General features: G+C 67.8%; 29 protein-coding genes and 1 pseudogene. 18 read left to right on the forward strand and 12 right to left on the reverse strand.

Going from position 1 to position 40,680, the window contains the following annotated elements:
- A pseudogene (locus tag AC1D2F_RS21450) lies at window positions 1-345 on the reverse strand (lipoyl synthase); the annotation flags it as partial.
- On the reverse strand, window positions 342-1,010 hold the full coding sequence (gene lipB / locus AC1D2F_RS21455; protein ID WP_476967665.1) for a lipoyl(octanoyl) transferase LipB: 669 nt from the start codon (window positions 1,008-1,010) through the stop codon (window positions 342-344). The gene lipB and the pseudogene AC1D2F_RS21450, both read right to left, overlap by 4 nt.
- Before the next feature lie 107 nt (window positions 1,011-1,117).
- Here lipB and AC1D2F_RS21460 point away from each other — a divergent pair, with 107 nt between their 5' ends.
- From AC1D2F_RS21460 to AC1D2F_RS21480, 5 genes are all read left to right on the forward strand, one after another.
- Window positions 1,118-2,821 carry a serine/threonine-protein kinase gene (locus AC1D2F_RS21460; RefSeq protein WP_476967666.1) on the forward strand — a complete coding sequence of 568 codons (1,704 nt, stop codon included), beginning with the start codon at window positions 1,118-1,120 and terminating at the stop codon, window positions 2,819-2,821.
- Complete coding sequence (locus AC1D2F_RS21465; RefSeq protein ID WP_476967667.1) at window positions 2,769-3,827, forward strand: APC family permease; 1,059 nt, start codon at window positions 2,769-2,771, stop codon at window positions 3,825-3,827. The genes AC1D2F_RS21460 and AC1D2F_RS21465 overlap by 53 nt, the downstream gene beginning before the upstream one ends.
- Before the next feature lie 193 nt (window positions 3,828-4,020).
- Complete coding sequence (gene gadC / locus AC1D2F_RS21470; RefSeq protein ID WP_229995719.1) at window positions 4,021-5,463, forward strand: glutamate/gamma-aminobutyrate antiporter GadC; 1,443 nt, start codon at window positions 4,021-4,023, stop codon at window positions 5,461-5,463.
- Window positions 5,460-5,906 (forward strand): hypothetical protein, encoded by a 447-nt coding sequence (locus tag AC1D2F_RS21475; RefSeq protein WP_229995718.1) that lies wholly within the window; start codon window positions 5,460-5,462, stop codon window positions 5,904-5,906. Before gadC ends, AC1D2F_RS21475 begins: the two co-directional genes overlap by 4 nt.
- Window positions 5,907-5,909: 3 nt before the next feature.
- Complete coding sequence (locus AC1D2F_RS21480) at window positions 5,910-7,256, forward strand: dipeptidase (RefSeq protein ID WP_290369408.1); 1,347 nt, start codon at window positions 5,910-5,912, stop codon at window positions 7,254-7,256.
- On the opposite strand, the gene AC1D2F_RS21485 is transcribed toward AC1D2F_RS21480, so the two are convergent.
- A complete protein-coding gene (locus AC1D2F_RS21485; protein ID WP_229995716.1) occupies window positions 7,253-8,146 on the reverse strand; it encodes a TIGR01777 family oxidoreductase in 894 nt (297 codons plus the stop codon). The genes AC1D2F_RS21480 and AC1D2F_RS21485 overlap by 4 nt on opposite strands.
- A 73-nt stretch (window positions 8,147-8,219) precedes the next feature.
- On the opposite strand from AC1D2F_RS21485, the gene AC1D2F_RS21490 reads away from it, so the two are divergent.
- Window positions 8,220-11,816: a S41 family peptidase gene (locus AC1D2F_RS21490; RefSeq protein ID WP_476967668.1), complete on the forward strand. Its 3,597-nt coding sequence runs from the start codon at window positions 8,220-8,222 to the stop codon at window positions 11,814-11,816.
- A 150-nt stretch (window positions 11,817-11,966) separates the two neighbouring features.
- On the opposite strand, the gene AC1D2F_RS21495 is transcribed toward AC1D2F_RS21490, so the two are convergent.
- Complete coding sequence (locus tag AC1D2F_RS21495) at window positions 11,967-12,395, reverse strand: OsmC family protein (protein WP_229995714.1); 429 nt, start codon at window positions 12,393-12,395, stop codon at window positions 11,967-11,969.
- A 149-nt stretch (window positions 12,396-12,544) separates the two neighbouring features.
- On the opposite strand from AC1D2F_RS21495, the gene AC1D2F_RS21500 reads away from it, so the two are divergent.
- Complete coding sequence (locus tag AC1D2F_RS21500; protein WP_229995713.1) at window positions 12,545-12,928, forward strand: VOC family protein; 384 nt, start codon at window positions 12,545-12,547, stop codon at window positions 12,926-12,928.
- A gap of 121 nt (window positions 12,929-13,049) precedes the next feature.
- Here the strand turns inward: AC1D2F_RS21500 and AC1D2F_RS21505 are convergent, their stop codons facing one another.
- From AC1D2F_RS21505 to AC1D2F_RS21520, 4 genes are all read right to left on the reverse strand, one after another.
- Entirely contained in the window at window positions 13,050-13,400 is a 351-nt protein-coding gene (locus tag AC1D2F_RS21505; protein WP_229995712.1) for a hypothetical protein, read from the reverse strand.
- A gap of 151 nt (window positions 13,401-13,551) precedes the next feature.
- Window positions 13,552-15,276, reverse strand: coding sequence for a 2-oxoglutarate dehydrogenase, E2 component, dihydrolipoamide succinyltransferase (sucB, locus tag AC1D2F_RS21510; RefSeq protein WP_364744441.1), 1,725 nt, complete (start codon window positions 15,274-15,276; stop codon window positions 13,552-13,554).
- A 115-nt stretch (window positions 15,277-15,391) separates the two neighbouring features.
- Window positions 15,392-16,777 carry a dihydrolipoyl dehydrogenase gene (lpdA, locus tag AC1D2F_RS21515; protein ID WP_018772391.1) on the reverse strand — a complete coding sequence of 462 codons (1,386 nt, stop codon included), beginning with the start codon at window positions 16,775-16,777 and terminating at the stop codon, window positions 15,392-15,394.
- 267 nt (window positions 16,778-17,044) lie between these two features.
- On the reverse strand, window positions 17,045-18,571 hold the full coding sequence (locus AC1D2F_RS21520) for a leucyl aminopeptidase (RefSeq protein WP_229996051.1): 1,527 nt from the start codon (window positions 18,569-18,571) through the stop codon (window positions 17,045-17,047).
- Between the two features lie 377 nt (window positions 18,572-18,948).
- Here AC1D2F_RS21520 and AC1D2F_RS21525 point away from each other — a divergent pair, with 377 nt between their 5' ends.
- From AC1D2F_RS21525 to AC1D2F_RS21540, 4 genes are all read left to right on the forward strand, one after another.
- Window positions 18,949-19,887 (forward strand): proteasome assembly chaperone family protein, encoded by a 939-nt coding sequence (locus AC1D2F_RS21525; protein WP_229996050.1) that lies wholly within the window; start codon window positions 18,949-18,951, stop codon window positions 19,885-19,887.
- A gap of 34 nt (window positions 19,888-19,921) precedes the next feature.
- On the forward strand, window positions 19,922-21,253 hold the full coding sequence (locus AC1D2F_RS21530; RefSeq protein WP_229996049.1) for an MFS transporter: 1,332 nt from the start codon (window positions 19,922-19,924) through the stop codon (window positions 21,251-21,253).
- Window positions 21,254-21,399: 146 nt separating this feature from the next.
- A complete protein-coding gene (locus tag AC1D2F_RS21535) occupies window positions 21,400-22,983 on the forward strand; it encodes a DUF4192 family protein (protein WP_476967669.1) in 1,584 nt (527 codons plus the stop codon).
- A gap of 283 nt (window positions 22,984-23,266) precedes the next feature.
- Window positions 23,267-24,604 (forward strand): RNA polymerase sigma factor, encoded by a 1,338-nt coding sequence (locus tag AC1D2F_RS21540; protein ID WP_229993244.1) that lies wholly within the window; start codon window positions 23,267-23,269, stop codon window positions 24,602-24,604.
- A 272-nt stretch (window positions 24,605-24,876) separates the two neighbouring features.
- Here AC1D2F_RS21540 and AC1D2F_RS21545 read toward each other — a convergent pair whose 3' ends face one another.
- A complete protein-coding gene (locus AC1D2F_RS21545) occupies window positions 24,877-25,098 on the reverse strand; it encodes a DUF7455 domain-containing protein (protein ID WP_026266251.1) in 222 nt (73 codons plus the stop codon).
- A gap of 251 nt (window positions 25,099-25,349) precedes the next feature.
- Here AC1D2F_RS21545 and AC1D2F_RS21550 point away from each other — a divergent pair, with 251 nt between their 5' ends.
- Window positions 25,350-27,458: a DNA gyrase/topoisomerase IV subunit B gene (locus tag AC1D2F_RS21550; protein ID WP_229993245.1), complete on the forward strand. Its 2,109-nt coding sequence runs from the start codon at window positions 25,350-25,352 to the stop codon at window positions 27,456-27,458.
- Window positions 27,459-27,629: 171 nt separating this feature from the next.
- Window positions 27,630-29,156 (forward strand): M20/M25/M40 family metallo-hydrolase, encoded by a 1,527-nt coding sequence (locus AC1D2F_RS21555; protein WP_476967670.1) that lies wholly within the window; start codon window positions 27,630-27,632, stop codon window positions 29,154-29,156.
- Between the two features lie 92 nt (window positions 29,157-29,248).
- On the opposite strand, the gene AC1D2F_RS21560 is transcribed toward AC1D2F_RS21555, so the two are convergent.
- Together AC1D2F_RS21560 and AC1D2F_RS21565 are read right to left on the reverse strand one after the other, a co-directional pair.
- Complete coding sequence (locus AC1D2F_RS21560) at window positions 29,249-30,238, reverse strand: M56 family metallopeptidase (RefSeq protein WP_229993247.1); 990 nt, start codon at window positions 30,236-30,238, stop codon at window positions 29,249-29,251.
- Window positions 30,239-30,244: 6 nt separating this feature from the next.
- Window positions 30,245-30,631 carry a BlaI/MecI/CopY family transcriptional regulator gene (locus AC1D2F_RS21565; protein ID WP_229993248.1) on the reverse strand — a complete coding sequence of 129 codons (387 nt, stop codon included), beginning with the start codon at window positions 30,629-30,631 and terminating at the stop codon, window positions 30,245-30,247.
- Window positions 30,632-30,951: 320 nt separating this feature from the next.
- Here AC1D2F_RS21565 and AC1D2F_RS21570 point away from each other — a divergent pair, with 320 nt between their 5' ends.
- The 4 genes from AC1D2F_RS21570 (at window position 30,952) to AC1D2F_RS21585 (ending at window position 38,409) form a co-directional block, all read left to right on the forward strand.
- On the forward strand, window positions 30,952-32,547 hold the full coding sequence (locus tag AC1D2F_RS21570) for a cytochrome ubiquinol oxidase subunit I (RefSeq protein ID WP_229993249.1): 1,596 nt from the start codon (window positions 30,952-30,954) through the stop codon (window positions 32,545-32,547).
- A 62-nt stretch (window positions 32,548-32,609) separates the two neighbouring features.
- On the forward strand, window positions 32,610-33,659 hold the full coding sequence (cydB, locus tag AC1D2F_RS21575; RefSeq protein WP_364744459.1) for a cytochrome d ubiquinol oxidase subunit II: 1,050 nt from the start codon (window positions 32,610-32,612) through the stop codon (window positions 33,657-33,659).
- 7 nt (window positions 33,660-33,666) lie between these two features.
- Window positions 33,667-37,335, forward strand: a complete 3,669-nt coding sequence (cydD, locus tag AC1D2F_RS21580; RefSeq protein WP_476967671.1) for a thiol reductant ABC exporter subunit CydD — start codon at window positions 33,667-33,669, stop codon at window positions 37,333-37,335.
- Window positions 37,336-37,356: 21 nt separating this feature from the next.
- Window positions 37,357-38,409 (forward strand): GNAT family N-acetyltransferase, encoded by a 1,053-nt coding sequence (locus AC1D2F_RS21585; protein WP_229993252.1) that lies wholly within the window; start codon window positions 37,357-37,359, stop codon window positions 38,407-38,409.
- Between the two features lie 102 nt (window positions 38,410-38,511).
- Here the strand turns inward: AC1D2F_RS21585 and AC1D2F_RS21590 are convergent, their stop codons facing one another.
- Window positions 38,512-39,030, reverse strand: coding sequence for a DinB family protein (locus tag AC1D2F_RS21590; RefSeq protein ID WP_476967672.1), 519 nt, complete (start codon window positions 39,028-39,030; stop codon window positions 38,512-38,514).
- 228 nt (window positions 39,031-39,258) lie between these two features.
- Between AC1D2F_RS21590 and AC1D2F_RS21595 the strand changes: the two genes are divergently transcribed.
- Window positions 39,259-40,680, forward strand: a 1,422-nt coding sequence (locus AC1D2F_RS21595) for a DUF222 domain-containing protein (RefSeq protein ID WP_476967673.1), incomplete at its 3' end; no start/stop codon positions are given.

Genomic DNA, 40,680 nt, shown 5'->3' on the forward strand with positions numbered 1-40,680 from the left:
CAGCTGCATTGCCTGGACCGAGCGGGCCACCTTGGTGGGCTCGAACATGTCCACGGGCGAGGGCTTGCCGGTGTCGATCTGGCAGAAATCGCAGCGCCGGGTGCATTCGGAGCCGCCGATCAGGAAGGTCGCTTCCTTGTCTTCCCAGCATTCGAAGATGTTCGGGCAGCCGGCCTCTTCACACACGGTGTGCAGGCCTTCCTTCTTGACGAGGTTCTTGAGCTGGACGAACTCCGGGCCCATCTGGACCTTGGCCTTGATCCATTCCGGCTTCCGTTCCACCGGTGTGGCCGCGTTTCGCTGCTCAATGCGCAGCATCTTCCGGCCTTCTGGTGCCAGTGTCACAGTAGAGCTCCTTCTGGGGTTGCAACTAGGGCTTGTTCATTCTCGCGCAGTTCTTCGATGATCCGCGACACGAGGTCTGCCGGGGTGACGTCCCTGCCAAGTTCCTGGGCGATCGTGGTGACCCCGGCGTCGCTGATGCCGCAGGCAATGATCTGGCCGTAGGGGGCGAGATCGTTGTTGCAGTTGATCGCGAAGCCGTGCATGGTGACGCCCTCGTTGACGCGGATGCCGATGGCTGCGATCTTGCGGTCCGGGCCCTTCTCGTCCTGCTCGATCCAGACGCCGGCGCGGCCCTTGATGCGTACGGCGTCGATGCCGTAGTCCGCCAGGACGGCAATGATCACGGCCTCGAGGCGCTCCACGTAGTCGCGGATGCCTGCCTTGTTCTTGAGCTTGATGATGGGGTAGCCCACGAGCTGTCCGGGGCCGTGCCACGTAAGCTTGCCGCCGCGGTCAACCGCGACCACGGGAGTCCCGTCAAAGGGCCGTTCGTGGTCTTCGGTGCGCTTGCCGGCGGTGTAGACCGCGGAGTGTTCGAGCAGCAGTACGGTGCTGGGCGCAGTGCCCGCGAGGACTTTTTCATGCAATTCGCGCTGGATGTCCCAGCCGCGCGTGTAATCGATGAAGTCCGGGGCGAGACCCAGCTGTTTGAACTCAAGAGTCATGGCATCAAGCTTAGACCCCGCCGCACCCAGCGCCCGTTTGTGTGCTTAAGCTCTCATGCCTGTGGATAACTTCTGCACGATTCCGCGCAATCGGCTATTCCTTGGGTATGGAAGATCTCCCTGCCGCGGGCTGCGCGGCCCCCGAGGTTCCCGGTTACGACGTCGGACGCCTGCTGGGGCGCGGGGGCACAGCGGCAGTGTGGCTGGTCACCGAACGGTCAACGGGCCGGGAATTCGCCCTCAAGTGCTTCGACTCCGGGGCAGAGGCAGCGGAGGATGCCGGCGGAACCGCGGACCGGGAAGCCGAAGAGGCCATGCGCCGGGAGGTTCGGATCCTCTCGGCGCTGGACCACGACCACCTGCTCCGGGCCCACATCGTGCTGCGTCTTCACGGGCCGCGGTCCGGGCCGGACGAAAAGGAAGCCCTGGGCCTGGTGCTGGACTATGCGCCCGGGGGATCAGTCGCTGACCTGATCGCGGGCCGTGGACGGCTTGGTGCGGGGGAGACCGTGACGGTCCTGACACCCATTGCCCAGGCCCTTCAATACCTGCATTCGCAGGGCTTCACCCACGGCGACGTCTCGCCGGGCAACGTGTTGTTCACGGCGCACGGGAAACCGTTGCTGGCCGATGTGGGCGTGGCCCGGATGGTGGCCGACGCCGCGGCAGCCCGCGCCGCCGGGACCGAGGGCTTTTCCGATCCGGCGCCGGTGGACGCCTTCAGGGCGGGCCTCCAGCCGGAGCGCGACGTCTATTCTTTGGCGGCCCTGGGCTGGTATTGCCTCACGGGCCTGGCGCCGGTCCCCGGCCCGGGGCGTCCGCCGCTGCCGCTCCTGGTGCCCGACGTACCGCCGGCGCTGGCCGCCGCGCTGGAGGCTGCACTCGACGAGGACCGGCGGAAAAGGCCTTCGGCCGCCGAATTGGCCGCCGCAGTCTATCGCAGCACGGCGGCAGAGCCGGTGGACCTGTCCGTGTCCGTGCACCCGACGGTCATTCCACAGTTGCTCACCCGCCGGGCTGTGCAGCCCGGCTCGCGGAGGCGCAGCCCCGGGACTCTTCGGCACCGGCCGTCGGCCGCCGGACTTCACCGCGGATTCCGCGGTGGATTCCACCGCGGAGTCCGAAAGAGCCCCGCACGACGGGCCCTTTGGACCATCTTCACAGCCATGGCCCTGCTGGCTGGCTGTTGGCTGCTCGCGGGCGGCGGGCCGGCACCCGAGGCCGTCGCCGGGCTGTTTCCGGGGTTGGGTGCGGACCACAGTGCGGACCTCGGTACACCGGTGCCATCAGGACCTGCCGTTGCTGAGGGGACGTCAACGGAGCCTTCGGGCGGCCCGGCAGAGAAACCAACGCCTGCCAAGGCCGACGGCGGGGCCAACCCAATTCGCCCCGATCTTGAGGCCCTGCTGGCTTCAGCCGACCCGGCGGAGGCCGTCCGCGGTCTCGCCAGGCTGCGCTCGCTCGCGTTCAGCTCCGGGGACTTCAGCCTGCTCGACGCCGTCAACGCCCCGGAGTCTGCCGCCGCCGCTGCCGATGCGCAGATCAGAACGCAGCTCAGCGGATCCGGCCATGTGCTGGCCGGATTCTCGACGTCATTGACGCGGATCGAAACCACCGCGGACAGCAGCCCCGCCAGGGCCGTGGTGGCCATCACCACGGCGTCCTCTGGGTACCAGGAGCTCGATGGGAACGGCGCCTTAGTGGCTGAGGTTCCCGCCGCTTCCGGGCAGCAGCTTCATCTCGTTCTGGTGCCCGTCGATGGGCGCTGGCGGATCCAGGACGTTCTACCCCCGGGGCCTGAAGCAGGCTAGGGTTCCGCCGTCGGGGGCCCGGTGGTACCTCATGGTGGCGTCGTCCTTCGGTGGGTATGCCAGCGCAGTCCTGACCGGCCGTGACCCAACCTGGGCCAAGGTGTTCGCCGTCGCCCTGATCGTGGTCATGACCTTCCTGAACGCTGTCGGCTCCACGGCGGTGGCCAAAGTCCAGTCCCTGATCGTGAAGGTGGTGCTGGCCATCCTGTCCGTGTTCGCGATTGTGACGATCGCGAACTGGAACCCCGCGCTCCTCGACCCGGCCAGCTACCCCGGGGTTCGCGAAATCATCGCGAGCGTCGCGTTGACGTTCTTCGCCTTCCTCGGGTTCGGCGTCATCACCTTCACCGCGAAGGATCTGCCTGATCCGTCCCGTCAACTGCCCCGTGCCATGTACCTTGCGCTGGCGATCGCCACGACGGTGTACGTCGCGGTGTCCCTGGGCGTCTTCGGGACCCTGACCGCCGACCAGGTCGTCGCCTACGGCGCCACAGCGCTGGCCGAGGCTGCCAAGCCCACGCTGGGCCAGTTCGGATACGTGCTGATGGTGGTCACCGCCCTGCTCTCCACCGCCGGGGCGGTGAACGCCACCCTCTACCCCTCTGTCGGGATGACCCGGCACCTCGCCTCGGTGGGCCAGTTTCCGCCGGTGTTCGGCCGCTCCCTGGGCCGCAGGGAAGTGCCGGTCGGACTGCTGGTCATGGCCTGCCTCGCGGCGGTGATGGTGCTGCTGTTCAACCTGAACAGCATTGCCTCCCTCGGAAGTGCCGTGGCTTTGCTGATTTTCTCCGCGGTCACCCTGGCCCACTTCAAGGTGTACCGGGAGACCGGCGCCCTGCTTTTCATGCTCATCATCGCCCTGATCGCGACCCTGGGGACGTTCCTGGTGTTCTGCACCACCACGCTCGTCAATGAACCCGCCACCGCCGCAGCGCTGGTGGTCATCCTTGCCCTGGCCCTGATCACCGACCTGCTGTGGAAGCGCACCCGGAGCCGCGCAAATTAGCACCCCGGCGACCTGCCGTAAAGAGGAGATGGGGACTATTCCCGGCGAATTCCTAGGTCCATGCTGTAGGCACCGAGCACTTTGTGTGATAAGGGGGCAGTGGCATGTTCAAACCGTCAACTACTCGCCCCAGGCGGTTTAGCTCCGCCTGGCCCGTGGCACAGACCACGGGGCATATGAGGGTGTGGCCTACGTGAGTGAACAGGCATTGACCCGGCCGAAGGCGCCTCCGGCCGTGTGGATCTCCTGGGTGGCCCTGGCGCTAATGACCACCAGCTCGGTGGCAAGCCTCCGTGCGGCACCGACCATGGCCGTCTACGGCCTTGCTTCAGTCTTCCTCTACGTGGTTCCCGCGATCGTCTTCCTGCTGCCCACCTCCCTCGTGTCCGCCGAGTTGGCGTCCGGATGGAAGGGCGGCATCTACAACTGGGTATCGTCCGGAATCTCCAAGCCAATGGGCTTCCTGGCGGTGTGGTGCCAGTTCGCAATGACGATTTTCTACTATCCAACCCTGCTGGGATTCGTCGCGAGCACGCTCGCCTACGTCTTCAACCCGGCGCTGGCCAGCAGCGGCGTGTGGACGGCCTTGGTGATCGTGGTGTTCTACTGGGCCGGCGTGTATGTCTCATCCCGCGGCACGAAGGGTGTGGCAGGCCTGGCCAGCGGTGGCCTGATCATCGGCACACTGATCCCTGGCGCCCTGCTCGTCATCCTGGGTGTCGTCTTCCTCGGCCAGGGCAATCCGTCCGCCGCTCCGATGACAGCGGCGAACTTCTTCCCCGAGTGGGCCGGGCTCGCCAGTCTGGTGCTGATCGTGAACAACTTCCTGTCCTACAGCGGCATGGAGATGAACGCGGTGCACGTGTCCTCCCTGAAGGACCCGCCCAAGGAGTATCCGAAGTCGATGTTCCTGGCCATGGGACTCGTCCTGCTCATCTTCATCCTGCCGGCGCTGGCGATCAGCTGGATCGTGCCTGCCGAGGAGCTCTCCCTCACAGCCGGTGTCATGCAGGCCTTCGACGCGGTGCTGGCGTCCTTCAACATGCAAGGCCTCACGCCGATCCTCGGCATCATGCTGGTCGCTGCCTCCCTCGGCGGCATGCTGACGTGGCTGGCCGGTCCGTCCAAAGGCCTGCTGTTGATCTCACGGGAGGAAGGCTACCTCCCGCCGTTCCTGCAAAAGCTGAACAAGAACGGCATCCAGCAGAACCTCCTGGTCACTCAGGGGCTCGTCACCACCGTGATCGCGCTCGGCTACGCGCTCATCCCGGATGTCTCCAGTGCCTACTGGATTTTCTCGGTGATCACCACGCAGGTCTACCTGATCATGTACCTGCTGATGTTCGTGGCCGCGGTCCGGCTCCGCCGCAACGACCCCGACCACCCGCGCGGCTACCGGGCGCCGATGTTGATCGGGCTGTGCGGCGTCGGATTCGCCGCTTCCCTGGCCGCGCTGCTTGTCGGGTTCGTCCCACCGTCGCAGTTCGGCAACGGCGATCCAGTGGTCTATTTCCTGATCGTCGGCGGCGGTGCATTAGGGCTCGGGCTGCTCGTTCCGTTCCTTTTCTACAGGTTCCGCAAGCCCTCGTGGAAGCTGCCGGACCAAGAAGCGCCGACGGAGGTGCCGAAGTCATGAGCACGCAGACGGAGTCCTCCACCAAGCGCAGCCGCTCGGTCGTTTACATCGTTGCCATGATCCTGCTCGTGGTGTTCGCCGTCGTCGCACTGCTGTCGTTCCGGTCGGCGAGGGAGACGCAACAATCCCTGGCGAAGGCCGACCAGCTGATAGCGACGATCGAAGGGGCCGGCGGGACGGCGCCCTCGCGCGAACAGATAGCCCGGGTGCTTGGCGACGACGGCGGCGCGGTCTGCGCGAACCCGAACGACGCCCTGAGCCGGGCCACCTACCTGAGCCAGTTGACGAACGGGGCAACGGGACCTGGAAACAGGCCGGTGATCGCGAACGCCCGCATCCTCATCGGCGAGGTCGCGATTATCAAGACCTACTGCCCGGACCAGTTGGCCGAGTTCCAGCAGTTCATCGACGACCTCAAGACGTACCACACGGGTGGTGCGTGAGCCGTGGACCTGCGCGCCCGCATCACCGATCTGATGCGCCCGGCACGGGAGGAGCTCGCCGAGTTCGTGGCCATCCGGTCGGTGGCAGATGCGCGGCAGTTCCCCGCCGAGGAGTGTGCCAAGGCTGCCCAGTGGGTGCTCGGCAAATTCGCCGGGCTCGGATTTTCCGATGCCCATCTCGAGCGCACGCCGGACGGCTCCGACGCGGTGGTCGGCTCGAGACCGGGACCTGATCCGGATGCGCCGACCGTGCTCCTCTACGCCCACTACGACGTGCAGCCACCCCTCGATGATTCGGCCTGGCGCACACCGCCCTTCGAACTCACTGAAGTGGACGGCCGCTGGTACGGCCGGGGCGCCGCCGACTGCAAGGGCAACATCCTTGCCCATCTGCTCGCGCTCAGGGCGCTCGGCGACGACGTGCCGGTGAACCTGATGCTGGTGGTCGAGGGGTCCGAGGAACAGGGTACGGGTGGGCTCGAGGCGTTCGTCGCGAGCCACCCGGACCTGTTCCGTGCCGACACCATCCTGGTCTGCGACACCGGCAACGCCGCCGTGGGACATCCCGCGGCGACGGTGACCCTGCGCGGAATGGTCAATGTGGTGGTGACAGTGGAGGCGATGGCGTCCGAACTCCACTCCGGCATGTTCGGCGGGGCCGCCCCCGACGCGCTCGCCGCTCTGATCGCCATGCTGGCGTCACTGCGCGACCAGCAAGGCAACACCACGATCACGGGATTGGACAACGCCCAGACCTGGACCGGCGCGCCCTATCCGCCCGAGCAGTTCCGCGTCGACGCCGGCGTGCTCGAGGGAGTCTCATTGTTGGGAGACGGCAGTGTGTCCGACATGCTCTGGGCGCGGCCAGCCATTACTGTGCTCGGCATCGACTGCCCGGCGGTAACCGGCTCGACGGCGGCGATCGTGCCGCGGGCGGCCGCGCGCCTGAACCTGCGGGTCCCGCCAGGCATGGCCGCCGCCGACGCCCGCACTGCGTTGGCCGACCATCTCAAGGCGGCCGCACCCTGGGGTGTCCACGTCACCGTTGACCTTGAGGCCATCGGGTCCCCCTTCCAAGCAGCGGTCGGCGGCGCGGCATTTGAGGCCATGGGTGCCGCGATGTCCGAGGCCTACGGACGGCCGATGGCAACCCTGGGGCAAGGGGGATCGATTCCCCTTTGTAACGTGTTCGCCGACACCTACCCGGACGCGGAGATCATCCTGCTGGGCGTCGAAGAACCGCTCGCACTCATCCATGCACCGAACGAGAGCGTCGATCCAAACGAGATCAGGGCCTTGGCGGAGTCCCTGGCGCTGTTCCTCCAGCGCTACGCCACGCTACGCGGTTAGCCGCGTCCTGCCACCCACGCCGCGGCGTCGCGAAGTGACGGGTGCTGCCAGGCGAAGCTGTTGTCCGCCAGGACGGCCGGCTCCAGCCGCTGGCTCGCGAGCAGCAGTTCTTCGGCGAGCTGGCCCATCACCAGCCGCAGCACCGGGGCGGGTACGCGCAGCACCGCGGGCCGGTGCAGCGCTCCAGCCAGCTGCGCGATCAGGGAGTTCACGTCTGCGGTTTCGGGGGCGGAGACGTTGACCGGCCCGGCCACGGGCGCCGAGAGAAGGAAGGAAAAGGCACCGGTCACATCCGGCAAGGTGATCCATGGCCAGTACTGCCGGCCGTTGCCGAGCGGGCCGCCGACGCCCAGGCGCAGCAGCGGCAACAAACGGCCAAGCGCGCCCCCGGAGCGGCTCAGGACGACGCCGGTGCGGGGCGTGACCACGCGGACCCCGGAAGGCGCCTCATGCGCCGCGGCCTCCCAGTCGACGCAGATCCGGGCGAGCGTGCCGTCCCCGGCGGGCGCGTTCTCACGAAGCACCACCGCGCCGGCGTTGCCGTAGTAACCGGAGGCCGACTGGCTCAGGAACACCGCAGGCGGCGTCTCCTGCCGGGTCATCGCCGACGTCAGGGTCCGGGTCGCCCCCAGCCGGGAGCTGCGGAGTTCGTTGACACGTGCCCGGGTCCAGGGCCGGTCGCCGATTCCGGCGCCGGAGAGGTTGACCACCGCGTCCGCGCCCTTCAGCGCGGTGTCGTCGATCCGGCCGGCCGCCGGGTCCCACTGGAACTCGGCCGCTGACACGGGGGCACGCCTGACCAGGGCCACGACGTCGTGCCCTTCGCTGCGCAGTGCGCTCGAAAGGGCGGTTCCGATCAGCCCGGAGGCCCCGGCAATAAGGATTCGCATGATCCATCTCACCATGCCCGGCACGGCCGCGAAACTCCCGGGCCGCAAGGGCCGTTGTCGCTATGATCAAACGATGACCCCCTCGAGTTACTTTCGTTTCCCGCATGTCCACGGCGATCTGGTCACCTTTGTGGCCGAGGACGACGTGTGGATTGCACCCGTGGGCGGGGGCCGTGCCTGGCGCGTATCCTCCCTGCAGTTGCCGGCCCGCAACCCCCGTTTCACCCCCGACGGCAAGCGCCTGGTCTGGACCGTCGTCCAGGGGACGGCCCCGGAAGTCGTCACGGCAAACGTCGACGGCGGCGGCTACCGCCAGCTGAGCTACTTCGGCCACAGCTCCACCCGGGTCAAGGGCTTCACGCCCGACGGCGACGTCCTGGTCACCAGCGCGTTCCGCCAGTCAGACAGCCGTCACACCCACGCCTACAGCCTCCCCGTCACCGGCGGCTGGGCGAAGGAACTCCCGTTTGGCCCGGTTGAATCGGTGGCCTTCGGCCCCGTCGTCGGGGACGAACGCCCCGTGGTGCTCGCGAGCGTCTTGTCGCGTGAGCCCGCCTGGTGGAAGCGGTACCGCGGCGGCGCCGCCGGCAAGCTGTGGATCGACGCCGACGGAAACGGCGAATTCTTCCGGCTCGCCCCCGCGCTGGACGGAAACCTCACTGACCCCCTGTGGGTCAAGGGACGGATCGCGTTCCTGTCCGACCACGAAGGCTACGGAAACCTCTATTCCGTACTGCCGAACGGCAGCGACCTGCGGCGCCACACGGACCACGAGGACTTCTACGTCCGCCACGCCGCCACCGACGGGGAACGCGTCGTCTTCGAATCGGCCGGCGAGCTCTGGCTGCTGCCCAGCCTCGACGCGGAGGCCGTCAAACTCGACATTTCGCTCGGGTCCGCCTCGCAAGCGCGCCGCCCCGCCGCGCTGAAGCCCTCACGACACCTCGGTGACGTCGTCCCGGACCGCACCGGCGCGTCCAGCGCCGTTGAATCCCACGGAACCGTCCACTGGCTGCGGCACAAGGACGGCCCCTCCCGCGTCCTCGAAGCCACCCCGGGTGTCCGTGCACGGCTGCCCCGGCCGTTCGGCGAGGGCCGGATCGCCTATGTCGCCGACCACGACGGCGTCGAGGCCCTGTACCTAAAAGCCATTGCGGCGCCCCTGGCGGGCGCGTCTGTGGCGGCCACCAAGGCACCGCAGCCCGCCGTCCAGGCCAGCCTGCACTCCACAGCGGCGTCCGAAGACGCCGGCATGCCGCTGCCGAAGCCGGTGTCCGCAGCAGCATTGACCGGCTCCGGATTGACTGCCGCCGCGGTGGGCAGTTCCGTGTCCAGTCCGGTGACGGCAGTCCGGGCCGTGGCCGCTACTGACGCATCCGGCTCCGGCCCCCAGACTGGCCCGGCCAATGCGGGCACCGCCGTGCAGGCGCCTGCGTCCAGCGACGTCACCCGGATCGATTTCCCCAAGCCCAGCCGGGCCAGCGCCATCGAAGCCAGCCCCGACGGCCGCTGGCTCGCCGTCGGCACGTCCTTCGGTGACATCTACCTTGCGGACACAATCGCGGGCACGATATCCCAGCTGAGCAGCATCGGCGAGGGCAGCATCGAAGGATTCACCTGGTCCGCGGACTCCGCGTGGCTCGGCTGGTCCGAGCCGGTTACGTCCTTCGGGTCCCGCAGCCGGCTCCGGATCACCAGGATCGACGGCGGCGCGGGCGCGGCAATCATTGATGTCACCGACGGCCGGTTCCGCGACGAATCACCGTCGTTCACCCCGGATGGCAAATACCTCGCCTTCCTTTCCAACCGCAGTTTCGATCCGGTCTACGACGGCCACTCCTTCGATTTGTCCTTCCCTAGCCCGATCAAGCCTTACCTCGTCGCCCTCGCCGCAGATACCCCATCGCCGTTCGGCCCAAGCGTCGACCTCCAAGACGCCGACGCCAGCGCCGGCGCCGGCGCCGCAGGCGCAGTCTCAGGCGCGGCAGGAGCCGACGGTGCTGCACCCGGGGGGCAGTCCGCCGCCAAGCCCGTGCCTTCCGTGCGGGTCGACGCCGACGGCCTGGCCCACCGCGTCATCGCCGTCCCGGTGCCGCAAGGCAACTACTCCTCACTCGCCGCCGCTGCCGGGGCCCTGCTCTGGCTTGACAGCGAACTCGCCGGCACCACCGGCGAAGGCCGGGCCAGCCTCGAGGACAAGGGCGCCGCGCCAAGCCTGGTCCGCTACGACCTGGCCAAGCGCCGCACGTCCACGATCGTTGAGGCAGTGGACAGCTACCGGCTCTCCGGCGACGGGGAAAAGATCGTGTTCATCCAGGACAAGCAGATCCGGGTTGCGCCCGCCGGCGCCAAGGCCGACGAGGACTCCGGCCAGCTCATCAAGGTGGACCTTGGCCGCATCCGGGTGCAGTTGGACCCGCTCAGTGTGTGGGGCCAGGCCTTTGACGAGGCATGGCGGCTCCAGCGCGACTTCTTCTGGACCGAGGACATGGCCGGCCAGGACTGGGAGTCCATTCACGCCCGCTATCGTCCGGTGGTGGAACGCCTCGGCTCCCATGATGACCTTGTGGACCTGCTGTGGGAGCTTCACGGCGAGCTGGGCACCTCCCACGCCTACGTCCGCCCGGTGGCCGTCACCGAGAACGGCAGCAGCCCGCAGGGGCGCCTCGGCGCGGATCTGGAGTTCACCGGTGAGGGCTGGGAAATCACCCGCATCCTCGCGGGAGAGTCCTCCGACCCGCTGGCCACCTCGCCGCTGACCCGGCCCGGCGCCGACGCCAAGCCCGGCGACGTCCTGTTGGCGATCGACGGCGTCGAACTTACCCAAACGCGGACCCCCGCAGTGCAGCTCGTCGGTGCGGCCGGCCGCCCCGTGGAACTCACCCTGCGCAACGGCGCCGGCCACGGCGCGGCCGCAGGAACCCAGCGCCGCGTCGCGGTGGTCCCGGTCAAGGACGAGGAGCGCCTGCGCTATCAGGAATGGGTCGCCGGCAACCGGCGGACCGTCCGGGAAGCCTCGAACGCGACGTTCGGCTACCTGCACATCCCGGACATGATGGCCAACGGCTGGGCCCAGCTGCACCGCGACCTCGACACCGAAACGGCCCTGGACGGACTCATTGTCGATGTCCGGCGCAACCGCGGTGGCCACACATCCCAGCTCGTGGCCGAGCTCATCGGGCGCAAGGTCACCGGCTGGAGCATGCCGCGCGGGGAAAAGCCGCGGACATACCCGCACCACGCTCCCCGCGGACCGGTCGTCATCCTCACGGACGAGTTCGCCGGCTCCGACGGCGACATCATCACGCAGGTCTCCAAGCTGCGGGGGATCGGTCCCGTCATCGGCACCCGCACCTGGGGCGGCGTCGTCGGGATCGACAACCGCTTCGCGCTGGCCGACGGCACCGGCGTCACCCAGCCGCGCTACGCCACCTGGTTCGCCGGTGGCGTTGGCTGGGGCGTAGAGAACTTCGGCGTCACCCCGGACATCGAGGTGACCTTCCCGCCGCACGCCTACGCCGCCGGCACCGACCCGCAGCTGGAGTACGGAATCGGGGCGCTGAAGGAAATGATCCAGGAACTGCCCACGGACCGTCCGCCGCTGCGCGAGGGCTACCGCAGGGTCCGGCCGGCACCGCTGCCTGCGCGGCAGCAGGCCGGCCAGGCCTAGGCGGCCCGCCCGACGGCGAGGAACCCCGTGCTGAAGGCCCCCGCCTTCCTGGAGATTCCAGGAGGACGGGGGCCTTTGCTGTACGGCGGGCCATTGCTTAGTGCGGGCCTTTTACTGCGGGCCTCAAATTGCGCCCGGAGCTAGCCGGAACTAGGAGGCCAGCGTGGCGTCCAGGGTGATCTCGATGCCGGTCAGGGCGGCGGAGACGGGGCAGCCGGTCTTGGCTTCCTCGGCCAGCCGCTGGAAGTCGTCAGCTGAAATGCCGGGGACCCGCGCGGAGACGGTGAGGTGGCTGCCGGTGATTCCGGTGCCGGGCTGGAACGTCACGTCAGCCTTCGTGTTGATCTCCTCGGCCGTGTGGCCGGCCTGGGCCAGGGCGTTGCTGAACGCCATCGAGAAGCAGGCGGAGTGTGCTGCCGCGATGAGCTCCTCGGGGCTGGTCTTGCCTTCGGCGGCCTCGGCGCGCGCCTTCCAGGTGACGTCGAAGTTGCCCAGCCCGGAGCTGTCCAGGGTGGTGTTGCCGGCGCCTGTCATCAGGTCGCCATTCCATACAGTGTGTGCGGTGCGTGTTGTTGCCATGTCCACTCCTCGACGTCGTTGTGAATCAGGGACCGGCGAGATGCCGGAGCCTGCCGTGATCAATCCTAGGGATTCCGAGCGGCCGCCGCACGGGGGTTCCGCTGTCAGAGGATTGTGACCCCGGACGGTGTCGTCCGTACAGTGGCGTCATGGAAATTACGGAAGATGCGCAGGCGCCAGCCCCGCCGTCGGCACGCATCGCCACGATCATGGTCAACGCCGTCGACGCCGAGCGTCTGGCCCAGTTCTGGGCCGCGCTGCTGGGCACGGCGGTCTCGTCCCGCTTCGAACAGTTCGTCTGGCTCCAGCCGGCCGGCCCCGGGGCCCCGCAGTTGGCCTTCCAGCAGGTCGAGGAGCCCACGGAAGGGAGGCGACGCCTGCACCTGGACATCCACGGGACCGACCCTGCGGCGTTGCGCGCTCACGCAGAGTCCCTCGGTGCCGGGTTCGTGGAGGGCAATGACATTGGCGACTTCCACTGGGATGTCATGCAGGATCCCGAGGGCAACGAATTCTGCATCGCCGGCGACTGACAAGCCGCTTAACGGCAGCGGCGCTTCAAGGACAGAGGCGCATTAACGTCGGCGGCGCATTAACGACGGCGGCGCCGCCCCCCCGGTCGGGGTGCGGCGCCGCCGCTGTTCGTCAGAACAACTACTGCCAGAGGGTCGCGATCGCAACGTTGAGCAGTGCCAGGCCGCCAACACTGTTCGCGAGGCCCTTGCTGATCGGCTCGCCCTTCTTGTACTTGCGGCGGCCGATGAAGGCCAGGACGCCGACGATCAGGGCGATGACGAGCTTGATGCCGAGCTTGACGTAGTTGGCGTTCATGTCCAGGGCCGGGATCAGTCCCATCATGATGATGCCCGTGATCAGCTGCAGCATCGCGCCGTCGAACTGGCGGGGGTGGACGGTGGGCTTCTTCATCTGGCCGATCCAGATGCCGACGATCATGGCGGCGCCGATGATGTGCAGGAAGACCATGACGTTATAGACGATGTTCATGGCATCAGTGTAGCCAGAGTCTTCTACGCACCGTAGTAGGACCCGCCGGGCCGTCCCGGGACGGAACAGCAAACGGCGACGGCGGCACGGGCACTCGGGTGGTTTCCCACCGGCGCCCGCACCGCCGTCGCCGTCGGTGTGCTTTTAGACCCTAGAGCCCAAGGTCGGCTTCGAAGGCGCCTTCCTCAAGGCGTGCCTTCAGCGTCTGCAGGAAGCGTCCCGCGTCGGCGCCGTCCACCAGGCGGTGGTCGTACGTCAGGGAGAGGTACATCATCGAACGGATGGCCAGCGAGTCATCGCCGTTCTCGTCGGCGACCACTACGGCCCGCTTGACGATCGCACCGGTGCCAAGGATGGCAACCTGCGGCTGGTTGATGATCGGGGTGTCGAACAGTGCGCCCACGGAACCGATGTTGGTGATGCTGAAGGTTCCGCCGGAGAGCTCGTCCGGGCCGATCTTGCCGTTGCGGGTGCGGTCGGCGACGTCGGCGATCTTGCCGGCCAGGCCGGCCAGGTTCAGGCTGCCGGCGTCCGAGATGACCGGAACCAGCAGGCCCTTGTCGGTGTCCACCGCAATCGCCAGGTGCTCGGCGTTGTGGTAGGTGATCTCCTGCTTGTCCTCGTCGTAGGACGCGTTGACCTTCGGGTGCTGCTTCAGGGCCTCGGCAACGGCCTTGGCGATGAAGGGCAGGAAGGTCAGCTTGGAGCCGTTCTGGGCCTGGAAGGAGTTCTTGGCCTTGGCGCGCAGCTTGGCCACCTTGGTCATGTCGACCTCGTGGACCTGCGTCAGCTGGGTGGAGATGTCCAGCGACTCGCGCATGCGGCGGGCGATGACCTGGCGGATCCGCGGGGCCTTCTGCACGGTGCCGCGCAGCGAGGACGCGGAAGCTGAGGCTGACGCAGCTGCCGGCGCGGATGCCGGCGCCGCGGCGGGAGCGGCTGCGGCCGGCGCGGCCTTTGCCTCGGCAGCTGCCAGTACGTCCTGCTTGCGGATGCGGCCGCCGACGCCCGTGCCGGTGAGGGCAGCAATGTCGACACCCTGCTGGTTGGCGAGCTTGCGGACCAGGGGAGTGACGTAGCCGGACTCTGCCGGTGCGGCAGCTTCCGTCTTCGCTTCAGCGGCGGGGGCTGCCGGAGCAGCGGGGGCTTCCTGCTTGGGGGCTTCCGGGGCGGGGGCCGCGGGAGCTGCTGCCGGCGCGGGGGCTGCCGGAGCTTCCTGCTTGGGGGCTTCCGGGGCCGGTGCCTCGGCGGGCGCCGGTGCGGCGGGTGCTGCGGCGCCGGAGCCGATGACGGCCAGGACGGAGCCGACCTCGGCGGTCTCGTCCTCGTTGACGCGGATTTCCAGGAGGGTGCCGGCAACCGGGGACGGGATTTCGGTGTCAACCTTGTCGGTGGAAACCTCGAGCAGCGGCTCGTCGACCTCTACGGTATCGCCGACGCTCTTCAGCCAGCGGGTAACAGTGCCTTCGGTGACGCTTTCACCCAGGGCCGGCAGCGTGACGTCGTGTCCTTCACCCGCGGGAGCAGAAACCGGAGCTGCAGCCGGTGCCTCTGCGGCGGGGGCTGCGGGAGCCTCAGCCGCGGGGGCCTCTTCGGCGGGTGCGGCGGCCGGAGCCTCTGCGGCGGCCGGGGCGGCGTCGCCCGAGCCGATGCGGACCAGCGGGGCGCCAACTTCAGCGGTCTCGTCTTCGGCGACGAGGATTTCCTCGATCACGCCGGCGATCGGAGAGGGGATCTCGGTGTCTACTTTGTCGGTGGAGACTTCGAGCAGCGGCTCGTCCACCTCTACCCGGTCACCGACCTGCTTGAGCCAGCGGGTGACGGTTCCTTCGGTGACGCTCTCACCGAGGGCGGGCAAGTTAACGGATTCAGACATGTCGTCCCCGTTCTCCTTATTGATCTTTAGTGCGGATGATTGCTGCCTTGTTCGAGCTTAGTGCACCCGGCATTTCCGGCCGGGTGCACCAAGCTCTGTTGTCTTGCGGAGATGCTTAGCCGTGGAGGGGCTTGCCCGCCAGCGCCAGGTGCGCCTCGCCCAGGGATTCGTTCTGGGTGGGGTGGGCGTGGACCAGCTGGGCCACGTCCTCCGGGTAGGCTTCCCAGTTCACGATCAGCTGGGCTTCACCGATCTGCTCGCCCATGCGGGCGCCGATCATGTGGACGCCCACCACGGGGCCGTCCTTCTGGCGGACCAGCTTGACCAGGCCGCTGGTGCCCAGAATGGAGCTCTTGCCGTTGCCGGCCAGGTTGTATTCCTGGGTCTGGATCTGGTCCTCGCCGAACTTCTCCTTGGCGGCCTTCTCGCTGTAGCCGACGGTGGCGATTTCGGGTTCGGAGTAGGTGACCTTGGGGATGTTGACGTCCTCGACGATGACCGGCTTCAGGCCGGCGATCTCTTCGGCGACGAAGATGCCCTGCTGGTAGCCGCGGTGCGCGAGCTGCACGCCGGGGACGATGTCGCCGACGGCGAAGATGTTGCCGACGCCGGTGTGGAGGCGCTCGTTGGTGATGACGAAGCCGCGGTCGATGGTGATTCCGGCCTCTTCGTAGCCGAGGTTCGCCGTGACAGGGCCGCGGCCCACAGCTACGAGCAGGAGGTCGGCTTCGAAGGTCTTGCCGTCTACGAGGGTGACCTTGACGCCGTCGTCGTTCTGCTCGACCCCCTGGAAGAAGACACCGGTGGAGAACTTGATGCCGCGCTTCTTGAAGGCGCGCTCAAAAGCCTTGACGATCGTGGCGTCCTCATTCGGAACCAGCGACGGGAGGCCCTCGACGATCGTGACGTCGACGCCGAAGGACTTCCAGACAGAAGCGAACTCGACGCCGATCACGCCGCCGCCCAGGATGATCGCGCTCTTGGGGATGTAATCCATGGTGAGGGCTTCGTCGGAAGTGATGACCTTGCCGCCGATTTCCAGGCCCGGCAGCGTGCGGGAGTAGGAGCCGGTCGCGAGGACAATGTTCTTGCCCTTGTACGCGGTGCCGTTCACGACGACGGTGTCGGTGCCCTGAAGCTTGCCTTCACCCTCAATGACGGTGATGCCCTTCTTGCCCTTGATCAGACCCTGCAGGCCCTTGAACTTGCCGGCAATGATGCCGTCTTTGTACGCATTGACAGCGGTGATGTCGATGCTGTCAAGAGTCACGTTGACGCCGTACTTGGCCGAGTCGCGGGCGTGGTCGGCCAGCTCTGCCGAGTGCAGCAGGGCCTTGGTGGGGATACAGCCGTTGTGGAGGCACGTACCGCCGAGCTTGCCCTTTTCGATGAGGCCGACGGTGAGGCCGAGCTGGACAGCACGCAGCGCGGTGGCGTAGCCGCCGCTGCCGCCGCCGAGTACCAGGATGTCGAATTCTTGCGCAGTTGCCTGATCGGCCACTAAAACGCTCCCTCGCGTGAACGATGACACGAGAGTACGCATCATCTGGTCTTGGAACCTGCCTGCTGTGATTGTGCCAGCTGGCAGGTTCCCTTTCATTTGTGACTACTACATTGGGGTCTGCTTCTGGGAAACAAGGTTTACCTTAGCGAACCACTAATACATGCTCCACCTTGCCATGGCGTTTGTGGAGCGCTTGTGTCCAGTGTCACGCGGCTTTGTGGCCGGGGAAGCACCGCCGCCCCGGCCACAAAGCCGCAATGCCGACTAGACGGCCTTGGCGAGGATGTCCTCGACGTAGGCCACCAGGGTCCGGACGGTGCAGCCCGTGCCCTGCTTGTGGTTGTAGCCGTAGGGGCTGCCGCTGTTGAACGACGGGCCGGCGATGTCGATGTGTGCCCACGGGATCTGTTCGCCGTCCTTGCCCTTGCCCACGAATTCGCGCAGGAAGACGGCCGCGGTCATCATGCCGCCGTGGCGTTCGCCGATGTTGGCGATGTCCGCGACCTGCGAGTCCAGGCTGGCCCGGAGCTCTTCCGGCAACGGCATGGGCCAGACGAGCTCGCCCGCCCGGTCGGCGGCGGTCTTGATGGCGCCGGTGAGTGAGTCGGCGCCCATCACGCCGGCGGTGCGGTCGCCCAGGGCGATCAGCTGGGCGCCGGTGAGCGTTGCGACGTCGATGATGGCGTCCGGGAATTCCTGGCTGGCGGCGACGATGCCGTCGGCCATGACCAGGCGGCCCTCGGCGTCGGTGTTGAGAACCTCGACGGTCTTGCCGCCGAACATCGTCAGGACGTCGGCCGGGCGCTGGGCAGCGCCGGAGGGCATGTTTTCGGCGATGCAGAGCCACGCGGTCGCCTTGACGGGCAGCCCGAGGCCCGCCAGGGCCAGGACCGTGTTGAGGACGACGGCGGCGCCCGCCATGTCGGACTTCATGTCACCCATGCCCAGGGCCGGCTTGATGGAGATGCCGCCCGTGTCAAAGGTGATGCCCTTGCCCACGAGGGCGATCTTGGCCGTGGCCTTCGCCGGGGCGTACTCGACCTTTACCAGGCGCGGCTGCCGGGTGGAGCCCTTGCCGACCCCGAGGATGCCGCCGAAGCCCTCCTTCTCAAGGCGCTTCTCGTCCCAGACCGTCACCTTGACCGGCAGGCCCTTGGCCAGTTCCTTGGCGGCGTCGGCGAAGGACTCGGGGTAGAGGTGGCTCGGCGGCTGGTTCACCAGGGTGCGGGTCGCGTTCACGGCCGTGCCGATCAGGGACGCCCGGTGCAGGACCGGCTGGAGCGCCTTGTCGGTAGCGAAGTCGGTGCGGATGACGACGTTCTTCACCGGATCCTTGAGCCCGTCCTTGGAGGTCCGGAACTCGGTGTAGGAATACGCGCCCATCGCGGCGCCCTCGGCGACCGCCGCGACCTCGGCCAGGGTCGTCGTCGGAAGTGCCAGGGTGACGGTGGTGACGCCGGCCAGCTGGCGGACGGCCGAGCCGGCGGCGCGGCGCAGCGCCTCCTCGGAGACCGGCTGCTTCGCGGACAGTTTGCCGACGCCGGCAAGGAGCAGAACGGTGGCCCCGGCCTCGGGCAGGCCGGGCAGCCGGTGAGCCTGGTCCGCCGCGCCGGTGATGCCAAGAACGCTCAGTGATTCCGCCAGGGCCTCCGCGGCCTTGGCCGTCAGCGGATTGTCGAGCAAAACGGGGCCGTCGGGACCCTGTCCGACGCCGATGACGAGGGCATCGCTGGGGGACTTCTTCAAATCCCCTGCGACTGCACTAAGTTTGACTTCACTATTCTTGACCACGAGGACAGTCCTCAATTCTCTGTGATGGTTCTCGGTGATATTCGGCAGGAACTGCATGTTTGGCGCCCTGCCACGGATCCCAGGGGCGCCGTCGGTCTGGGGCGCAACCCGGTGTCTGCAAAACAAGCCCTAGGGCCATGTCCGATCGTAGTCTCTCGGCAGTGCGGAAATTCAATCGAATGAGAGCTGGAGCACACCCCAGGCAGGAATTAGCCCGGGCCCTGGGGCGTTGTATTGATAGCGGCGCTGCCGTGCGGTGAGTGCCTCATGGGACTGGCCGACAGGATCTGCCTGACTGGCGGGTTCTGCCTGGCACCGTCCGGACGACGGACCGCACCCCGCTTCTCCCACCGCCGCCATCGTGAAAGGAACACGCCGTGATTGAACGGATTTCCGGCTCTTTGCTGGATCCCCAGTCGCTCTACATCCGTGATGACGCGCTGTTCTCCAGCACCGAACTGCGCGGACTCAACCTCGTCATGGGGTTCACCGGCTTCGCCGACGCCGGCCACGTGGTCCGGCAGATCACCGCTGAACTGCTGGACACGCTCGACGCCCAGATGATCGCCGAGTTCGACGCCGACCAGCTGATCGATTACCGGTCCCGGCGCCCGCAGATCAGCTTTGTCGAGGACCACCTGCAGGACTACCAGGCGCCGAGCCTGGCGCTCTACCGGCTGGTCGACGGGCTGGGCAGCCCGTTCCTGCTCCTTGCCGGGTTCGAGCCGGACCTGCAATGGGAACGCTTCGCGCGCGCCGTCGTCGGCCTCGTCGAAGAGCTCGACGTTAACCTCGTCACCTGGATCCATTCGATCCCGATGCCGGTGCCCCACACCCGGCCGGTCGGTGTGACCGTGCACGGCAACCGGCCGGAGCTGATCGAGGGGATCTCGGTATGGAAGCCCACAGTGGAGGTCCCGGCTGCGGTGGGACACATCCTGGAGCTGCGGCTGACAGAAGCCGGCCGGAACATCGCCGGTTATGTGATCCATGTGCCGCACTACCTGGCCGAAGCCGAGTACCCCACGGCCGCCGTGGCCGGGCTGGAGTACCTGGGCGCGGCCACGTCCCTCATGCTGCCGACCGACCGTCTGCGCGAGGCGGGACGCGAGGTGGGCCGGCAGATCGCCGAGCAGATCGAGGCGTCCGAGGAGGTCCAGCAGGTGGTCTCGCGGCTGGAGACCCGGTACGACGAAAAGGCGGAGGGGACGGTCCGGAGGTCGCTGCTGGCCGATGAGAACGACCAAATCCCCAACGCCGATGCCCTTGGTGCTGCCGTCGAGGCGTATCTGGCCCGTAAAGAACCCGGCGAATAAATACTATTTATCATGAACCGGGCATAATGGGGGAGTGACCTCTCCCCGCGCCTGGCTGATCTGGATCATCGGGATCTTTGCCTATCTCGTGGCGGTCAGCCAGCGCACCTCTTTCGGGGTGGTCGGCCTGGAAGCAACGGAACGCTTCCACGCCAGCGCGGCCGAGATCTCCTTTTTCACCGTGCTCCAGCTGCTGGTCTATGCCGCGCTGCAGATTCCCGTAGGCATCCTCGTGGACCGCTTCGGCTCCCGCGCCATGCTGGCCGGCGGCGGTGTCCTGATGGGGCTCGGCCAGCTTCAGCTGGCGTTTGCCGACAACATCCCCGGCGGAGTTCTGGGACGCGTCCTGGTGGGCGCCGGTGACGCCATGACGTTTATCTCCGTGATCCGGCTTATCCCGCTCTGGTTCGCGCCGGGGCGTGTGCCGCTGCTGACCCAGCTGACCGGCATGTCCGGGCAGCTGGGCCAGCTCTTCAGCGTGGTGCCGTTCGCGATGATCCTGCACTCTGCGGGGTGGACTCCTGCTTTCCTGACACTCGCCGCGATGTCGGGCCTCGCCGTCGTGCTGGTCCTGCTCCTGCTTCAGGACCTACCGCCGGGGCACCCCGCTCCGACGCCATCCCAGGGGCTGCGCGCTACCGGGATTTCGCTGGCGCACGCCTGGCGGCAACCGGGGACGCGGCTGGGGCTGTGGAGCCACTTCACTGTCCAGTTCAGCGGCACGGTTTTTGCCATGACGTGGGGTTACCCCTTCCTGATTTCCGCCCAGGGGCTGGACCGCGGTACCGTCTCGGCCCTCATGGCGCTGTACGTGGCCGGTGCCATTGCCGCCGGACCGCTGATGGGAAGATTCGTTGCCCGCCATCCGCTCCGGCGCTCCACCATGGTGCTCCTGATTTCCGGTTGCACCGCCGCCGCCTGGGCAGCGGTTCTGCTTCTGCCGGGGCGCGCACCGCTCTGGCTCCTGGCTGCCCTCGTGGTGACCCTGGCCGTCGGCGGTCCCGGCTCCATGATTGGCTTCGACTTCGCCCGGACTTTCAATCCGGCCCACCGGCTGGGCACCGCCACCGGCATTGTCAACGTGGGCGGCTTCATTGCTGCGCTGGTGTCCATCTACCTGATTGGGCTGGTGCTCGACCTCCTGAACGCCAGCGGGTTCTCCCAAGGGAAGCTCTACGGCCTGGATCCGTTCCGCGTGGCCCTCAGCGTGCAGTTCCTGCTGCTTGCCGGGGGAGCGGGCGCCATCATCGCGACCCGGCGGAAGGTCCGGCGCCAGATGGCGGCCCAAGGGGTCATGGTTCCGCCGCTGCTCAAGACCATCGCCGAGCAGCGCAGGCTGGTCGCGGAGCGCCGCCGCACGCCCTGATCCGTTGTTGGGCCCTGGCTGCTGGCCGGCGCGGCCCGCACGTTTCCGCACCGGGTTGTCCACATAGCTGTTTATCCACCACGCGTTTATCCACATAGCGCTGTCTGGTACTGCCGCGAGGACGCGGCCGCCGCGAAGCTGGGCTTATGACAGCTCCCGATCACTTGAGAATCACCGGCCCCGAAGACATCCTGGGCTTCATCCCGCATTCCCTCGGCTACTGGCCGGAAAACAGCCTCGTGGCCATGACCCTGCAAGGCAAACGGCTCGGAGCCACCTTGCGGGTCGACCTCCCCGAGCCCGGAGGCGGCACCGGCCGCGGGGCCGGTGGGGGCCGGAGCGGCGGGGGAGGCGGTGGCTCCGCGGCTGGCGGGCGCGGGAGCGCCGTCCCCAAACGACGCTCCGGCTCGGGCCGGAGGGATATGTTGGCAGAATTCGCACGAAATGTCGTGGCCTACCTGCAGGCGGATGACGCAGCTGATGGTTCGCTGCTGGCCTTTTTCACTGACACCGATGCGAACACTCCCGGCAAAAGCAGTGCGTGGGCGGGCCTGCTCAAGGAACTCGAGCTAGCCCTCGAGGCAGCCGGCCTGCCTTTGCGGGACGCCTGGATTATCGGTGCTGAGTTCTGGCGCAACGCGTACTGCGATGATCCGGAGGGCTGCGGGACGCCCGGCCGGCCGGTCGAGCAGATCAAGAACAGCCGGCTCAACGCCGAGATGGTTTACCGCGGCAGCAGCGTCGGCGCCGTCCCCGGCGCGCAAGGGACTCACCCGGCGCCGCTGCCTGTGGACCCCGCGGTGCGCGCGGCCGAGTGCGGCTGGGCGGAACAATTCTCCCCGCGACGGCGGGACCGGACACAATTTGACCAGGTGCTCGATGTTTGGACGATGGCCATGCAGGCTGGCACTGTCCGCGAGAATCCCCCCGGCCCGGCGCAGAGCGCCCTGGCCCCCGGGGCCGCCATCCCCGACGCCGGGCCGCCCGACGCCGGGAATCACCCCGCCGGGAATCTTGATCCCACTAACTTCGATCCCAGGACCGCGGCTCAGCCACTTCAGCTCTCACCCGAACTGGCGGGCTACCTGCGGGCCAGCCTGTGCATTCCGTCATGGCGGGACGCCGTGCTCGTCATGGCGGCGGCCGGACGGTCCGCAGCCGAATGCGGCGCTGAGGACTTCGGCATGTTCGACGCGGAGGCCGGGTCCGACGCCTTCCCCCGATCCACGTTCGGCTCACGGCTCGGACCGACGCCTAGTCCTCTGTCAGGGCCCATGTCGGACCGCATGCCCGATCGCACTTCCGACCCCGCCTCCCGTTCCATGTCCGTTCCGGGGTCGCCGCTGCCGGAGGCGTCTGCCACCGGCGGGCCCGCTACTGGCACGGTTCCGGTTGCCGAAGCGGTCCCCGGTTACGGGGAAGTCCTGCTCGGACTGGCGCCATCAGTCCCGGATTGGACCCTGATGGTCGGGCTCGAGCGCGTCCTGGAGCGGCTCGGCGGTTTGGGTGACGGGGAGTCAACTGCAGCTGCCGTGACGGCACGGGGCTGGATCGAATGGTGCCGTGGCCGCGGCTCCTACGCCGACGCCTTGTACCGGCAGGCCCTGCAGGAGCACCCGGGATACAGGCTCGCGGAACTGCTGGCGGAGCTTGGCCGGCGCGGCGCCCTGTGCGGCTGGGCGGCCAGGCGCGAGGCCGCCTGGCAGAAGTTTGCGCCTGACGCGGCATGAGCAACTGACGCGGCCGGGAAGCCGCCGCAATATTGTGGACCCGGTGTCCCGAAGGCACTCAGCGTGAAAACCGTGAGACAATGGTTGCCGAGACCCGGTTGGGTCCGTGTATCAAGTGCCCTAAATGTTCCTTGGAAACAGGGAACATTTAGGCCATCCCAGCAGTTCTACTAAGTGGCTCTGCTGGTCGTGGTTTGCACCTGGTGTTGAACACGGACTTGACAGGGTCATAGTGGTGTTGCCCGTATGGTGATTCCGCAGACCGCAGCTAGAAAGGTTTTCAGTGACCCCGTCTTCCGCGAAGAAGGAACCCGCCGACCAGGCCGAATTGTCCCCTGAGGAGAAGAAGGCGGCGACCAACGCCAAGCGCGCCGCCACCCGTGCAGCCAACAAGGCTGTCAAGGACGCCGCTTCCGCAGAGGGTGGCGACACCGTTACCGGGGTCGCCAAGCCTGAGCCCAAGAAGCGCGGGCCCAAGCCCGGCGCTAAAGCCGCGGCAGAAGCCGCCGGCAACTCAGCCAGTGCGTCCGACGACGACGTCGACGCCGAAGAGGATCTCGACGACATCACGCCCGACGCCGCCGAGCTCGGCGAAGAAGTAGAAGGCGAAGAAGTCGCCGGCAAGGCCGCGGCCGCCACCGGCTCCGGCTTCGTGTACTCCGACGCCGACGACGATGACGCCCCCGTGCAGCAGGTCATGTCGGCCGGCGCCACCGCCGACCCCGTCAAGGACTACCTGAAGCAGATCGGCAAGGTCGCCCTGCTGAACGCCGAGCAGGAAGTGGACCTGGCCCTGCGGATCGAGGCCGGACTCTTCGCCGAGGAGAAGATCGCCGCCGACGACGGCACCATGGATCCGAAGCTCAAGCGTGAGCTTGAGTTCGTCATCCACGACGGCAAGCGTGCCAAGAACCACCTGCTTGAGGCCAACCTCCGGCTCGTCGTCTCCCTGGCCAAGCGTTACACCGGCCGCGGCATGCTGTTCCTGGACCTGATCCAGGAAGGCAACCTGGGCCTGATCCGTGCGGTCGAGAAGTTCGACTACACCAAGGGCTTCAAGTTCTCCACGTACGCCACCTGGTGGATCCGCCAGGCCATCACCCGCGCCATGGCCGACCAGGCCCGCACCATCCGCATCCCGGTGCACATGGTGGAAGTCATCAACAAGCTGGCCCGCGTACAGCGGCAGATGCTGCAGGACCTCGGCCGCGAACCCACACCGGAGGAGCTGGCCCTCGAGCTGGACATGACTCCGGAAAAGGTCGTGGAGGTCCAGAAGTACGGCCGCGAGCCCATCTCGCTGCACACCCCCCTGGGCGAGGACGGCGACTCCGAGTTCGGCGACCTCATCGAGGATTCCGAAGCCGTGGTTCCCGCGGATGCCGTGAGCTTTACCCTGCTGCAGGAACAGCTGCACTCGGTGCTGGACACGTTGTCCGAGCGTGAAGCCGGTGTGGTCGCGATGCGCTTCGGCCTCACCGACGGTCAGCCGAAGACTTTAGACGAAATCGGCAAGGTCTACGGCGTGACGCGCGAGCGCATCCGCCAGATCGAATCCAAGACCATGTCCAAGCTGCGGCACCCGTCGCGCTCACAGGTCCTGCGCGACTACCTGGACTAAGCGCCCACTGGCCACAGGCCAGGCGAAGTTCACACCAACGCGGGGTCACATCCCGCCCGTCCTCATCGGAGGAACGGGCCGGACGTGGCCCCGCGTTGCTGTTGATGCAGCCAAGTAGGTCGCTGTTGATGCCGCCACGTTGCTTGGTGAGCGTAGCCCACGGGAAAACGTCACTTAACGAATCAGGGCCCCTCCGGTATGGAGGGGCCCTGATTCAGTGTCTCAGGTCGCCCGGAACCCTGTGGGGCGCCGAAACGAAACCGGTGTGCGGTCTAGTCGACCGGAACCGGGGCCTTCTGGTGAAGGCGGTCAGTCTCGTCATGCCAGTCTGAGCTGAGCGGCTTGAGTGTCGGCTCTACGGCGCGTGCGTGGTGGCCGCAGAAAAGAAGCTCACCGCCGGAGGCACCGAGAACAACTCGGACATATGCCTGTGCTCCGCAACGATCGCACCGGTCTGCGGCGGTCAGTGTGCGGTCCGCAACTGCTGTTGTCATGTTCGGCCTCCTTAGTAGATCGGTATACCTATATAACCAGCATTCGTGGCCAAACCATGGCACGGATGGCCTTCTTTCGCTGTCCGCGTATCACGTCTCAGTAACGGCGAGTGGGCGGAGAGCGCCTGCGGGGAGTGGCAAACCGTCGATGACCCGGAGTCCGACTAATCTAGGAAGAGCGTCAAATTCTGTGACTGCCCACCTTTGCACGCTGCAGGGGCGGTCCCGATCCTGTAAGGAGTTCACGACCCGTGGCACCCAGTTCTGATTACACCGCCCGGCACCTCTCCGTGCTGGAGGGCCTCGAGGCCGTCCGTAAGCGCCCGGGTATGTACATCGGCTCCACGGACTCCCGCGGACTCATGCACTGCCTCTGGGAAATCATCGACAACTCCGTCGACGAGGCCTTGGCCGGCTTCGGCCACGACATCAAGATCATCCTCCATGCGGATAACTCGGTGGAGATCCACGACGACGGCCGTGGCGTTCCGGTGGACGTCGAACCGAAAACCGGGCTGACCGGCGTCGAGGTGGTATTCACCAAACTGCACGCCGGCGGAAAGTTTGGCGGCGGCTCCTACACCGCTTCCGGCGGTCTGCACGGCGTTGGCGCTTCCGTGGTCAACGCGCTCTCGGCCCGCCTCGACGTCGAAGTGGACCGCGGCGGCAAGACGTACAAGATGTCCTTCCGCCGCGGGGAGCCTGGCCGGTTCAAGGATCCGGGCACGAAGCCGGACCCCGCGACCCTCTTCGAACCCTTCATTGACGGCTCCGTGCTGGATGTCGTGGGGAAGGCCAAGCGCGGTGTGACCGGAACCCGGATCCGCTACTGGGCGGACCGCCAGATCTTCACGCCCGACGCCAAATTCTCCTACGATGACCTCGCCGCACGTGCCCGCCAGACCTCGTTCCTGGTCCCCGGACTGAAGCTCACGGTCCGGGATGAACGCCGGGTTGCCGGCACGCCCGGCGAATCCGGCCCGCACGAGGAGGTCTTCCACCACGACGGCGGCATCTCCGAGTTTGTCGACTTCCTCGCCGCCGACCCGGCCGTCACGGACATCTGGCGCCTCCACGGTGCCGGGAAATTCAAGGAAACCGTCCCCGTCCTCGACGAAAAGGGCCACAGCCAGCTCGCGGAGGTCGAACGCGACTGCGAGGTCGACGTCGCGCTGCGCTGGGGCATCGGCTACGACAGCACGGTCCGCACCTTCGTCAACATCATTTCCACGCCGAAGGGCGGTACCCACCAGTCCGGCTTCGAGCAGGCCCTGCTCAAGACGTTCCGCAAGGCCGTGGAGACCAATGCCCGCAAGCTCAAGGCCGGCAACGACAAGATCGAAAAAGACGACATCTTCGCCGGCCTGACCGCAGTCCTGACCGTCCGGCTGGCCGAACCTCAGTTCGAGGGCCAGACCAAGGAAATCCTGGGCACGTCCGCCGTGCGGGCCATCGTGGCCAAGGTGGTGGAACAGGAGATCAGCGCCAAGCTGACGTCCGCGAACCGCAACGACAAGGCCCAGTCCGCGCTGCTGCTGGAAAAGATCGTCAGCGAGATGAAGTCCCGCATCTCCGCGCGGGTCCACAAGGAAACCCAGCGCCGGAAGAATGCACTGGAAACCTCATCCATGCCCACCAAGCTCGCCGACTGCCGCACGGACGACGTCGGACGCTCCGAACTGTTCATCGTCGAAGGTGACTCCGCACTCGGCACCGCCAAGCTGGCGAGGTCCTCCGACTTCCAGGCGCTCCTGCCGATCCGCGGCAAAATCCTCAACGTCCAGAAGGCCTCTGTGGGGGACATGCTCTCCAATGCAGAGTGCGCGGCCCTGATCCAGGTGGTGGGAGCCGGCTCGGGCCGGACGTTCGACATCAGCGCCGCCCGGTACGGCAAGGTGATCCTGATGACCGACGCCGACGTCGACGGCGCCCACATCCGGACCCTGCTCCTGACGCTCTTCTTCCGCTACATGCGCCCGATGATCGACGAGGGCCGAGTCTTCGCCGCCGTCCCGCCGCTGCACCGGGTGGAGGTGGTCAACGCCGGCCAGAAGGCCAACGAGATGATCTACACCTACTCCGAGGCCGAGCTCCATGTCCTGCTGGCGCGGCTCGCAAAAGAGGGCAAGCGCTACAAGGAGCCGATCCAGCGCTACAAGGGTCTGGGTGAGATGGACGCCGAGCAGCTGGCCGAAACCACCATGGACCCCCGTCACCGGACTCTCCGCAAGGTCGGGATCGAGAACGCCAAGCAGGCCGAAGAGACGTTCGACCTCCTTATGGGCTCGGACGTGGCGCCCCGCAAGGACTTCATCATTGCAGGCGCCGCAAACCTGGACCGGGAGCGCATCGACGCCTGATGTCCCGCCGGCGGGTACGGGCCGTGCGACAGAGATCCCTCCCGTCGCGGCTGCCCCGCCGGCACCTGGCTCGCCCAACCTTTGCCCAAGGTGCTTCCGATAGCTTCATCTCACCGATGCGGGCAAAGGACGCCCGGATTCGGATTCCGCAGCCGAATCCAGGAGACCCCTATGAAGCAACGCCGGAATATCCGCCGCGCGGCCATCGCCGCCTCGATCGGATTGGCGGCCAGCCTTGCGCCGCCCGCACTCGCTGACAACGGAACAAACACGGCATCCCTGCGTGCCGCCGTGTCGGCGAAGAACATCATGAAGCATCTCGCATCGCTCCAGGCGGTCGCGGACGCCAACGGCGGCACCCGCGCTGCCAGCACTCCCGGCTATGAAGCCTCCGCCCGGTACATCGAGCGGAAGTTGCGGGCCGCCGGCTACACCCCGGTCCGCCAAACTTTCCCCTACGACCGCTATGACACGGTCTCGGCCTCCATGGAGCGGCTATCGCCATCCCCAAGAAGCTACACCTATGACGCCCCGGACGGCTTCCTCGATATGGTCTACTCCGGTTCCGGCGACGTCACTGCCCCGCTGGCCGCCGTCGACATCAACCTGGCCGGTGACCGGGCCTCCACCAGCGGCTGCGAGGCAGCTGACTTCGGCGCGTTCACACCGGGCAGCATCGCCCTGATCCAGCGCGGCACGTGCACCTTCCGGATCAAAGCGGACAACGCCGCCGCGGCCGGAGCAGCCGGCGTCATCATCTTCAACCAGGGCAATGACGACCCGGGCGACGAGCGCTTTGCCTTGTTCGGCGGCACGCTGGACGCGCCTCAGGCCAGTCTCCCTGTGGTCAGCACCAGCTTCGCGACCGGCGCCGAACTCGCCGGGCTGACAGGCGTCAGCATGCACCTCTCCGTGAACGCCACCGTCACCGCACTGACGTCCTTCAACATCCTGGCCGACACCGGCGGACGTGCGGACCGCACCGTCCTGGTGGGGGCGCATCTCGATTCCGTGCCTGAGGGGCCCGGCATCAACGACAACGGCACCGGGACCGCCTCCATCCTGGAGACGGCGATCCAGTTGAAGGCGTCCCGCCAGACCCCGGTCAACAGGGTCCGCTTCGCCTTCTGGGGAGGAGAGGAGCCCGGACTCATCGGCTCGGACTACTACGCTTCCCAGCTGACGGCGAGCCAGATAAAGACTCACGCGGTCAACCTCAACTTCGATATGGTCGGCTCGCCGAACTTTGTCCGGTACGTCTACGACGGCGACGGTTCCTCCTTCGGCACAAAGGGCCCCAACGGCTCCGGGCTCGTCGAGAAGGTCTTCGTGGACTACTTCAAGTCCCAGAACCTGCCCACCGCGCCGACGGAGTTTGACGGGCGCTCGGACTACTCCGGGTTCATCAACAACGGGATTCCTGCGGGCGGCCTGTTCACGGGCGCGGAAGGCATCAAGACCGCGGAGGAGGCGGCGGTGTTCGGCGGGACAGCGAATGTTGCGCATGACTCCTGCTACCACCAGGCCTGCGACACGATCGGCAACGTCAACACCACTGTGCTGGAGCAAATGGCCGACGCGATCGCCCACTCCACACTGACCTTCGCCATGACCACCTCGGCGGTCAATGGATCCGCCAAGGGCAACGGCTCCGGGAACGTCGACCTCCAGTTCAAGGCCAGCAAGCTGCTGAAATAACAGCGCAGACTGCTAAGCCGGGCCGCTTCGCCGTTCTTCTGGCGGGGCGGCCCGGCGTTTGAGCGCGATGATCAGATTGGCTGGGGCCGGCCCTAGCCGAGCAGGCCGGGGACCAGCAACAGGGCCGTCGGCACGGCCAGCAGCAGCACACAGCAGGCCAGGACGACGGCGCGCAGCGGTTCCGACAGCGGCGGCCGGGGCGAGAGCAGGCGGCTGACCCGGGACGCCGTCGTACCGGCCGAGCCAGTGCCTCCAGTGGCGCCGGGCTGGCTGGAGTCGACGTCGGACAGGCCGGGCTCGCCGAACGCCAAGCGTGCCGCGGGGGTGGCCGGTGAACCGCTGGCCACAATGGCAATCGCCTTGATGAGGGTCGCCTTGCTCTCTGTCTTGAGCGCGACGTCGTCGGCCAGCATTTCGATCAGGGAGTTGACCGATTCCTGCGCCAGCCGGGTGGTGGGGAGCCATGGCAGGGCCTGGCGCCACGCGGCGAAGGCCCACAGCAGGAGGTGGTGGCGCTGGCTCAGGTGCGCGTTCTCGTGAATCAGCACGGCACGCAGCTCATCGGGCTCCAGGGCGGCCATGAGCCCGTCGGAGAGAACAGTCACGGACCGTGCGCCGCCGGGCAGGCAGTACGCCACGGGGGAGTCCACGTTCAGGACCATGGTCCCCGGGCCGTCAGAGGACGGTGAGGCCAGAAGGTCCAGCAGTTCGCGGTGGCGCCGGCGCTGTCGCTGGATCTTGTAGTAGGTCAGCAGCAGGGTGAAAACAAGGTGCGCCGTCAGTAGGGCCGCGGCCGAGAGCGCAAAAATGTGCCAGAAGCCCAGATCGGTAGTGGGGGCATTGTTGAAGACCATCCCCGCCAGGGCCCGCAGGCCGGAGAGCAGGCTATCCCCGATCGGCTCGAGCCCGTAGACCAGCATGGCGCCGATCATGGACAGGCCACCGGCCAGGGCGATCGCCTGCCACAGCAGCATCGCCGTGAAAGGAGAGCGGGCCGGCCACTGGGCACGGGAGAGGAGGATAGGCACCGGCCACGCCAATGCTATCGCCAGGACCGCCAGAAAATATGAGGTCCAGAACATCGGGCGCTAGTTGCGGCCCAATAGCTTGCGCAGGGTTTCTGCTTCGTTGTCCGTGACGGAACCAATGAACCGGGCAAGGACGGCCTCGCGGTCCGGGGCCGAGCCGAGGACCTCGTGCATGAGCTCCGCGGTGTGGTCCGCGCGGCTCGAGACAGCCTGGTAGCGGTGCGGGCGGGTGCCGCGTTCGCGTTCAACAAGGCCCTTGCGCTCGAGGCGGGAGAGCACGGTCAGCACCGTGGTGACCGCGAGGTCCTTGCCCACGTGTCCGGCCGTGCCGTCCTGGGGGTGAGTGCTCTGCGCGAGGAGGTCCCGCAACGTGTTGGCCGTCGCAGCTTCTTGGCCTGCCCAGAGCAGGTCCATCACTGCCCGTTCCAGTTCACCGAGACTTGCCATTGCGTACATCCTTCTATGACTGCAGCACCGGCGTCGTGCTGGGAAAATGCTGGTGCCTGCCGGTGCGCTATATGTGAATACTTCAGTTACAAATTTAGCGTGTTTTGCGCATTCTTTCTACATGAAGTAGAACACGGCCGTTCGGCGTGTCGGACGGCCGGTCTGGAGCGCCGGGACGGCGCCAGTCCGACCATTGCAGGCCGTGACGCGCCGTGGGAGTCTGAGTTACGGGGAAGCGCCGTTGTGTTCTACACTCTGTAGAAGACTTACTTCTACGCCGCGTAGAAGTTGCTCGGACCTAGCCAAAAGTAGGGACTGCCTTGGACGCCTTGGAAATCGCACGCTGGCAATTCGGAATCACCACGGTCTACCACTTCATGATGGTGCCGCTCACGATCGGCCTCGGGCTGGTGGTGGCTGTGATCCAGACGCTCTGGTACCGCACCGGCAAGCCGGAATATCTGCGCATGACGAAGTTCTGGGGCAAGCTCTTCCTGATCAACTTCATCATGGGCGTCGCCACCGGAATCGTGCAGGAATTCCAGTTCGGCATGGCCTGGAGCGAGTACAGCCGCTTTGTCGGTGACGTGTTCGGCGCCCCGCTGGCCATGGAAGCGCTCCTGGCCTTCTTCGTCGAGTCAACGTTCCTGGGCCTGTGGATCTTCGGCTGGAAACAACTCAAACCCGGCGTCCACCTGGCCTGCCTCTGGGTTGCCGTGATTGGCTCCGTGTTCTCGGCCTACTTCATCATCGTGGCCAACAGCTGGATGCAGCACCCCGTCGGCGTCGAAATGGTCAACGGCCGGCCCGTCATGACCGACGCGTGGGCCGTCTTCACCAACAACACCGCCCTCGTGGCCGTGCCGCACACCCTGTTCGGCGCCCTCGCCGTCGCCGGAGGCTTCCTCCTCGGGATCGCCTGGTACCACCTGTGGCGCCGCCGCCACGACGGCATCGACACGATCGGGGCCGATGGCAAGGTGATTCCCGGCGAGGCCGCCGGCATCCTCGGTCGGGACCGCGCAGACCACACCGTCTGGATCCGCTCGCTGCGGATCGGCGCCGTCGTCGCCATGATTTCCTTCGCTGGCACCGCCGTCACCGGGGACCTCCAGGGCAAGCTCATGTTCGAGCAGCAGCCCATGAAGATGGCCGCCGCCGAGGCAGCCTGCCACGACGGCACCGGCTTCTCGGTCCTCAGCGTCGGCAACGTCGGCGCCAAGAACTGCGACGACATCGTGGCCGTGATCGAGGTCCCCGGCATCCTGTCCTTCCTGGCCAAGGGCGACTTCACCACGGAGGTCAAGGGCGTCAACAGCCTCCTGGATGAGTACCAGGCCAAGTACGGCACCACTTTGCCGGACAACCCCATCTACGGGGACCGCGCCGGCCAGCAAATCCAGTACGTGCCCGTCATGGAGGTCACCTACTGGGGCTTCCGGATGATGATCGGCTTCGGTGGCGTGGCCGCCCTCGCCGCCCTGGTGGCCCTGTGGGCCACGCGCAAGGGAACCGTGCCGGCCTCCCGCGGACTCATGCGCCTGGCGGTGTTCGGCATCCTCGCACCCTTCGGTGCCAACGCCGCGGGCTGGATCTTCACCGAGATGGGCCGCCAGCCGTTCGTCGTCGCCCCGAACCCGGACCCCAGCGGAATCGATCAGGTCTTCATGTTCACCGCCGCGGCCGTCTCACCGGGAGTCTCGGCCGGCGAGATCCTGACCTCCCTCGTGGTGCTGACCAGCATTTATGCAGTGCTACTGGTGGTGGAGGTCAAGCTCCTGGTCAAGTACATCCGCGGCGGCGTGGCCTCGGCCATGCCGGAACTCGCACATGCCCCCGTTGACGAAAACGAGGACGGCACCCCCCGGGGCGGTCCAGGCAAGCCCGACGACGACGTCCTGGCTTTCGCCTACTAGGCGCCCGCCCAGCAACCCACCTACCCAGCAACCCCACACAAAAAGCGCAGAGGATTCTCAGCATGGAACTGCTACCCACCATCTGGTTCGTCGCCATCGCGGTGCTGTGGACGGGCTATCTCTTTCTCGAGGGCTTCGACCTTGGCGTCGGGATGCTGATGAAGGTATTCGCCCGGAACAACACGGAGCGTCGCGTCCTGATCAACACGATCGGCCCGGTCTGGGACGGCAACGAGGTCTGGCTCCTGACCGCCGGCGGTGCCACCTTCGCGGCCTTCCCGCTGTGGTACGCCTCGCTGTTCTCCGCACTGTACCTGCCGCTGCTGCTGGTCCTCGTGGCGCTCATCTTCCGTGCAGTCGCTTTCGAATACCGCGGCAAAGTGGACAACCCCCGGTGGCGCGCCCGCTGGGACTGGGCCATCGCGGCAGGATCGTTCGTCGCTGCCTTCGGCGTCGGCGCCGCACTGGCCCTGACCACCACGGGACTGCCGCTGGATGCCAACGGTGACCGCGAGGGCGGCCCGTTCGCCTGGTTCAGCGGCTACGCCGTGCTCGGCGGGTTCGCCGTCGTCGGGTTCTCCCTCCTGCACGGGCTCGGGTTCCTGGCGCTGAAGACCGACGGCGAGGTCCGCCACCGGGCGCGGGCATGGTTCGTCCGGTTGCTGCCCGTGCTGCTGCTGCCTATCGCCGGCTGGGCCGTGAGCCTCCAACTTCTCAGCGGCGAGGCCTGGACCATCGCTGCCGTCGTCGCCGCCGTGGTCGCGGCAGTCCTGGCGTGGAATTTTGCCCGGAAGGATGCCGAAGGCCGTGCCTTCTTGTCGCTGGGGGCATTCCTCCTGCTTGGCAGCGCATCCATCTTCGGTGCCGCCTTCCCCGTGGTGCTCCCGTCCACCCTGGATCCCGCGTTCAACCTGACAGTCTCCAACGCCTCGTCCTCGGACTACACCCTGGGCCTGATGAGCATTGTGGCCTGCATCGGGCTGCCGCTGGTCCTGGCGTACCAGGCCTGGACGTACTGGGTGTTCCGGCGCCGGGTCAGCGCGGCGCACATCCCCGAGGCCCACAGCTTCCTTCCCGCGATCGCCGCCAAAGCCCTGGCACCGAAGGACTAACTCGCTGATGAGACCGTTCCCCGCCGGCCCTGCGACCCGTTCCGCCCTCTACCTGCTGGGACTGCTGGCCGCCCTGAAGGCGCTGTCCCTTGTGCTGATGGCCCAGGCCGTGGCATCGATGCTCGCCGGGCTCGCGGCGCATGACCCCGCCTGGGCCGACCAGCTGGTTCTGGGGGCCGCCGGAGCCGTGCTGCGCTCACTGACCGTGTGGGCGCAGTCGGTGGCCTCGCGCCGGGCGGCACTCGGGGTAAAGGAGGAGCTGCGCTCTCAGCTGCTGGAGCAGGCGCTCAGGAACGGAACGCGGGCGTCCGGGCCCGCCGACGGCGGCCTCGCCGTGCTGGCCACCCGTGGGCTGGATGCCCTGGATAACTACTACACCCAGTTCCTGCCCGCGTTGGTCAACTGCGCGGCCATCCCGCTGCTGCTGGGGGCCAGCATCCTGTTCGCCGACTGGATCAGCGCCGTGGTGATCGTGCTGACGGTGCCGCTGGTGCCGCTGTTCATGGTGCTGATCGGGCGGTACACAGAGGAACGCGTCAGGGAAGCCCAGTCCGCACTGGCGCGGCTCTCCGGCCACATGCTCGAACTCGCCAAAGGCCTGCCCGTCCTGGTGGGCCTGGGCCGGGCCGCCGCCCAGCGCCAGGCACTGGAGGACATGTCCGAGGAATACCGCTCCCGGACCATGGGGACTTTGCGCACGGCCTTTCTTTCCGCCCTGGCCCTTGAGCTCATATCAACCATTTCCGTGGCGGTGGTCGCTGTGTTCATCGGCGTCCGCCTGGTTCACGGCGACATGGCGCTGGAGGCAGGGCTGCTTGCCCTCATCCTGGCCCCCGACTGCTACCTGCCGCTCCGGGAGCTTGGCACCGCACACCACGCCAGCGACGAAGGCCGGGCAGCGCTCGCCGAAACCACTGCGGTCCTTTCAGTGCCGGAAACCGCGCCACTGGTTCCGGCGCCCGACGCCGGATTTGCCGCTGGACCGCCCTCCATCACCGTGGACGGGCTGAGCGTTCGGTTCGGCGGCCGCAGGGATGCCGCCGTCGGTCCGCTGAGCTTCACCGCCCCTGCCGGCCGGATTACGGCACTCGACGGGGCCAGCGGTGCGGGCAAGAGCACCGTGCTCGGAGTCCTCGCGGGGACCGTCGGGACGGGCTCGGGGACCGTCGTATCGGGACGCCTCGGAGGATTCACGACGGCGGATCTCGCCTGGGTGCCCCAGCACCCCGTCATGGTGGCCTCCACGGTGCTGGACGAGATCCGCCTGTATCTCGGTGTTCCCGCCAACGGACCCGACGCCGCCGCGGCCAGCGCTGCCACCGGCGGTTCGGCCAGCGCGGAAAACGATGCGGCAGCGCAGCGGTGCCTCGCGGCCGTGGGCGCGGAACACCTGGCCGCCAAGCACCCGGCCGAGCTGAGCCCGGGGGAGCTGCGGCGGGTGGCGCTGGCCCGCGGGCTGGCACGGATCGAGGCCGGCGCCAGCGTACTGCTCCTGGATGAACCCACCGCCCATCTGGACCGGGAATCGGCCACAAAGGTCAATCGGACCCTCGCCGGGCTCCGGGGACAGGTCACTGTGCTGCTCGTCGCGCACGACCGGCAGACCCGGGAGCTTGCCGACATGCTCGTCGCGGTGGCTCCGCACGGCTCCGGGCGCCACGGAGTCGAATATCCGTCCATCGCCACGCCTTTGCCGGCATCAATCGATGCGGACGTCCAGGCCGCTGACGTCCAGGCCGCGGCCATCCGGCCGCCTTCCGCCGCGGCTGCCGCGACGCCGAGTCCGAGCCGGGGCGCAACGCCGAGCGCAACGCCTGGCGGCCCTGAAGCTGGCGCCGCGCCTGCCGTGGCCGTCGGCTCTGCCGGCTCATTCGGCTCGGTCGGCCCGGCCGGCTCAGTCACCTCCCAGTTGCGTCGCCTGCTGGCCCCGGTAACGGGCCGGTTTGCCGCCGCCGGAGCCGTAGGCACTCTGGCGGCCTTGTTCGCGGTCGCCCTCGCCGGGCTCTCCGGCTGGCTCATCATCCGCGCCAGCGAGCAGCCCCCCATCCTGTACCTGCTCACCGCGATCGTCGGCGTGCGGTTCTTCGGCGTCGGCCGGGCGGGCCTGCGGTACGCCGAACGGCTGCTGCTGCATGACGCCGTGTTCGCCGCCCTGACCCGGCTCCGGGGCCGGCTGTGGGAGTCGCTGAGCCGGCGGGCACTGTCCCTGCGCCGGTTGCTGCAGGGTGGCAACGTCCTGGGCACGGTGGTGGACGACGTCGACACTGTCCGCGAGCTCCTGCCGCGCGTCGTGCTGCCGCCCGTGACTGCCATGGCTGTTGCCGTGGCCGCAGTGTGCGGGATCGGGTTGCTGCTTCCCGCGGCGCTGCCCGCCGTGGTTGTGGCAGCGCTGCTGAGCATCGTCGTTGCCCCGGCACTGGCGTTGGCCGCCGACCGCATGTCTGCCGGCACCGAACAAAAACTCCGCTCCGGCGTGCTCCGTCACGTGGCAGCCGCCCTGGACGCCCGCGCAGAACTGAATGCGAACGGCGTGAGCGCCCCCGTGCTTGGTGCGATAGGCCGGGCGGACCGGGCCGCGACGGCTGCTTCACAGCGGTCGGCGTGGGCGGAAGGGCTCGGCCAGGCCCTGACCGTCCTGGCCTGCGCCGGAGCCGCCCTGGCCAGTGCCGTGCTGGCCGCCCCGCTCGCTCTGAGCGGCGCGGTCGAAGCGGAGACGGTCGCCGTCGTGGTCCTGGTGCAGCTTGCCCTGGTGGACCCCTACGCGGCCATCACCACGGCCGTGCGGCAATACCCGGCGCTGCGCGCCGTAATGCGGCGGATCAGCGAGGCAGGTGTCCTGGAGCCGGGGGCCAATGGTGAACCGGAGGGCGACGACGCCGCAACGGGCGGCCTGGTGCACGTGCCTTCGCGACCCGGCGGCGGGCCCGGGATCGAACTTGTGGACCTCGCAGCCGCGTGGCCTGGCAGCGGCAACGTCTTTACCGGACTCACTGCCGAGGCCGGCCCAGGGCGCTGGCTGGCCGTCACCGGCGCCTCCGGCTCCGGCAAATCGACCCTGCTGGCAGCGATCCTGGGTTTCCTGCCGGCGGCCGGCGGCCACCTGTACCTGAGCGGGCGCGCCGCCTGGTGCCCGCAGGAGGCGCACCTTTTCGACTCGACCATCCGGGGCAACCTTCAACTCGCGCGGCCTGAGCCCGCTCGCGCCGGCACGGACAGCGCCACGGGTGCGGCCGGGGATGCCGCGCGAGCCGGGGATGCCGCGGCGGGCGGAACGTCCGCGGCCGCCGGAGGCGACGAGCAGATGCGCGCTGCCCTCGACGCCGTCGGACTTGGTCCGGTGCTGGCCCGGCTTGAGGACGGACTGGACACCCGGATCGGCCCGGGCGGGGCGTTCCTCAGCGGCGGGGAGCGTACCCGTCTGGCCGTTGCGCGCACGCTCATGACCGGGGCCGATATCATCTTGCTCGATGAACCGACCGCACACCTCGATGCGGAATCAGGCAGGCTCATGCTCGCCGAATTGCGGAACGGGCTGCGCGACCGGACCGTTGTCCTTGTCACCCACAACCCGAACGATATCGACCCCGCTGACACCAGACTCGACCTCGACGCCGCGGCTGCCGCGGCCGCCGCGGGCGACGGTCCGGCGCCGGCGGCTGTGCTGGCGCGGGGGTAGCCGGCCGATTAGCCTGTTGCCATGAACCAAAACGGCGAGCTCCTGCCCCGGCCCGCACTCGATCCCCGGCTGTCCTGGCGGGCGGCGGAGCACGGCGACCTCGACTCGTGGGCCAGGCTGATCGCCCGGACCGCCGCCGTCGAGCAGCCCGTCTGGTTTGAACGCCGGGCGGATCTGGAACAGATCCTGGAGTCGAAGAACAACCCGGTGGCGGCAAACACCCTCCTCGGCTTCGATCCGGACGGTGTTGCCCGGGCATATGGCCGGATCACCAAGAACCGCGACGGTGACAAGGCGAACGGCTCCGGCTGCGTTGACCCTGAGTGGCAGGGGAGCGGGATCGGCACCGGACTGCTGGGCTGGATGGAACAGCGGACCAGGGACCGCTTCGCCGAGGACGCGCGCGCGGCGGGGACTGCCGACGAGGACGGGGACGCACGGAGCGCGGTCCCGCGCCCGAGGCTGCGGCTCTACATGGAGCAGCAGCACCAACACCAGGCCGCCTTGTTCGCCGGTTCCGGCTACGGCATTGTCCGCTATTACAACGAGATGCACCGGCCGCTGACCCAGACTGTGCCTGAGGCCATCCTGGACCCGGCACTGGAGCTCGTGACGTTTGGACCGGCGCTGCATGAGCCGGTGCGGCTGGCGCACAACGCGGCATTTCGGGACCACTGGGGCAGCGAGCCCCGCGACGAGGAGGCCTGGGGCTTTGTGGTGAACGATCCGCAGGCCCGGCCGGACTTGAGCGGCGTCGTACTGGACCGTTCCACCGGGATTGTGGCCGGCTACCAGCTGGCCACCCACGACGCCGAGGCCGCCCTGACCCGGGGGTTCCGCGAGGGATACACCGAGCTCCTCGGAGTCCGGCGGGAATTCCGGGGCCGGGGCATCGCGCAGGTGCTCCTGGCCGATGCCATGCGCCGCTTCGCCGCCGCGGGGATGGACGTGGCTTCGCTGGACGTCGATTCGGAGAACCCCACCGGAGCCCTCGCGCTCTACGTCAAGATGGGCTATGTGGCGGTCAACCGAAGCATGGCTTGGGACAAGGATCTCCAGCGGTCGGCGCCTTAGGGAATGCTCTAGGGGACAGCTTTATCTAGGGGACCGCAGACTTGCCGTGTGGGTGCCAGCCGGCCGGCGTGCTGGCCGTGTTTCGCGCTAGCCGTCCACACGCTAGCCGTCCACGTCGTGGAGGTGATGGACGACGTCGTGCAGGAAGTACTGCGCGAAAGTCAGGACATTGAACACCGAGCCGTTGCTCCGCGTTCCTTTGCGCCCCCAATCCTCCTCGGGGACCCGCGCGAAGGACGCGGCAATCTGCTCGCCCTCGGCGGTCAATTCAACACCGACTTCAGCTGGGTCGGCGTTGGCGTAGTCCTTCTCGATTGCCGTTTTGTCCTGGTCCCAGTCATCGAACCGGGCATCGTCCTCGGTCAGCATGAGGGACAGGCGGTGATCGAAAAGCGCGAAGACGTCCCGGACGTGGCATCCGTACTCGAGGACGGACCACGTGGCCTCATTGGGGCGTTCCGCCGCGTCCGGCCGTCGGAGGGCCGCCCGCCAGCGCGGGAGCATGCTGCTGACCATCCCCGGGGCCGTGGCAGGGGTCGCAGCCGAGGCATCGAAACCGCACTCGGGGCAGGGCCGTGACAGGACCCAGGTCCAGTCCTTGGAATCGGGAATGATAGGCATTCCAGCAGTGTAGGTGCATTTGTTCCGCCGGGCATGCCGACTCGGTGCAACAGCCGGTGGGGGCCGCGACCCGCAAGGTCATGCCCACCTGGCCGCCGCGTTCACTGCAGAGTTGTCGCGGAGGATCTTCCTGACGACAAACCGGCCATGGCGATGTCGCCTTTGTTGCCAGAGTGCACACTCGGGGTCCTGCCTAAAAATGTCACACCCCTTTGGCAGACTCTGGTTATGGAAGCCGTCAGGGATTTCATTGCTTGCCAGGAAGAGGGGCAGGACACGGACCGGGGCCCAGCCCCGGTCCAGCAACCCAGTGTGGACGGGATTGACGGCTTGGACGGGGCGCTGGCCGCGTTGCAGGCGTTGAGTGGGACGGTGGTGGAGGACGCGGGGTCGTGGGGATTCCGGGCCGCGTCGGACTTCGCCGGACGGGTGGAGGAGTTCTCGCGCACGGTGGAGTTTCTGCAGCTGGTGGCGGCTTCGGCTGTGGACCGGACCCGGAAGCAGTCCGCGGCCGATGCCGGGGCCGCGGGGGCTGTCACCTCGTGGACCACGGGCTGGCGGGAGAGCCCGGCCGGCTGGGAGACCGGCGGATCCGGAGCCGCGGAGCCTGCCGGCACCGCCGCGGCAGGCGCGTCCGCAGGCGGCGCGTCCGTGGCGGCGTCCGTGACGGCTGCCGTATCCGGATCGGCGGCCGCGGCGGCGCCTCCTGCCTCTGCGACGGCTGACGTGGCTGACGGGTCAGCCGTGCCGGCGTCGGTCCTGGATGACGGGTACCGGAACACCATGGAGTTCCTGCGGGCCCGGCTGCGGATCGGCGCCGCGGAGGCCCGGCGGAGGCTCTCCCTCGCCGAGGCTCTGCTGCCCGGGCAGGGACTCGCCGGCCGGCCGGTGCCGCCCCTGCACCGGGAGCTCGGGGCCGCGGTCGCGGCCGGTGAAGTCGCGTCCCGGGCCGCGAGCGTCATCACCGCCGCGCTCGAGCGGGTCCGGCCCCTGTGCGAGGCGGACGCCGCGGCCCGGATGGAACACGCCCTGACCCGCACGGCCGCCGAGAACGACGCCGACTTCCTCGTCCGCGTCACCCGCAGCTGGGCCGACGCGCTGGACCAGGACGGCGCCGAGCCCTCCGAGGAACTGCTGCGCCAGCTCCAGGGCGCCTTCATCCGCCGCCGGCGCCACGGCCTGCACCACCTCGAGATCTTCGCGACCACCGAACAGTTCGAACACCTCCTGACCGTCATGAACACCGCCACCAACCCCCGCACCGGCAACACCGGAACCTCCCCGGCCACGGACACCGCCGAGAGGTCCGCCGCCGGCGCCACTGCTGCCGGTGACGGCTGGACCGCAGGCACGGCCGCCGGCGCCACTGCTGCCGGCGGCGGCTGGACTGCCGGCGCGGCCTCCGGTGACGGCTGGACTGCCGGCGGCGGCTGGACCGCCGGTGCGGCCTCCGGTGACGCTTCGGTCAGTGCTGCTGCTGCCGGGGCATCGGCCTGCGTATCCCGTGCCGACTACGCCCCGTCCGGTGCAGGCGCTTCTGCTTCCGACGTTTCGACCGGTGCAGGCGCTTCGGCTGCCGCGACCAGCCCGGAGCACCAGCCCGGCCCCGGCGATGAGCCCGCCGCGGATGAGGACCCCGCGCTGCCGGCC

It is taken from the genome of Arthrobacter sp. P1_B3, from assembly GCF_056406615.1.

Excerpts from the sequence above, each read along its gene's own strand:
- cydD (WP_476967671.1), top strand. The coding sequence starts at position 33,667 with ATGAGACCGTTCCCCGCCGGCCCTGCGACCCGTTCCGCCCTCTACCTG.
- AC1D2F_RS21485 (WP_229995716.1), bottom strand. The coding sequence starts at position 8,146 with ATGCGAATCCTTATTGCCGGGGCCTCCGGGCTGATCGGAACCGCCCTT.
- AC1D2F_RS21590 (WP_476967672.1), bottom strand. The coding sequence starts at position 39,030 with ATGCCTATCATTCCCGATTCCAAGGACTGGACCTGGGTCCTGTCACGG.
- AC1D2F_RS21560 (WP_229993247.1), bottom strand. The coding sequence starts at position 30,238 with ATGTTCTGGACCTCATATTTTCTGGCGGTCCTGGCGATAGCATTGGCG.
- cydB (WP_364744459.1), top strand. The coding sequence starts at position 32,610 with ATGGAACTGCTACCCACCATCTGGTTCGTCGCCATCGCGGTGCTGTGG.
- AC1D2F_RS21555 (WP_476967670.1), top strand. The coding sequence starts at position 27,630 with ATGAAGCAACGCCGGAATATCCGCCGCGCGGCCATCGCCGCCTCGATC.
- lipB (WP_476967665.1), bottom strand. The coding sequence starts at position 1,010 with ATGACTCTTGAGTTCAAACAGCTGGGTCTCGCCCCGGACTTCATCGAT.
- AC1D2F_RS21535 (WP_476967669.1), top strand. The coding sequence starts at position 21,400 with ATGACAGCTCCCGATCACTTGAGAATCACCGGCCCCGAAGACATCCTG.
- AC1D2F_RS21565 (WP_229993248.1), bottom strand. The coding sequence starts at position 30,631 with ATGGCAAGTCTCGGTGAACTGGAACGGGCAGTGATGGACCTGCTCTGG.
- AC1D2F_RS21500 (WP_229995713.1), top strand. The coding sequence starts at position 12,545 with ATGGAAATTACGGAAGATGCGCAGGCGCCAGCCCCGCCGTCGGCACGC.
- AC1D2F_RS21460 (WP_476967666.1), top strand. The coding sequence starts at position 1,118 with ATGGAAGATCTCCCTGCCGCGGGCTGCGCGGCCCCCGAGGTTCCCGGT.
- AC1D2F_RS21545 (WP_026266251.1), bottom strand. The coding sequence starts at position 25,098 with ATGACAACAGCAGTTGCGGACCGCACACTGACCGCCGCAGACCGGTGC.
- AC1D2F_RS21505 (WP_229995712.1), bottom strand. The coding sequence starts at position 13,400 with ATGAACATCGTCTATAACGTCATGGTCTTCCTGCACATCATCGGCGCC.
- AC1D2F_RS21585 (WP_229993252.1), top strand. The coding sequence starts at position 37,357 with ATGAACCAAAACGGCGAGCTCCTGCCCCGGCCCGCACTCGATCCCCGG.
- AC1D2F_RS21475 (WP_229995718.1), top strand. The coding sequence starts at position 5,460 with ATGAGCACGCAGACGGAGTCCTCCACCAAGCGCAGCCGCTCGGTCGTT.
- AC1D2F_RS21490 (WP_476967668.1), top strand. The coding sequence starts at position 8,220 with ATGACCCCCTCGAGTTACTTTCGTTTCCCGCATGTCCACGGCGATCTG.
- AC1D2F_RS21495 (WP_229995714.1), bottom strand. The coding sequence starts at position 12,395 with ATGGCAACAACACGCACCGCACACACTGTATGGAATGGCGACCTGATG.
- AC1D2F_RS21465 (WP_476967667.1), top strand. The coding sequence starts at position 2,769 with ATGGGCGCTGGCGGATCCAGGACGTTCTACCCCCGGGGCCTGAAGCAG.
- sucB (WP_364744441.1), bottom strand. The coding sequence starts at position 15,276 with ATGTCTGAATCCGTTAACTTGCCCGCCCTCGGTGAGAGCGTCACCGAA.